54 protein-coding genes and 3 pseudogenes (2 of these 57 only partly in view) are annotated in these 54,937 nt (G+C 74.1%); 28 read left to right on the plus strand and 29 right to left on the minus strand.

Annotation, left to right across the window (positions count from 1 at the left end):
* The 4 genes from ACGFQC_RS27440 to ACGFQC_RS27455 form a co-directional block, all read right to left on the minus strand.
* Positions 1-796, minus strand: the start of a protein-coding gene (locus ACGFQC_RS27440; protein WP_393288855.1) for a S9 family peptidase. It extends 1,658 nt beyond the left edge of the window; the window shows 796 of its 2,454 coding nt (coding positions 1-796); the start codon lies at positions 794-796; its stop codon lies beyond the left edge, outside the window.
* Between the two features lie 107 nt (positions 797-903).
* Positions 904-2,688 (minus strand): N-acetylglutaminylglutamine amidotransferase, encoded by a 1,785-nt coding sequence (locus tag ACGFQC_RS27445; RefSeq protein WP_363089546.1) that lies wholly within the window; start codon positions 2,686-2,688, stop codon positions 904-906.
* Between the two features lie 208 nt (positions 2,689-2,896).
* On the minus strand, positions 2,897-4,090 hold the full coding sequence (locus ACGFQC_RS27450) for a glutamate--cysteine ligase (RefSeq protein ID WP_363089547.1): 1,194 nt from the start codon (positions 4,088-4,090) through the stop codon (positions 2,897-2,899).
* A gap of 322 nt (positions 4,091-4,412) precedes the next feature.
* Positions 4,413-4,958 (minus strand): DUF1360 domain-containing protein, encoded by a 546-nt coding sequence (locus ACGFQC_RS27455; protein WP_363089548.1) that lies wholly within the window; start codon positions 4,956-4,958, stop codon positions 4,413-4,415.
* Positions 4,959-5,495: 537 nt separating this feature from the next.
* Here ACGFQC_RS27455 and ACGFQC_RS27460 point away from each other — a divergent pair.
* Together ACGFQC_RS27460 and ACGFQC_RS27465 are read left to right on the plus strand one after the other, a co-directional pair.
* Positions 5,496-5,756, plus strand: a complete 261-nt coding sequence (locus ACGFQC_RS27460) for a hypothetical protein (protein WP_363089549.1) — start codon at positions 5,496-5,498, stop codon at positions 5,754-5,756.
* 2 nt (positions 5,757-5,758) lie between these two features.
* The gene (locus ACGFQC_RS27465; protein ID WP_363089550.1) at positions 5,759-5,938 is read left to right on the plus strand and encodes a DUF6480 family protein; all 180 of its coding nucleotides are present in this window, start codon (positions 5,759-5,761) and stop codon (positions 5,936-5,938) included.
* Positions 5,939-6,110: 172 nt separating this feature from the next.
* On the opposite strand, the gene ACGFQC_RS27470 is transcribed toward ACGFQC_RS27465, so the two are convergent.
* Positions 6,111-6,638, minus strand: coding sequence for a glycosyltransferase (locus tag ACGFQC_RS27470; RefSeq protein ID WP_363089551.1), 528 nt, complete (start codon positions 6,636-6,638; stop codon positions 6,111-6,113).
* Between ACGFQC_RS27470 and ACGFQC_RS27475 the strand changes: the two genes are divergently transcribed.
* Together ACGFQC_RS27475 and ACGFQC_RS27480 are read left to right on the plus strand one after the other, a co-directional pair.
* Complete coding sequence (locus ACGFQC_RS27475) at positions 6,566-6,799, plus strand: hypothetical protein (protein WP_363089718.1); 234 nt, start codon at positions 6,566-6,568, stop codon at positions 6,797-6,799. The genes ACGFQC_RS27470 and ACGFQC_RS27475 overlap by 73 nt on opposite strands.
* A gap of 127 nt (positions 6,800-6,926) precedes the next feature.
* On the plus strand, positions 6,927-8,108 hold the full coding sequence (locus ACGFQC_RS27480) for a glycosyltransferase (protein ID WP_363089552.1): 1,182 nt from the start codon (positions 6,927-6,929) through the stop codon (positions 8,106-8,108).
* Positions 8,109-8,123: 15 nt separating this feature from the next.
* Here the strand turns inward: ACGFQC_RS27480 and ACGFQC_RS27485 are convergent, their stop codons facing one another.
* On the minus strand, positions 8,124-8,897 hold the full coding sequence (locus ACGFQC_RS27485; RefSeq protein ID WP_363089553.1) for a DUF2071 domain-containing protein: 774 nt from the start codon (positions 8,895-8,897) through the stop codon (positions 8,124-8,126).
* Positions 8,898-9,161: 264 nt separating this feature from the next.
* Positions 9,162-9,833: an SDR family oxidoreductase gene (locus ACGFQC_RS27490; protein ID WP_363089554.1), complete on the minus strand. Its 672-nt coding sequence runs from the start codon at positions 9,831-9,833 to the stop codon at positions 9,162-9,164.
* Between the two features lie 448 nt (positions 9,834-10,281).
* Between ACGFQC_RS27490 and ACGFQC_RS27495 the strand changes: the two are divergent.
* Positions 10,282-10,602: pseudogene (locus ACGFQC_RS27495) on the plus strand (cryptochrome/photolyase family protein); the annotation flags it as partial.
* Between the two features lie 140 nt (positions 10,603-10,742).
* Here the strand turns inward: ACGFQC_RS27495 and ACGFQC_RS27500 are convergent.
* Both ACGFQC_RS27500 and ACGFQC_RS27505 read right to left on the minus strand, forming a co-directional pair.
* On the minus strand, positions 10,743-11,984 hold the full coding sequence (locus ACGFQC_RS27500; RefSeq protein WP_363089555.1) for an NAD(P)/FAD-dependent oxidoreductase: 1,242 nt from the start codon (positions 11,982-11,984) through the stop codon (positions 10,743-10,745).
* A 181-nt stretch (positions 11,985-12,165) separates the two neighbouring features.
* A complete protein-coding gene (locus ACGFQC_RS27505; RefSeq protein ID WP_363089556.1) occupies positions 12,166-12,663 on the minus strand; it encodes a PaaI family thioesterase in 498 nt (165 codons plus the stop codon).
* Between the two features lie 93 nt (positions 12,664-12,756).
* Between ACGFQC_RS27505 and ACGFQC_RS27510 the strand changes: the two genes are divergently transcribed.
* Complete coding sequence (locus ACGFQC_RS27510) at positions 12,757-13,224, plus strand: helix-turn-helix domain-containing protein (protein WP_363089557.1); 468 nt, start codon at positions 12,757-12,759, stop codon at positions 13,222-13,224.
* A 175-nt stretch (positions 13,225-13,399) separates the two neighbouring features.
* Here the strand turns inward: ACGFQC_RS27510 and ACGFQC_RS27515 are convergent, their stop codons facing one another.
* Both ACGFQC_RS27515 and ACGFQC_RS27520 read right to left on the minus strand, forming a co-directional pair.
* Positions 13,400-13,663 carry a hypothetical protein gene (locus ACGFQC_RS27515; protein WP_363089558.1) on the minus strand — a complete coding sequence of 88 codons (264 nt, stop codon included), beginning with the start codon at positions 13,661-13,663 and terminating at the stop codon, positions 13,400-13,402.
* Positions 13,664-13,794: 131 nt separating this feature from the next.
* On the minus strand, positions 13,795-14,382 hold the full coding sequence (locus tag ACGFQC_RS27520) for a rhomboid family intramembrane serine protease (protein ID WP_363089559.1): 588 nt from the start codon (positions 14,380-14,382) through the stop codon (positions 13,795-13,797).
* 348 nt (positions 14,383-14,730) lie between these two features.
* On the opposite strand from ACGFQC_RS27520, the gene ACGFQC_RS27525 reads away from it, so the two are divergent.
* A complete protein-coding gene (locus ACGFQC_RS27525; RefSeq protein ID WP_363089560.1) occupies positions 14,731-16,149 on the plus strand; it encodes a DEAD/DEAH box helicase in 1,419 nt (472 codons plus the stop codon).
* Positions 16,150-16,204: 55 nt separating this feature from the next.
* Here ACGFQC_RS27525 and ACGFQC_RS27530 read toward each other — a convergent pair whose 3' ends face one another.
* Positions 16,205-16,543 (minus strand): MerR family transcriptional regulator, encoded by a 339-nt coding sequence (locus ACGFQC_RS27530; protein ID WP_363089561.1) that lies wholly within the window; start codon positions 16,541-16,543, stop codon positions 16,205-16,207.
* A gap of 628 nt (positions 16,544-17,171) precedes the next feature.
* Between ACGFQC_RS27530 and ACGFQC_RS27535 the strand changes: the two genes are divergently transcribed.
* The gene (locus tag ACGFQC_RS27535; protein WP_363089562.1) at positions 17,172-18,146 is read left to right on the plus strand and encodes a Rieske (2Fe-2S) protein; all 975 of its coding nucleotides are present in this window, start codon (positions 17,172-17,174) and stop codon (positions 18,144-18,146) included.
* Between the two features lie 105 nt (positions 18,147-18,251).
* Here ACGFQC_RS27535 and ACGFQC_RS27540 read toward each other — a convergent pair whose 3' ends face one another.
* Positions 18,252-18,623 (minus strand): hypothetical protein, encoded by a 372-nt coding sequence (locus tag ACGFQC_RS27540; RefSeq protein WP_363089563.1) that lies wholly within the window; start codon positions 18,621-18,623, stop codon positions 18,252-18,254.
* Positions 18,620-20,332, minus strand: a complete 1,713-nt coding sequence (gene ctaD / locus ACGFQC_RS27545; protein WP_363089564.1) for a cytochrome c oxidase subunit I — start codon at positions 20,330-20,332, stop codon at positions 18,620-18,622. Before ctaD ends, ACGFQC_RS27540 begins: the two co-directional genes overlap by 4 nt.
* A 395-nt stretch (positions 20,333-20,727) precedes the next feature.
* Here ctaD and ACGFQC_RS27550 point away from each other — a divergent pair, with 395 nt between their 5' ends.
* Entirely contained in the window at positions 20,728-21,804 is a 1,077-nt protein-coding gene (locus ACGFQC_RS27550) for an ABC transporter permease (protein WP_363089707.1), read from the plus strand.
* A 57-nt stretch (positions 21,805-21,861) separates the two neighbouring features.
* Here ACGFQC_RS27550 and ACGFQC_RS27555 read toward each other — a convergent pair whose 3' ends face one another.
* Complete coding sequence (locus ACGFQC_RS27555; protein WP_363089565.1) at positions 21,862-22,302, minus strand: OsmC family protein; 441 nt, start codon at positions 22,300-22,302, stop codon at positions 21,862-21,864.
* A gap of 86 nt (positions 22,303-22,388) precedes the next feature.
* Between ACGFQC_RS27555 and ACGFQC_RS27560 the strand changes: the two genes are divergently transcribed.
* Positions 22,389-22,571: a hypothetical protein gene (locus tag ACGFQC_RS27560; RefSeq protein WP_363089566.1), complete on the plus strand. Its 183-nt coding sequence runs from the start codon at positions 22,389-22,391 to the stop codon at positions 22,569-22,571.
* Positions 22,572-22,611: 40 nt separating this feature from the next.
* On the opposite strand, the gene ACGFQC_RS27565 is transcribed toward ACGFQC_RS27560, so the two are convergent.
* The 3 genes from ACGFQC_RS27565 to ACGFQC_RS27575 all read right to left on the minus strand — a co-directional run bounded on the left by ACGFQC_RS27565 (position 22,612) and on the right by ACGFQC_RS27575 (position 26,257).
* Entirely contained in the window at positions 22,612-23,235 is a 624-nt protein-coding gene (locus ACGFQC_RS27565) for a hypothetical protein (protein ID WP_393288814.1), read from the minus strand.
* A 441-nt stretch (positions 23,236-23,676) separates the two neighbouring features.
* A complete protein-coding gene (locus ACGFQC_RS27570; RefSeq protein WP_363089567.1) occupies positions 23,677-24,558 on the minus strand; it encodes a YegS/Rv2252/BmrU family lipid kinase in 882 nt (293 codons plus the stop codon).
* A gap of 100 nt (positions 24,559-24,658) precedes the next feature.
* Complete coding sequence (locus ACGFQC_RS27575) at positions 24,659-26,257, minus strand: FAD-binding oxidoreductase (protein ID WP_363089568.1); 1,599 nt, start codon at positions 26,255-26,257, stop codon at positions 24,659-24,661.
* Positions 26,258-26,329: 72 nt separating this feature from the next.
* On the opposite strand from ACGFQC_RS27575, the gene ACGFQC_RS27580 reads away from it, so the two are divergent.
* The 4 genes from ACGFQC_RS27580 (at position 26,330) to ACGFQC_RS27595 (ending at position 29,574) form a co-directional block, all read left to right on the plus strand.
* A complete protein-coding gene (locus ACGFQC_RS27580) occupies positions 26,330-26,929 on the plus strand; it encodes a TetR/AcrR family transcriptional regulator (RefSeq protein ID WP_363089569.1) in 600 nt (199 codons plus the stop codon).
* Positions 26,926-28,512 carry a glycerol-3-phosphate dehydrogenase/oxidase gene (locus ACGFQC_RS27585; protein ID WP_363089570.1) on the plus strand — a complete coding sequence of 529 codons (1,587 nt, stop codon included), beginning with the start codon at positions 26,926-26,928 and terminating at the stop codon, positions 28,510-28,512. Before ACGFQC_RS27580 ends, ACGFQC_RS27585 begins: the two co-directional genes overlap by 4 nt.
* Positions 28,513-28,770: 258 nt before the next feature.
* Positions 28,771-28,983, plus strand: coding sequence for a hypothetical protein (locus ACGFQC_RS27590; RefSeq protein ID WP_363089571.1), 213 nt, complete (start codon positions 28,771-28,773; stop codon positions 28,981-28,983).
* 57 nt (positions 28,984-29,040) lie between these two features.
* Complete coding sequence (locus ACGFQC_RS27595; RefSeq protein WP_363089572.1) at positions 29,041-29,574, plus strand: GNAT family N-acetyltransferase; 534 nt, start codon at positions 29,041-29,043, stop codon at positions 29,572-29,574.
* A gap of 33 nt (positions 29,575-29,607) precedes the next feature.
* On the opposite strand, the gene ACGFQC_RS27600 is transcribed toward ACGFQC_RS27595, so the two are convergent.
* Positions 29,608-31,593, minus strand: a complete 1,986-nt coding sequence (locus tag ACGFQC_RS27600) for a SpoIIE family protein phosphatase (RefSeq protein ID WP_393288857.1) — start codon at positions 31,591-31,593, stop codon at positions 29,608-29,610.
* Between the two features lie 319 nt (positions 31,594-31,912).
* Here ACGFQC_RS27600 and ACGFQC_RS27605 point away from each other — a divergent pair, with 319 nt between their 5' ends.
* From ACGFQC_RS27605 to ACGFQC_RS27630, 6 genes and pseudogenes are all read left to right on the plus strand, one after another.
* The gene (locus ACGFQC_RS27605) at positions 31,913-32,767 is read left to right on the plus strand and encodes an MIP/aquaporin family protein (RefSeq protein ID WP_363089574.1); all 855 of its coding nucleotides are present in this window, start codon (positions 31,913-31,915) and stop codon (positions 32,765-32,767) included.
* Positions 32,768-32,791: 24 nt separating this feature from the next.
* Positions 32,792-34,309 (plus strand): glycerol kinase GlpK, encoded by a 1,518-nt coding sequence (gene glpK, locus ACGFQC_RS27610; protein WP_363089575.1) that lies wholly within the window; start codon positions 32,792-32,794, stop codon positions 34,307-34,309.
* 342 nt (positions 34,310-34,651) lie between these two features.
* Positions 34,652-37,927, plus strand: coding sequence for a LamG-like jellyroll fold domain-containing protein (locus tag ACGFQC_RS27615; RefSeq protein WP_363089576.1), 3,276 nt, complete (start codon positions 34,652-34,654; stop codon positions 37,925-37,927).
* A 107-nt stretch (positions 37,928-38,034) separates the two neighbouring features.
* Positions 38,035-39,000 carry a YihY/virulence factor BrkB family protein gene (locus ACGFQC_RS27620; protein WP_363089577.1) on the plus strand — a complete coding sequence of 322 codons (966 nt, stop codon included), beginning with the start codon at positions 38,035-38,037 and terminating at the stop codon, positions 38,998-39,000.
* 82 nt (positions 39,001-39,082) lie between these two features.
* A pseudogene (locus tag ACGFQC_RS27625) lies at positions 39,083-39,187 on the plus strand (NUDIX hydrolase); the annotation flags it as partial.
* 158 nt (positions 39,188-39,345) lie between these two features.
* The gene (locus ACGFQC_RS27630) at positions 39,346-39,510 is read left to right on the plus strand and encodes a hypothetical protein (RefSeq protein WP_393288818.1); all 165 of its coding nucleotides are present in this window, start codon (positions 39,346-39,348) and stop codon (positions 39,508-39,510) included.
* Positions 39,511-39,592: 82 nt separating this feature from the next.
* Here the strand turns inward: ACGFQC_RS27630 and ACGFQC_RS27635 are convergent, their stop codons facing one another.
* Complete coding sequence (locus ACGFQC_RS27635) at positions 39,593-40,327, minus strand: D-Ala-D-Ala carboxypeptidase family metallohydrolase (RefSeq protein ID WP_363089578.1); 735 nt, start codon at positions 40,325-40,327, stop codon at positions 39,593-39,595.
* Between the two features lie 189 nt (positions 40,328-40,516).
* Between ACGFQC_RS27635 and ACGFQC_RS27640 the strand changes: the two are divergent.
* A pseudogene (locus ACGFQC_RS27640) lies at positions 40,517-40,735 on the plus strand (transcriptional regulator); the annotation flags it as partial.
* 44 nt (positions 40,736-40,779) lie between these two features.
* On the opposite strand, the gene ACGFQC_RS27645 reads toward ACGFQC_RS27640, so the two are convergent.
* Entirely contained in the window at positions 40,780-41,745 is a 966-nt protein-coding gene (locus ACGFQC_RS27645; RefSeq protein ID WP_363089579.1) for an expansin EXLX1 family cellulose-binding protein, read from the minus strand.
* A 256-nt stretch (positions 41,746-42,001) separates the two neighbouring features.
* Here ACGFQC_RS27645 and ACGFQC_RS27650 point away from each other — a divergent pair, with 256 nt between their 5' ends.
* Positions 42,002-42,424, plus strand: coding sequence for an ATP-binding protein (locus ACGFQC_RS27650; protein WP_363089580.1), 423 nt, complete (start codon positions 42,002-42,004; stop codon positions 42,422-42,424).
* A gap of 38 nt (positions 42,425-42,462) precedes the next feature.
* On the opposite strand, the gene ACGFQC_RS27655 is transcribed toward ACGFQC_RS27650, so the two are convergent.
* The gene (locus tag ACGFQC_RS27655; RefSeq protein ID WP_363089581.1) at positions 42,463-42,810 is read right to left on the minus strand and encodes a DUF1330 domain-containing protein; all 348 of its coding nucleotides are present in this window, start codon (positions 42,808-42,810) and stop codon (positions 42,463-42,465) included.
* Here ACGFQC_RS27655 and ACGFQC_RS27660 point away from each other — a divergent pair.
* Entirely contained in the window at positions 42,809-43,030 is a 222-nt protein-coding gene (locus ACGFQC_RS27660) for a hypothetical protein (RefSeq protein WP_363089582.1), read from the plus strand. The genes ACGFQC_RS27655 and ACGFQC_RS27660 overlap by 2 nt on opposite strands.
* Before the next feature lie 77 nt (positions 43,031-43,107).
* On the opposite strand, the gene ACGFQC_RS27665 is transcribed toward ACGFQC_RS27660, so the two are convergent.
* Positions 43,108-44,385 carry a ricin-type beta-trefoil lectin domain protein gene (locus ACGFQC_RS27665; protein WP_363089583.1) on the minus strand — a complete coding sequence of 426 codons (1,278 nt, stop codon included), beginning with the start codon at positions 44,383-44,385 and terminating at the stop codon, positions 43,108-43,110.
* 268 nt (positions 44,386-44,653) lie between these two features.
* On the opposite strand from ACGFQC_RS27665, the gene ACGFQC_RS27670 reads away from it, so the two are divergent.
* The gene (locus ACGFQC_RS27670) at positions 44,654-45,592 is read left to right on the plus strand and encodes an endonuclease/exonuclease/phosphatase family protein (protein WP_363089584.1); all 939 of its coding nucleotides are present in this window, start codon (positions 44,654-44,656) and stop codon (positions 45,590-45,592) included.
* Positions 45,593-45,610: 18 nt separating this feature from the next.
* Here ACGFQC_RS27670 and ACGFQC_RS27675 read toward each other — a convergent pair whose 3' ends face one another.
* From ACGFQC_RS27675 to ACGFQC_RS27685, 3 genes are all read right to left on the minus strand, one after another.
* Complete coding sequence (locus ACGFQC_RS27675; RefSeq protein WP_363089585.1) at positions 45,611-46,540, minus strand: ADP-ribosylglycohydrolase family protein; 930 nt, start codon at positions 46,538-46,540, stop codon at positions 45,611-45,613.
* Between the two features lie 127 nt (positions 46,541-46,667).
* Complete coding sequence (locus ACGFQC_RS27680; protein WP_363089586.1) at positions 46,668-47,540, minus strand: SGNH/GDSL hydrolase family protein; 873 nt, start codon at positions 47,538-47,540, stop codon at positions 46,668-46,670.
* A 376-nt stretch (positions 47,541-47,916) separates the two neighbouring features.
* Positions 47,917-48,285, minus strand: a complete 369-nt coding sequence (locus ACGFQC_RS27685; protein WP_363089587.1) for a VOC family protein — start codon at positions 48,283-48,285, stop codon at positions 47,917-47,919.
* A gap of 198 nt (positions 48,286-48,483) precedes the next feature.
* On the opposite strand from ACGFQC_RS27685, the gene ACGFQC_RS27690 reads away from it, so the two are divergent.
* Complete coding sequence (locus ACGFQC_RS27690) at positions 48,484-49,485, plus strand: NAD-dependent epimerase/dehydratase family protein (RefSeq protein ID WP_363089588.1); 1,002 nt, start codon at positions 48,484-48,486, stop codon at positions 49,483-49,485.
* Positions 49,486-49,603: 118 nt separating this feature from the next.
* On the opposite strand, the gene ACGFQC_RS27695 is transcribed toward ACGFQC_RS27690, so the two are convergent.
* Together ACGFQC_RS27695 and ACGFQC_RS27700 are read right to left on the minus strand one after the other, a co-directional pair.
* Positions 49,604-50,713, minus strand: a complete 1,110-nt coding sequence (locus tag ACGFQC_RS27695) for a HAMP domain-containing sensor histidine kinase (protein ID WP_363089589.1) — start codon at positions 50,711-50,713, stop codon at positions 49,604-49,606.
* 2 nt (positions 50,714-50,715) lie between these two features.
* Positions 50,716-51,465, minus strand: a complete 750-nt coding sequence (locus ACGFQC_RS27700; protein ID WP_363089590.1) for a response regulator transcription factor — start codon at positions 51,463-51,465, stop codon at positions 50,716-50,718.
* A 115-nt stretch (positions 51,466-51,580) separates the two neighbouring features.
* Between ACGFQC_RS27700 and ACGFQC_RS27705 the strand changes: the two genes are divergently transcribed.
* From ACGFQC_RS27705 to ACGFQC_RS27715, 3 genes are read left to right on the plus strand one after another with little or no spacing between them, the layout of a single operon-like run.
* Positions 51,581-52,291, plus strand: coding sequence for a glycosyltransferase family 2 protein (locus ACGFQC_RS27705; protein WP_363089591.1), 711 nt, complete (start codon positions 51,581-51,583; stop codon positions 52,289-52,291).
* A 32-nt stretch (positions 52,292-52,323) separates the two neighbouring features.
* Positions 52,324-52,938: a DUF2064 domain-containing protein gene (locus tag ACGFQC_RS27710; RefSeq protein WP_363089709.1), complete on the plus strand. Its 615-nt coding sequence runs from the start codon at positions 52,324-52,326 to the stop codon at positions 52,936-52,938.
* On the plus strand, positions 52,935-53,699 hold the full coding sequence (locus ACGFQC_RS27715) for a class I SAM-dependent methyltransferase (RefSeq protein WP_363089592.1): 765 nt from the start codon (positions 52,935-52,937) through the stop codon (positions 53,697-53,699). The genes ACGFQC_RS27710 and ACGFQC_RS27715 overlap by 4 nt, the downstream gene beginning before the upstream one ends.
* Positions 53,700-54,039: 340 nt before the next feature.
* Here the strand turns inward: ACGFQC_RS27715 and ACGFQC_RS27720 are convergent, their stop codons facing one another.
* A protein-coding gene (locus tag ACGFQC_RS27720; RefSeq protein WP_363089593.1) for a molybdopterin-dependent oxidoreductase crosses the window boundary here: on the minus strand, positions 54,040-54,937 show its 3' portion. The gene runs 407 nt beyond the window's last position; 898 of the gene's 1,305 nt are visible here — the last part of the coding sequence; its start codon lies beyond the right edge, outside the window; it ends in the stop codon at positions 54,040-54,042.

A 54,937-nucleotide genomic window follows, 5' to 3' on the forward strand; every position in this document is an offset into this window, starting at 1 on the left:
AGGAGCCGGCCGGGGGAATCTCGTGGCGCGGCGGCCCGGAGGGCACGTCCTGCCGCAGCGGCCCCCGGGCGCCGTCGCCCTCGTCCCTTTCCCCTGGGTGGGCGGCTGGTCCGGCCTCCGCGTGGTGCGGGCTGCCCAGCAGGACGGCCCGGCCGTCCCGGGAGGCCCAGCCGGCGGCCCGCGGGGCGGTGTACGTGCCGGGATCGGCGAGGCCCTCGCGGGCGGGCCCCTCCTCCGGGTCGCCCGCGCCGCGCGCGGCGACCGGCTCGGCGACGGTGACGGCCAGCGCCGAGCCGTCGTGCTGCCAGCAGCCGAGGTGCGCCGAGCTGCCCGGTTCGGCACCGGCGAGGACGCGCCGCCCGGTCCCGTCGGGGCGTACGCACAGCACGCGGGTGTGTTCGCCGCCTCCGGGGGCCGTGGTGTAGGCGATCCAACGGCCGTCCGGCGACCAGGCCACCTCCTTGACCGGGTGGGGGTCGGAGTCGAGCAGGTGCACCTCGTGTCCGTCGACCGGTCCCGTCCACAGTTGCGGCACGCCGCCCCGGTCGCAGATGAACGCGACGGACCTGCCGCTCGGGTCGACCGAGGGGTACCAGCAGCCGTGGGACGTCAGCCGTTGCGGGGTGTCCCGCGCCCCGGCGGTGTCGGGCAGGGGCACGGGCACCGGACTCGTGGAGGCCTGTACCGGACCGGTGGAGGCGGGTACCGGGCCGGCCCCGGCCGGGTCGGGGTGACCACCGGCCTTCGCGGTGCCCGCCCGGGGCGCCGGGCCACCGTTGCGGGACCGCCGCGGCATCCCCCCGGCGGGAGCCGTGCCGGCGGAGGTGCCCAGGGGCGGGCTGCCGTGCGGGTGCGGCCGGGCTCCCGTCGTCGGGGGCGGGGGATGCGGCCCCGGCGCCCCGGTCATGCGATTCCGTGCGTCTGCAGCCATGTCTCCAGCAGAGCCACCTGCCACAGGGCGTTCGCCCCACGCCTGGTCCGGTGATCGTCGGGAGCCGACAGAAGCCTGTTCAGGTACGCGTCCTGGAAGACGCCCCGCGACCTGGCCGCGGGGGCGGCCAGCGCCTCGCGGACCCGCTCCAGGACGGGGCCCGCCATGTGCTTGACGGCCGGGACCGGGAAGTAGCCCTTGGGCCGGTCGACGACCTTCGGGGGCAGGACCTCGCGGCCGGCGGCCTTGAGGACCCCCTTGCCGCCGTCGGCGAGTTTCAGCTCCGGCGGGCAGGCGGCGGCGAGTTCCACCAGTTCGTGGTCGAGGAAGGGGACCCTGGCCTCCAGCCCCCAGTCCATGGTCATGTTGTCGACCCGCTTGACCGGGTCGTCGACCAGCATCACGTGGGTGTCGAGCCGCAGCGCCGCGTCGAGGGCGGTCTCGGCGCCCGGCTCCGCCATGTGCTCGGTCACGAAGCGGTGGGACACGTCGTGATCGGGCAGCAGATGCGGCTGGAGGACGTCGGCGAGGTCGGCGTGCGACCGGTCGAAGTACGTGTCGGCGTACCTCTCGGGTTCACGCTGCCTCGGGACCGCGGCGAGGTCCGGGTACCAGTGGTAGCCGGCGAAGACCTCGTCCGCGCCCTGACCGCTCTGGACGACCTTCACCTCCTTCGCCACCTGCTCCGACAGCAGGTGGAAGGCGACCACGTCGTGGCTGGTCATCGGCTCGCTCATCGCCTCGATCGCCGCGTCCAGGGCGGTCGACACGCGGTCCGAGGGCACCATCAGCTGGTGGTGGTCCGTCCCGAAGTGCCGGGCGACCAGGTCCGAGTACGGGAACTCGTCGCCCTCCTCGCCGCCCTCCGACTCGAAGCCCACGCTGAACGTCGCGAGGTCGCGCTGTCCTTCGTCGGCCAGCAGCGCCACGATCAGGCTGGAGTCGAGGCCGCCCGACAGGAGGACGCCCACGGGCACGTCGGCGACCATCCGGCGCCGCACCGCGGTGCGCAGCGCGTCGAGCACCGCGTCCCGCCAGTCGTCCGGACCCAGGTGCGCGTACTCCTCCCGGCGGGTGTACGACGGCTGCCAGTAGCGGATGTCGCGGTGGCGGCCGTCGGGCTCCACGACGCGCACGGTGGCCGGGGGCAGCTTGCGCACGCCCGCGAGGACGGTGCGGGGCGCGGCCACCGTGGCGTGCCAGCTCATGTACTGGTGCAGCGCGACGGGGTCGAGCGAGGTGTCGACGCCGCCCCCGGCGAGGAGCGCCGGCAGCGAGGACGCGAAGCGCAGCCGCCCCGGGGTCTCGGTGAGGTAGAGCGGCTTGATGCCCAGCCGGTCCCGTACGAGGACGACCCGGCCGGTGGCCTGTTCGACGATGGCGAAGGCGAACATGCCGTACAGGCGGTCGACGCAGGCGGTTCCCCACTGCTGGTACGCCTTGAGCACCACCTCGGTGTCGGAGCCGGAGAAGAAGCGGTGGCCGAGCCCGCGCAGTTCGTCACGCAGTTCCCGGTAGTTGTAGATGCAACCGTTGAAGACACCGGCGATCCGCGCCGCGGGGTCGGTCATCGGCTGGGCCCCGCACTCCGACAGATCGATGATCTTCAACCGGCGGTGGCCCAGCGCGACGGCGCCCTGCGACCACAGCCCCCTGCCGTCCGGTCCCCTGGCGGCGAGCCGGTCGGTCATGCGCTCGACCGCCGCCAGGTCGGGTCGTCCGCCGTCGAAGCGGACCTCTCCGCTGAGGCCGCACATCAGATCCCACCCCCTCGCGAGGCGCCGTCGGCCCGGCACGGCGTGGTCGCCGGCGGATCCCCGGGCGAGCACGAGCACGTGGACGAGCCGGTTCGGTGCGGGGTGGTACTGCTGCTGGGCATGGTGAGCTGCTCTCCTCTGCTTGTTCCGTCGGCGCTGCCTGTTCCGGCGGCAGGCACTGCTTGTCCCGTCGGCGCGGCCGTGGGTGTCAGCCGCTCAGCGGCGCCTGCCGGCCCGGCGCCGAGCCCGCCGCCCGAGCGGCACCGGTCGTCGCGACGGGCCGGCGCGCGGCCGCCGGTGCGGGCCGCTGCCTGCGCCCGCCGCGGGTCTCCTCGACCAGGGTCTCGACGCCGGCGGGGAGGCCTTCCTCCTCGACGATCCCGCGCAGCCGGTGCGCGGCGCTTCCGCGGGCCAGGGCTTCCTCCATGAGGACGCGCACGGTGTCCCAGTCGCCGGCGGCCTCCAGGGCCGGGCGCAGTCGCCGGAGCATGTCGCGCAGGACGGCGGGCGCGGGCGCGGCGAGGCCGGTGGCGGGGTCGACCAGGGGACCCTCCAGAGCGGTCCGGGCCGCCCGCCAGTTCGCGGCCCGCAGCCCTTCGTGCCGTCCGTCGCAGTCCTGGGCGCCGGGCCGCTCCAGCCGGGCGCGCGCGTCCTCGACCAGGGCGCGGAACAGCCCGGCCACGAGGACGACCGTCTCGGCACGCGGGCAGGCGTCGCAGATGCGCAGCTCCAGCGTCCGCTGGTGGTCGGACGGCCGTACGTCGTAGTACACCATCCCCGGATCGCTGATCACCCCGGAGCGGACGAGGTCCGAGACGGCGGCGTCGTAGTCCTCGGCCCGGGTGAAGCAGCCGGCCGGTCCTGCGGTGGGCCACCGCTGCCACAGCATCGTGCGCCAGCTGGCGTATCCGGTGTCCGCCCCCAGCCAGAAGGGCGAGCTGGCGGACAGGGCGAGCAGCGGGGCCAGCCAGGGCGAGACCGCGCACATGATCCGTACGGCCGTGTCGCGGTCGGGCACGTCGACGTGGACCTGTGCGCTGCAGACCAGGTGCTCGTCGGCGACCTGCCGGTACTCGTCGGCCATGTGCCGGTAGCGGGGGTCGGCGGTCGTGTCGCCGGACGTCACCCGCGCGAGCGGCACGGTCCCGGCCGCCGCGACGGCCAGTCCGAGGGGGGAGGCTGCCGCGTCGAGCCGCAGCCGCGCCTTGACGATGTCGGCGTGCAGGGAGTCCAGGGAGGAGTGCACCCCGCTGTTCCATTCGACGGCCGACTGCTGCAGCTCCGCGGTGAAATCGGGTCTGCGGCGCAGTCGGCCGAGGACCTCACCGGCGCGCGGCACGAGCAGCCCGCTCTCGATGTCCAGGACATGGAATTCTTCCTCTACCCCTATGCGAACGGCCACGGTTCTCCCTTTTCCCGCCGGACGATCGCCCGCCCGGTCGGAGAGCCGCGGCGATCACTGCCCCCGCCGAGTTCCCAGCACGTGGGCCGCTTAGTCCTCACCGGTGCGCTCGTGCCGCGATCCGCGAGGCGGAGGACGTGCCGCCGTGACTCCCCGTGGTGCCCGGGCCGGTCCTGGCCGGCTCGCCGGGCCGCGCGGTGCCGCACGCGGACGGTCCTTCGCGCCTGAGCACGCGCACCTGGTCGATCATGTCGTTCCGCTCAGTCGCGGCCGGTCCGCCGGTGCGGCCGGAAGCGGAGGTGCCGAAAGGCGCGGCGGCGGGCTACTCGCCGCCGGTGGCCTTGTCCGTCAAGGCGCCGTAGGCCAGTTGCAGCGCGTCCGCCCCGGCCAGCGCGGTGAGCGCGCCCATGGCCGTCCGCGTGCCACGCGGCCAGAGCAGCCGGCCCGCGGTCAGGGTCGAGACCACCCAGACACTCGTGCAGAACGGGCAGGTCACCAGCTCGCCGACGGCGCCCTTGCCGTCGTCGGCGCGCGCTTCCTCGTGCAGTTCGGCCGGGCCCTGCGGACCGACGTACCGCGTGAAGGGAGCCCTGAGCGGACTGGTCACCGACGCTTTGCTCAGCAGCCGGCTGAGCCGGAAGGTGGCCACCGCGGTCAGGATCACGTCCCAGGGCTCCGGCCGGTCGGGCAGGGGGCGCCGCCGCAGCCGTACCGCCGTCGTCCAGGCCGCCGTGTACGCCCCGAATCCCGTCATGGCCGCGAGATAACCGCCCAGCGGCCGCTCGTGGCCGGCCGAGTAGTCGCGCTGCGCGCCCCGGAGAAGTCCCTCCAGGCGTCCGGTGAAGCGGCTGCCGGCTGCTGTGCCCATGGTTCGCGTCCGTTCCTGGCCTGCTGCGTCCGCAGGTCGGTTCCGTCACCCGTGTCGTCCGTGCGCGCTCGCCGTTCCGGTCGCGGACCGCCCGGGAGGCCGGGCCCGAGAACCCGGACGGCGGGCGGTCGCCGTACGGCTGCCGGCGTCCGGGTCCCCGCCAGGGCATCCGGCAAACGCGGGCGGGGAGGGGCTTCAGGGGTGAGGACGCCCGGGACAGGGGTGGGACGGAGGCGGGCTCTCGTTCCGGCTCGGGGTGCGGCACGAGAGCCCTTGTCCCCTGCACGGACCACTTCGCCAGGAGTTCCGGGGACGGATGCACCCCGGCCGGATTCACCCGTTCGGCGGTATGGCGGCGACGGACGGGCCGCGCCCGGCCCTCTTGCCGTCCGGGGGTTCCGCACGCCCCGAAGGCTCGGTGGGCGGACGCATCCGAGTGCCGTCCTCGGATAGAACTGATCGTGAACTACATCCCGTTATGCGGCTTTTGTTACAGCCGGACGAGACGCGACCCTTCCCACCGCCCGAGGAGAACTCATGATCGTCAAGAAGCTGCACGAGGCCGGCGTCACGAGCGAGCACGCCTACCTGGCGGCCACCGCCTCGATCGGCCTGTCCCTCGTGTCCTGGCTCACCTCCAGCAGGAACGAGAGCCTGGAGCGTGCCGACCGCTGGGGCATCTTCGTCGGCGAGTGGGCTCCCACGTTCTTCGGTCTGGGTCTCGCCCTGGCGAACTACGAGGACCGGGAGGCGGCCCGCGCCGGTGGGGCCCCCTCCGGTTCGCTCCACGAGGTGTGACCATGAGCGAGTCACTGCCTCCTCCCGGCGAGACCCCTCCCGTGGAGGGATCGACCGCCGAGGCGCACTGCGAACGACCGGACGGCGGCATCTGGGAGCACCCGCGCATCTGGCTGTTCCTGATCACGGCCGGCTGCCTGCTCGTCGCCGCGTTCTTCCTGGTGCGCGTCATCACTTTGTGAGCCGGCCCCGCCGCCCCGACGGCCCGCCCCGTACCACCGGGCGGGCCGTCTCGTCCGCACCCCTCGGCATCCGAGCCCAGCGCACTCCCCCACCGCCCCAAGTCCCCCGACGCGGGGCCCTCGTCGGGCGCGGCGCACTCGCCCCGTGGCCGCCGTCACGCGGCGACGACCGTCACTCGTCGGCGGAGCCGCGCGGCGCCGCCCGGTACTCGGCGGCCAGGGCCTGCGCCATGTCCGCCACCGAGTAGCGGGTCGTCACCGTCTCCCGGGCGGCGCGCGCCAGGTGGGTGCGCCGGTCCTCGGGCAGGGACGCCAGCCGGTGCAGGCCGCGTGCCAGGCCGGAGGCGGACGAGGTGTCGAGCAGGATGCCGTTGACGCCGTCGCGCAGATAGTGGGCCACTCCCCCGCGGAGCGGGCCCGCGGCCGGCAGCCCCGCCTCCATCGCCTCCAGTACGGCGATCCCGAACTCCTCCTTGGCGCTCGGCACACGTACCAGGTCGGCACGCCGTTGCGGCTGTCGGCCAGGGCCCGCTCCAGGCGTCTCACCTCGTTGTTCGGCATCGCGGGGAGCATCGCGAGGCGCCGTGTCGCCGCCGCCTGCCCGGCCGGCAGGGCGCCTAGCGTGTCGTGCATCCGCTGTTCGGCCGGGGTGGGGCGGTCCGTGCCTCCTCCGACGAGGACCAGCGCGGTCGTGCGCCACAACTCCGTCGTGAGCCAGGTGCGCACGAGCAGGTCCTGCTGTTTGACGGGGTGGAGCCGTCCCACGCACAGCAGCAGCGGGAGGCCCCGGTCGGCCGGCGCGAGCGCGTCGGGCCGGCCGCCGTCGGCGAACAGGTCGTCCAGCATCCGCCGCCGCAGTGACGCCTCGTCGGCCGCCGGCACGTACGGGGCGATCCCCTCGGGCGGTGCGGGCGGTCCCGCGGGGCCGTACCGGTCGCCGAGGACGGGGAAGTGCCGGAGCAGGTCACCGGTGCCGGGGCGGCCGGGGATGCCGATCACGGTGTCGGCCCGGTCCACCAGGCGGTCGCGGTGCACGGAGCAGGAGGCCGCGGAGGCGGCCCGGCTGGACGAGTTCCTCGAGGCCACCCGGCACGGCGCGGTTCCCGCCCTGATGACGCAGGCCCGCCACCGCCGGGCCGACATGCTGGCCGACCCGGAGAACGTGCTCGCGCAGCTGCGTGTCCTCGACGAGCGGTCGCGCCCCGACTGGTACGTGGTGGACCAGCTCGGTTACGCGGTGACACTCGGCCTGCACTGTCTGGGGGTGCGGTACGCGACGTTCTGCCCGGGGCACCCGACCTACGTCCTCGGGGGTCCCGACAGCTACTTCGGCGTGCCCTACGACTGGCCCGCCGCCCTGCGGCCCGACCCGCGGCGACTGGCCGGCCTGACGGCCGCGGCCCGCGAGAACGACAACGCGTTCACGGCGCTGTTCGAGACGTTCGCCCGGACCGAGGCGCCCGACGTCCCCGCCCCGGGCCGCGCCTTCGCGCTGACGTCGCCCGACGCGGTCCTGTACTCCTATCCGGAACTGCCCTGGCTGCCCGTGCCGCCGGCGGGCCCGGACCACGTGTACGCGGGACACATGGTCGGCGCCACCGAGCCGTTGGACGACGACTGGTCCCGGCGGCTGCGGCGGCTGCGCGAACGGGCCGACCAGGTCGTCCTCGTCGCGCTCGGCACCTTCCTGAGCGCCCGCGACGACGTTCTGCGGGCCGTCGTGTCCGGGGTGGTGGACGGCACCGACAGCACAGCGGTCGTCGTGGCGGCGGGCCGGCGGACGGCCGCCCTCGCGGACCTGGCCGGCGACCGCGTCGTCGTGGCGCCGTCCGTCCCGCAGCAGTCCCTGCTCGCCCACGTGGACGCGATGGTCCACCACGGGGGCAACAACTCGTTCACCGAATGCCTGCGGTTCGGGGTCCCCGCGCTGGTCCTTCCGTTCTCCAGCGATCAGTTCGCCGTCGCGCGCGACGCGGAACGCGCCGGCGTCGGGGTCGTACGGGACCCGAACGCCCTGTCGCCCCGCGACGTTCCGGCGGTGCTGCACCTCCTGACCACGACCGTCCGCGACCGCATGGGGCGGTGGACACGGCAGGCCGGTGAGGGCGGCCCGGACCACGCGGCCGCCCGGCTCCTGGCCGTCATGGGCGAGCCGGTTCCCGCGCGCTGAGGCGGCCGGGCCCCCTCACCTCGCGCGGCCCGGCGTCGGCAGCGGCACGGGCGTGCCGAACCGCACCGGAACACCGGGCGCGTACAGGACGCTGTCGGGTTCCGCGCGCAACGGAGCGACCCCCGCCGCGGCGAGGAGGGACGCGTCCCGGTCGAGGAGGTCGCAGCGCCGGAAGGTCCACGCCGGATGGACGTTGGGCAGGTAGTACGTCCTTGTCGGCCCGCGTTCGTGCAGCCCCCAGCGGTGGGTCAGGAACTCGTCCAGCGGCCGGGGCCTCACCGCGTCGTCCGACACCCGGACCCGGACCAGGCCGCCCGGGCGCTCGTGCACCCGGCCCCTGGTGCGGTACACCAGACGCCGCCCGTGCCACTGCCGGGACACGCGTGCCCACCGGTAGGGCAGTCCGAAGGCCGCCCGCGCGGCGAGGACCGGCAGCAACCGGTCGCAGTCGAGCGAGCGGAAGACGACACCGCGCCGGCCGAGCGCGTCACGGCTGTACAGGCGCACGTTGACCTCGTTGAACGTGCCCAGGTACGGCAACGGCGGGCCGTTGCCGAAAGCGAGGTCCTCCATGCGGAAGAACACCAGGCCCGCGTAGGCGCGGCCGCGGTACAGGTCCGGGACCGTCCCGGACGGCAGGAGGCGGGCGACGTCGAAGGGGGCGACCTCCCAGTGCAGGAACACCAGGTCGCGCCAGAACTGTCGGAACAGCACACGGCGCAGGCGGCGAGGGGCGAGTGGGGTCAGCGACTCGACGCCGCCGGTGTACCGTTCGCCGCGATCGCTCATCACGCGTTCCTTCCGGCAGGAGACGGTCCCGTGGGCGCGGCGACGCCGCCCGGCGTCCGGCCCGACCTGTGGATCATTCGGCCGAAGACCCCGGGACGGTTGCACCGGCGAGGCGGACAGCCGTTCCCGGCGCGGACTGCGCAGAGCACGGGATGCGGGTTGCGGATTGCGGGCCGACGCGGCCGAGCCTCACCGGCCGCAGGCCCACGTGGCCCGGGGCGGTTGGAGGAGGAATGTCCCGGGCCGCGTCCCGGTACGCCGCCGTCACCGGGTGGACGGCGCGCGGGACGCCGTCAGGGCGTCGACGATCATGTCCACCGCCTCGTCGACCGTACGCCCCGGGGGCAGGGCCGGCGGGCGGCCGACCACGGCGCGTTCCGCGAATCCGGACTCCACGTGCGGCAACCGGATGTCCAGGACCGCCGTACCGGTGCGCCGGCGCTCACGGCGGACCGACGTCAGCCAGGCCGCCAGCGCCGCCTTGGAGGCGGTGTAGTCGGCCATGCCGGCCGGTGCGGCGTCCACGACGACACCGGTCACCGCGGCGAGGGTGCCGTCCGGCGGTACGACGGTGAGCGCCGCGCGGAGGAAGGCGACGGGAGCGAGGGCGTTGACCGTCAGCAGGTGCTCGGCGACCGCGTCGCCGACCGTCTCGGCCGGACCGAACCCGGCGGCCCCGACGCACACCACCACCGTGTCCAGACCGCCGAGCACGTCGACCGCCCAGGGGATCGTGCGGGCGCAGCCGTCCAGGTCGTAGGCGTCGAAGCGACGGGCCGGCGCACCGCCGCAGGCGGCGGAGACCCGTGCCAGGGAGGCCGGGTCACGGCCCGCCACGGCGACCCGTGCGCCGAGTCCGTGCAACCGCTCGGCGAGGGCGGCACCGATGGCGCCGGTGGCGCCGGGCACGAGGACACGAGCACCGTTCGCCTCCACCGGCCACCTCCTTGTCCCAGCACGCGTGGACGGACGACGGGCGCCGGCTCCGGCGGGTCGCTGCCCCGTCCGGCAGCGCCGCCGCTCACGACGGAGCCGATGCTCCGTCCCGTCCGCTTTCGCCACCACTTCCGAGGACGGGGGGCGAGCGGTTGCAGCGTCTTCGTGGTTGCCTCCGCGAGGTGGCCGCGCGGCGGAAAGCGGGCGGCGTGCCCGGGCGGGCGGCCCCGCCGGGGGACGGACGCGGAGGCGAGGAGGAGCTGTCATGACGGTCCCCCACCGGCTGTTCGGTGACCAGCTCGGGCCGCATTTCCTGACCGGCGCTCCCGACGCGCCGGTGGTGATGATCGAGGCCCGCTCGGTGTTCCGCCGCCGGCGCTTCCACCGGGCCGAGGCGCACCCGGTGCTGTCCGCGATGCGCCACCGTGCGGCGGGACTCGGCGACCGGGTCCCCAACGTCGTCGGCGTGCCGCAGTACGCCGACGGCGGGCGCATGACCGGGCGCATGACGACGGATCCGTACACGTCGGGCGGCTCCTACGTGCACCGGATGAGCGATCTGTGCGGCACGTGCGCCTACCGGCCGGGCGATCGCGTGGGCGACCGGTCCTGTCCGTACACCGCCGGGCACTGGGCGTTCCCGCACCGGCGCCGGGCCCGCCCGGAGCGCAATCCGCGGATGGCGCAGCCCGTGCGGGTCCTGGACCGGCCGGCGGACCCGGAAGAGGTGCTGCGCCGGGAACGGGAGCGCGGCGACGGCCCGCCCTGACGGGTGCCGCCCCGCCACCGCGGATCCTGCGGCGGGGCGGGCCGGCTCCGTGGACCCGACAGCCGGACATCCGGCCGACGCCACGGACCCGGCAGCCGGGCGTCCGGCGACCGCCGCAGAACCGCGGCAGGGGTGTGCGGCTACCGCCGCAGATCCCGCAGCACCTCGCGGGCGGCCCGCGCCCCGGACGCCAGGGCCCCCTGCACGGACCCGGTGGCGCGGTGGTCGCCGCACACGTAACGGCCCGGCGTCACACGCGTGGTGCGGGTCAGCGGCCGGGGCGGGGGCATCGCGGGCAGCGCGTCCTCGATCGTCCGGACGGTCAGCAGGTCCCAGCCGTCCGTGCCGGTGCCGTACGCCTCGCCGAGCGCCGCCCGTACGGCACGCTCCCCGCCCTCCCGGTCCCGGCCCAGGACCGAGGTGGCGACGAGCGCGTGGCCGGGCGGGGCGTAGGCGGGCACGACCTCGCTGAGGACACAGGTGTCGAGGAAGCGGCGCCGGGTGTCCACGAGGAGCGTCGGCTCGCCGAGCGGGGACCGCGGGGCGACGTGGTAGTACGTCGTCACCACCCGGTAGTCGGGGAGGCCGACCTCGGGGAGCAGGTCGTTGACGGGTCCGGGGCCGGTGGCGACCACGACGGCCCGTGCGGCGACCTCGCGACCGTCCGCCGTCAGCGCGCCGTCGTCCGTGAGCCGTTCCACGGGGGTCTCCAGGTGGACCGTGCCGCGCGGCAGGGCGGCCGCCAGGGCTCGCGGCACGGCTCCGATGCCCTCGGTGGGCAGACACAGGGTGCCGCGCAGCATGCTCCGCCACACGAGGTGGAACACCCGGGCCGAGGTTTCCAGGTCGTCCTCCAGGAAGACCCCCGACAGGAACGGGCGGAAGAACCTCTCGACGAACGCGTCGGAGATCCCCGCGTCCGCGAGCGCCGTGCGGGTGGTGGTGTCCGCGAGCCGTTTGAGCCGGCGGGGCGGAGCCAGCATGTCGCGGGCGGACAACAGGCCGAGGGCGGCCAGGTCGCGCGGTCCGGCGAGGCGGCCCGGCAGCAGGTCGGGCAGCGTGCGCGGGCGGCGGGTGGGGTCGCTGAAGCGGAGCCGGCCGGAGGGGCTGTGGATCAGGACGCCGGGGGTGAAGGGCCGCAGCCTCAGGTCCTTCAGAACCAGCCTGCGCCGGACCTGGGGGTAGGAGGTGTTGAAGACCTGGAACCCGCGGTCGACGACGAAGTCCTCCACCCGGTCGGAGCGCATCCTCCCGCCGACCTCGTCGCCGGCCTCCACGACCCGTACGGCGACGCCGGCCGCCAGCAGGTCCGCGGCGCAGGCGAGCCCGGCGAGTCCGGCTCCGACCACCAGCACGTCCGTCGCGTCCCGGGCTGCGGACACAAGACCACCTCTCCCACGTCTCGGCGCGGCCGGTGCCGCATCCGTCTGTGTTCCAGGGGTTCCCCGTTCGCGGATGCGACACCGCACCGTCCACTCCAACGCCGCCCGTCCGGGCTCGTGGCCGACGAGGGCGGCCGGCGACCGCCCGGAGTCCCGTGGGGAATCCGGGCACCGCCAACGCCTACGACGCCGCAGGTACCGGGAAGAGCATGCAGCTGCTGGTGGCGTGGGCGAGCAGACGATCTGCTCCGTCGACCAACTGCGCTTGCGCCAGGGCGGTTTGGCGGCCCTGACTGACAACCGTGCCGATGGCACGGACCGTTCCGGTGTCCACGGTGATCCGCCTCAGGAACTTCACGGTGAGGTCGAGCGAGGTGTAGGCCATGCCCTGCGGAAGGGTGGACTGCACGGCGCAGCCGGCCGCCGAGTCGAGCAGGGTGGCGAAGACGCCGCCGTGCACGCTGCCGATCGGGTTGTAGTGCTCCTCCCCCGGGGTCAGGGAGAACACCGCCCTGCCGGGCTCCACCTCGTCCAGGGTGAAGTCCACGGTGCGGCTGACGGGCGGACCCGGGAGCCGCCCCGCCAGCAGTTCGCGCAGGAAGTCGATGCCGGCCATGCGTCCGGCCGCTTCCGCCAGGATCGCGGGGTCGTCCCACTGATACGTACGCGTTCGTCCCACGAGCCGAGGCCTTCCCGTCTGACTTTTGCAAATGAAGCTAGCCCTCGGCCCACCTGACTGTCAATGAAGAAGTCAGCCCTCTACCATGACGGAATGGAGTGGCTTGAGGCGAGCACGGAGAACTGCCCCGTCCAGCGCACGCTCGACGTGGTGGGAGAGAAATGGACGTTGCTGATCCTGCGTGACGCCGTCAACGGGGTCCGCCGCTTCGACGACTTCCACCGTCACATCGGCCTGTCGGAGGCCGTTCTCAGCGACCGCCTCCGGAAACTGATCTCGGCCGGCGTCCTGAGGACCGTGCCCTACCGGGAGCCGGGCAACCGCTCCCGCAACGAGTACCGCCTGACCCGCAAGGGCTGGGACCTGTGGCCCGTCCTCATGGCGCTCGGCCAGTGGGGCGAGACCTACGCCCTGGGTGCCGAGGGCCCCGTGCTGGACGTCCGCCACACCGGCTGCGACGCTCCGGTCCGCGTCGTCGTCGAGTGCTCCGCCGACCACTCGGCCCTCACCCCCGGTGAGGTCACCGCCCGACCGGGGCCGGGGGCCCGTCCCCGCTCCTGACAAGGGGGCCCCGCCGGGGTCCGGAAGGCGGACGACCCCGCCGACCCCCCTCGCGGCGGGAGTCGGCGGGGCCGGCAGTCGCGGCGGCGGCGCGGCTCGCCGACGCGGCGGAGCGACCTGCCGCCCGGAGCAGCAGGACGGGACGGCCCGCCGCGCGAAACTCGAACCGCCCTGTTCAGGCGCTCGCCTGCCGGCGTGCGGCCATCCTCCGCGGTGCGGCGTGGTGCACCACCCCGCCGGCATCGGCCGGCCGCCGGCGTCCCAGCCACAGGGACGTCATGGACAACAGGCCGGTGAAGACCACCAGGAAGAACACCGACACCCACATCTGCCGGCTCCCCGGGTCCTCCCATCCCGCCCAGGCGGCCGAGGCGGCCCACAGGGCGGCTCCACCGGCGTAGACGGGGCGGACGCGCCGCAACTGCCGAGCGGCACGCACGGATTCAGCGTGATCGTTCTCCGGTGTCATGGCGGCCCAGTACCCCGAAACGCCGCTCCTACCGTCCCGGCACCGCCCAAAATCCCGGCGGGCGACCCGTGCCCGGTCTCAGGGCGAGGCCGGGTGACGGCTCATCCCCGGCGGCCGGGAGTCCGCCGCAACGCCACCGCCGCGACGACGCCGCCGATCAGGCCGAAGAGGTGTCCCTGCCAGCTGACCCCGGTCGCCGTCGGCAGCACGCCCCAGAGGATCGAACCGTAGACGGCACCGACGAGGAGGCCCACCAGCACGTCCCCGACGCGGCGGTCGACGAAGCCGCGGACGACCAGGTAGCCGAAGAGGCCGAAGACCACGCCGGAGGCGCCCGCGGTGGTGGAGTACGCCGGTGCCGTGAGCCAGACGCCCAGGCCGCTCACCAGGGTGATCAGCGCGGTGACGGCGAGGAGGCGGCGGATGCCGGACAGGGCGGCGAGGAAGCCCATCACCAGCAACGGCAGGCTGTTGGCGGCGAGATGGTCGAAGCCGAAGTGCAGGAAGGCGGCGGGCACGACGTCGCGCAACTCGCCGAACTCCCGTGGCGAGATGCCGTAGGAGTCGAGGGCGTGGCCGCTGACGGCGTCGACGACCTCCAGCACCCACAGCAGGGCGACCCACCCCGCGACCAGCACCGCCGCGTCCCGGGTGCGCGCCCGGCGCGACGGCGGTGCGGGCCGCGTCACGCCGTACGCTCCGGCCGGTCCGTTGCGCGATCCGGCGCCGAAGTCCGATCCGTACACCACAGCAGCCCCCTCCGATGCCCTCTCGTCCGTCAATTGTGCCTGACCCGATCGCCTCCTGATCAGCGATCACCACAGGGAGGGGACCGGTCTCGTGCGCGGTGCGGGGCCCGTCGGTGCCCGCGGAGTTCAGGTGCCCGCGGAGTTCAGGTGTCCGGTACCGGCCGACCGGTCCGTGGGCGTGCGGGCGGGCGCTGGTAAAATGGGCGAACGCTTTCGATGTCGCCGGGGTCCGTACCAACGGGTACGGACCCCGGCGCGTTGCGGGCGTCACACCGAGGAAGGTTCCCCATGAACGCGAAGCCGCCGGCCCCTGGACTCCCGCACACCGGCAAGCACCGGCCGGCGACAGCGCCGCAGGGTGAACTCCCGACGTCCCCGACCATCTCCCCCGGCCTGCCGCCGGCCGCGTCCTTCGACGCGCTCGGCCTCCCGCCGGAGCTGCTGACGACGATGACCGGCCTCGGGGTGACGGAGCCCTTCCCGATCCAGGCGGCGACCCTGCCCGACGCGCTGGCCGGCCGCGACGTCCTCGGCCGGGCACGGACCGGCTCCGGCAAGACGCTGGCCTTCGGCCTCGCCCTCCTCGTCCGTACGGCAGGCCGACGGGCGGAGCCGAAGCGGCCCCGGGGGCTGGTCCTGGTGCCGACCCGAGAGCTCGCCCAGCAGGTGGGCGAGGCGCTGGAGCCGTACGCGCGGGTGCTGGACGTGCGGCTGGCGACGGTGGTCGGAGGCCTGTCGATCAACCGGCAGACGGCACTGCTGCGGGCCGGCGCCGACGTCGTCGTCGCCACGCCGGGGCGGCTGACCGATCTGCTGTCGCGCCGGGACTGTTTCCTGAACCACGTGCGGGTCACGGTGCTGGACGAGGCGGACCAGATGTGCGACCTGGGTTTCCTGCCCCAGGTCTCGGACATCCTGGAGCAGATTCCCGCCGACGGGCAGCGGCTGCTGTTCTCGGCCACGCTCGACCGGGGCGTCGACCAGCTGGTACGGGACCATCTGCACGAGCCGGTCCTCGCGTCGGTCGACCGTTCGGCCGGCTCCGTCGCCACGATGGAGCACCATGTCCTGAACATCCACGCCGCCGACAAGTACGCGACCGCGACCGAGATCGCCGCGCGGGACGGCCGGGTGCTGATGTTCCTGGACACCAAGGCAGCCGTGGACCAGTTCACCCGGCACCTGCGGGCCGGCGGGGTGCGGGCGTCCGCCCTGCACAGCGGGAAGTCGCAGCCCCAACGCAGCCACACGCTGGCCCAGTTCAAAAAGGGTGAGGTCACCGTGCTGGTCGCCACCAACGTCGCCGCGCGCGGCATCCACATCGACGCGCTCGACCTCGTCGTCAACGTGGACCCGCCGGCCGACGCCAAGGACTATCTGCACCGGGGCGGGCGTACGGCGCGGGCCGGGGAGTCCGGCAGGGTGGTCACGCTGGTCACGCCCAACGAGCGGCGTGAGGTGAACCGGATGATGTCCGAGGCCGGGATCAGGCCGACGGTCACGCAGGTCCGCTCCGGTGAGGCCGCGCTGACCGCGATCACCGGGGCGAAGCGTCCACCCGCCGGGACGAAGGGCAGCGGCGGCAACGCCCCCTTCCGCGGGCTGGGCACCCGTCCGGCCGGCGCAGCCAAGGAGTCCCGCAGGACTGCCGAGGCCCGCAGGACGGCGGAGGCCCGTGCGGCGGCCCGGGTGCGCAGGGGCCGCTGACGAGAGGCGGTCCGGCCCCTCGTCCGCACCGCGGGCCGGGGGCCGTTGTCGCAGGTCAGGCCGATGCCCTGCGCCGGTCGGCCTGTTCGCGAAGCTCCTCGTTGATGCGCCTGGCCTCTTCGAGCTGGTCCTCGAGGATGATGATCCGGCAGGCGGCCTCGATGGGGGTGCCGGCGTCGACGAGTTCCCGCGCGCGGGCCGCGATGCGCAGCTGGTACCGGGAGTAGCGACGGTGCCCGCCGCTGGAGCGCAGGGGCGCGATCAGGCGGTTGTCGCCCAGGGCGCGGAGGAAGGCGGGAGTGGTGCCGAGCATGTCGGCGGCCCGGCCGATGGTGTAGGCGGGGTAGTCGTCGTCGTCGAGCGGGTCGAGGGTACGGGGATCAGCAGGGGGCATAGACCTCTTCTTTCCAAGGACGCGTCGGGGGGCCCTGGACGCTTGTCTGCGTCCAGGGCCCCGAGGTTTCAACACCATCGACCGGCTGACCTGCACCGGTTTCTCTGTTCCGCCTGCCCGCCGCGTGGGCGGGACTGCGGGGATCGCGAATGCGTGACCGTGGACCACCTTCCGATCTGGGGCCTGCGGTACCCGGGCGGTACTCCGTCCTCACCCGGGCGATCCTGATGGCGTCTGCTCCTCACCTCATTCGGTTGCGCGGTGTCGACATGTGCGGTTACTGCACGGCAGCTCGTCCTGCCGCTTGCTTCGACTTCCTGAGTACGAGCCCAACGTTAGTCCCCGCATCGGGCAATGTCTACCGCCGTCATGACAGATTTCCTTGCCCTCGAAGGGATCTTCTTCTGTCGCGGCAGCGGCCCTTTCGGCTGCTGTCGAACCAGGTGTCCCAGCTGGTCAAGGCCGCGCGCAGCAGGGTGCCCGAGGGCGTCGAGGCCCCGGCCTTCCTCACCGGTGTGCACCTGTCGGCGGCCCCGTGGGTCGTGGGTGCCGGCGGCCCGTCCGGGAGCGCGGCCGCCGCCTTCCGTCCGCCGTTTGCGACGCCCGCGCTTCGGGGACCCGGCTGCGCATGAACACAACGCCACGACGCCGCCGTCCCAAGCAGAGCAGACCGCAGCAGAGCAGGCTGCTGAGGCTCCTGGACCGTCTGGAGCGCAGTCCGCGAGCCGATCCCCTGATCGACGCCCTCGGCAACGGAGTACGCGCCCTGCCGCTCGGACGGGGACGGGATGTGCTGCACGGCCGTTGGCTGGGGCACCCGGTCCATCCGGTGATGGTGCAGGTGCCGGTCGGGAGCTGGCTGTCGGCGGCCGTCCTCGACACCCTTCCCGGCCGCTCCCGCGAGGCGGGCCTGCTCGTGGGCGTCGGCCTGGCCGCCGCCGCGCCCGCGGCGCTGGCGGGTGCGGTGGACTGGGCGGAGCTGCACCGGGAGCAGACCCGCGTGGGACTCGTGCACGCGGTGGCGAATCTCGCCGCCGTCGGTCTCTACGCGACCTCCCTGACCTGTCGCCTCCGGGGCCGCCCGGCCGCCGGCCGGGCCTACGGCTTCCTCGGCCTGACGGCGGTCGGGCTCGGAGGCGTGCTGGGCGGGCACATGGCCTACCGGCAGGCGTCCGGCGCCAACCACGCGGAAGAGGTCCCGCACGTCGTGCGCGAGGGCTGGCACCGGATCGGCGCCGTGGACGAGTTCCCGGTCGAGCAGCCCGTACGTCGTGTGGTGGACGACGTGCCGGTCCTGGTGGTGCGCCAGTCCGGCGGGGCCGTCCACGCGCTGGCAGAACGGTGCAGCCATCTGGCGGGTCCGCTGTCCGAGGGCACCGTGTCCGACGGGTGCGTGCGGTGCCCGTGGCACGGCAGCGTCTTCCGGCTCTCCGACGGGTGGAACGTACGCGGCCCGGCCACCGCGCCCCAGCCCGCCTTCGACACCCGGATCCTCGACGGCCACGTCGAGATCCGCCTGCCCCGGCACGACCGGCCGAGGCGCCGGCACGCGAGCGGCGCCGGTGCGGGCGTGGCCGCCGTTCTCCGCCGGCACCACGACTGACGTCCGCCTGCGCGCGGCGCCCCGCCCGCCCGGTTCCGTCCCCGCGAACAGCACGCCCGCGGCCTCCCGTCGGGACCGGGCCGGGGCGCGCTCCACGCGAGAGACCTAGCGGGCGAGCAGGACCACCGCCGTACTCACCGCGGCGGCGCAGCCGAGGACCGCCGACGCGAACGCGGCGTGGCGCTTGAGCAGGTCGCGGCGCAGGACGGCGTAGCGGGCCTCGTACTCCTGCCGCAGCTCGGCGGCCCGGCGGACCGTGTCCTGGAGCATCCGGCGGGTGAGGTCGGTGCGCTGGCGGACGTAGTGGCGGGTCAGGTCGTCGGCCTGGCCCGTGGTCAGCCAGGGCAGCCGGGCGCAGAGGTCTTCGGCGTCGCGGTGCGCCTGGTCGTGGTGGGCGCGGGCGAGGAGGTAACCCTCGGCTTCGGCGGCCAGGGCGCTGTCCCGCCCGTCGGGTGCGGGGTGCCGCCCGCGTGTCACCGCGGTTCGCCCTTGTGGCCCTCGGCGTCGACGGCGTCCCGCTGACCGGCGTTGACCTCTTGCTCCATGTGCGCGAGTTCGGGGTGGTGCAGGTCGAAGGCGGGGGATTCGGAGCGGATGCGCGGCAGGGTGACGAAGTTGTGGCGCGGCGGCGGGCAGGAGGTGGCCCACTCCAGCGAGCGGCCGTAGCCCCAGGGATCGTCGACCTCGACCTTCTGCCCCTTCTGGGTGGTCCACCAGACGTTGTAGAGGAACGGGAGCGTGGACAGGCCGAGCAGGAAGGCGCCGACGGAGGAGAGGGTGTTGAGGGCGGTGAAACCGTCCGCGGCGAGGTAGTCGGCGTACCGCCGGGGCATGCCCTCGGCGCCGAGCCAGTGCTGGACCAGGAACGTCAGGTGGAAGCCGATGAACAGGGTCCAGAAATGGACCTTCTCCAGTCGGGGGTCCAGCATCTTGCCGGTCATCTTCGGCCACCAGAAGCTGAAGCCGGCGAACATCGCGAAGACGATCGTGCCGAACAGGACGTAGTGGAAGTGGGCGACCACGAAGTAGCTGTCGGTGACGTGGAAGTCCATCGGCGGGGAGGCGAGCAGGACGCCGGTCAGCCCGCCGAAGAGGAAGGTGACCAGGAAGCCGGCCGCCCACAGCATCGGTGGTTCGAAGGAGATCGAGCCCTTCCACATGGTGCCGATCCAGTTGAAGAACTTCACCCCGGTCGGCACGGCGATCAGGAAGCTCATGAAGGAGAAGAACGGCAGCAGGACGGCCTGCGTGGCGAACATGTGGTGCGCCCAGACGGCCACGGACAGGCCGGTGATGGCGATGGTGGCGCCGACCAGACCCATGTAGCCGAAGATCGGCTTGCGGGAGAACACCGGGAGGATCTCGGTGACCACCCCGAAGAACGGCAGGGCCAGGATGTACACCTCGGGGTGGCCGAAGAACCAGAACAGGTGCTGCCACAGCAGCGCGCCGCCGTTGGCCGCGTCGAAGATGTGGCTGCCGAACTTGCGGTCCGCCTCCAGGGCGAGCAGGGCCGCGGCCAGGACGGGGAAGGCGAGCAGGACCAGTACGGAGGTGAGCAGCACGTTCCAGGTGAAGATCGGCATGCGGAACATGGTCATGCCCGGTGCGCGCATGCAGAGGATCGTGGTGATGAAGTTGACCGCGCCGAGGATCGTGCCGAACCCGCCCAGGGTGAGCCCCATGATCCACAGGTCACCGCCCACCTGGGGGGTGCGCTCACCACCGCTGAGGGGCGTGTAGGCGGTCCAGCCGAAGTCGGCGGCGCCCTCGGGAACCATCAGGCTGCTCATCGCGATCAGGCCGCCGAAGAGGAACAGCCAGTACGCGAACATGTTGAGCCGCGGGAAGGCGACGTCCGGGGCACCGATCTGCAACGGCATGATGGCGTTCGCGAACCCGGCGAACGTCGGTGTGGCGAACAGCAGCAGCATCACCGTGCCGTGCATGGTGAACGCCTGGTTGTACTGCTCGTTCGACAGCAGCTGCAGCCCCGGCCTGGCCAGTTCCGCCCTGATCGCCAGGGCCAGCGCTCCGCCGACCAGGAAGAACGCGAACGACGTGATCAGGTAGAGGTGGCCGATCTTCTTGTGATCGGTCGTGGTCAGCCAGCTGACGATCACTCGGCCCCGGCCGCGGCGCGCCACCGCGGGCACGGGAGCAACAGGTTCGGTCTGGGTCGCCATCAGTTCCCTCGGTCGGCAGTGGGGGTCCCGGTGGACGAAGGGGCACCGGGAGTCCTGCCCGCTCACCGAGCCGGGCGCTCGGGTGCGGCAGTGTGCGACCAGCCCAGCGGTGACCGCGCCCACAGTGGAGGCGCCACGCCCGGTGGCGTCCTCCTGTCAGCCGAACGGCGGACGAAACACCCGCCCCGTGCCGGTGGACGACGCGGCCCGCGCCCGATGCCGGCGTGGGCAGCGGACCGCGCCCGACCCCGGCAGGGACAGCGGACCGCGCCCGGTCCCGGCGGAGGCAGCGGACCGCGCCGCCGGCGGACGGGGCCGGCGCCGGGACCGTCCGGGGTTCCGCGCATCGGCCGGTTCCCGGGACAGGGGCGGCTAACGTGGCCCGCATGCCCGAAATGTCACAAGACGCCCGCGGTGAGCCGTCTCCGCCGCCGCGGGGGTGGGCCAGGTTCAAGGAGTCCCCGCTCCTGCCCGCGACCGTGCTCGTGCTGATCCTGACGGCGGCCGCGGCCCTGTTCGCCGGTTCCTACACCTACTCCATGGCCGACCCGACCCCGCGCTCGATCCCCACCGCGCTGGTCGGCTCCCCCGAGCAGCCCGAGGGCCGGCGCTTCCTCGACGGCATGGAGAAGGCCCTCAACACGGCGGTGAAGATCCGCCTCTACGACACGGCGGCCGAAGCCCGGACGGCGGTCGATGAGCAGCGGGTCTTCGCGATCGTCGACGTGCGCAGGGGAGAGCGGGCCGTCGTGCTGGATCTCTCCGCGGCGTCCGGTGCGTCGGTCGCGGAGGTGCTGGCCGAGGCGGCGCCCGCGGTGGGCCGGCAAACGGGTGTCGCCGTCATCGTCCGGGACGTCAACCCCCTCCAGGAGGGAGACCCGCGGGGGCTGGCGATCTTCTACGTCTCCCTCGCAGCGGTGATCATCGGGTTCGTCGGCGCGATCCAGCTCAGCGTGCACGCACGGGCCCTCACGCCGATCGAGCGCATCGCCTGCACCGCTGCGTACGCGCTGCTGGGCGGGTTCGCCATCGCCGCGACGGTTGACTGGCTGCTGGGCGCGCTCGATCTGCCGTTCGTCGAGTCGTGGCTGATCCTGGCGCTCACGATGTTCACGAGCGGCATGGTCTTCACGATGTTCAACACGCTCGTGGGCCGCTGGGCGATGCTGCCGACCTGGGGGCTGATGGTCCTGCTGGGCAATCCGTCGTCGGGCGGCGCGGTGTCGTGGCCGCTGCTGCCCTCCCCGCTGGGCGTGATCGGCCGGTGGCTCCCGCCCGGTGCGTCCGTCAACGCCCAGCACACGGCGGTGTACTTCGCGGGGCACCAGCACGCCTTCCCCTTCCTGGTGTTGACAGGATGGGCCGCGGTGTCCTGCGGGGTCTTCTGGACCTGGCGCCACCGGCATCCGGGAGGCCGTGAGACCCGGCCGCAGGGCGGTGGCGACACCGGGGCCGGCGCCGGGGCCGCGTGACCTCCGCGACGGCCCCGGCGGGCCGACGGCGTCCGCCGCACCCGGGAACCCGCCCCGTCAGGCGTCCTCGACCGTGACCGTGACGGGCGTTCCGGCCTCCACGGTCCGGCTGACCGTGCAGAGCTTGTCGTGGGAGACCTTGACCGCCCGGGGGAGGATCGCGCGGGCACGGCCGCCGGCCTCGTCGTCCGGGAAGGCGACGGAGAAGCCGACCGAGAGGTCGGTCAGCCGGTTGCCGAGTTCGTCGCCGACCTTGTCGCCGGTCACGGTGACCGTGAACCGGGTCGGCTCGCTGTGGCGGGCGGTGGCCACGTCGACGTCGACGGCCGTGCAGCCCCCGAGCGCGGCGAGCAGCAACTCGACCGGTGTGAAGTCGGTTTCGCCGTCGTCCGCGGAACCGGTGCCGAAACTGATCGTGCCGCCACGCGGGTTGGTGGCGGTGAAGTGTCCGGTGCCGGTCCGTTCGACGGTGACGGAACGCAGGGTGCTCTCGGTCATGCGACGCACAGTAGCGGGCGCGCACGCCGTGGGCGATCGCTGGGAAGCGCGGCCCAGGTGCCCGGGCCCGTTCCTTGGTGCCCTTCGTGCTCACCGGACTCCCGGCGGGCGTCGAGGTGCTGATCCGCTGCCGGAAGCAGGACCGGCGGGGCGAGGTGCCGCCGTACGTCAACGGCTGGTGGGCCTGTCCGCCGCTGTACGGCGGCTGCATCACCGACATCCACGTCCGCTCCCCAGGCGACCGGCTGCCGGACGTTCCCCTCCGCTGACGGGGGAGCCGCTCCTCTCGCGTGGGGGTGTCCCGGGCGCTCAGTACCGCTGGGCCTTGGCGATCTCCGCCGTCAGTTGCGGCTCGGAGGGCCTGCGGCTGACGGCGAGGGGCTGTGCCCGCTCGCCCGGAGCGAGGTCCTCGGCGCCGACGTAACGGGTTTCGACGACCTTCCCGTCGGGGTCGCGGAAGTCGACCCGGACGGCGTACGAGGCGGTGTCGCCGGATCGGTTGGTGATGTTCACGACGACGGCGAGCAGCCCGCCGGTCTGCGCCCGCGGCTTGCCGGTGAGGGAGACGTCGGCGGTGGCGTTGCCCCGGCCGTCGACGTCCTTCAGTTCCTTCTCGGCGGCGGCGCCGGCGCGGGCCGCCTCGGCGGAGACCGACGCCTCGAAGGCCGAGGCACGGGCCGAGGCGGAGGACGCGGCGGCGGAGACCGCGGCCTTCGCCGACTCCGCGAGCGACCGCAGGGCGGACGGCGCCGAGCCGGTGAAGGAGGCGGTGGCGGGTGCCGAGGGCCGTACGCTCGCGGACGAGGTCGTGCCACCGCCGTCGTCCGAACCGCACGCGGCGAGCGCCGTCATGCCGAGGACGGGGGCGAGCGCCGTCGCCAAGACCGCCAGGGACCCTCGTCGTGACGCCGTCCGGGGCCGGTGCGTGTCCATCCGTGCGGTCCTCCCGCGTCTCGCCTGGCATGGCCTCACGACGGGGCGGTCGAACCGGGTGCGGCCGACCGGGCCTGGTGCGCCGTGCCGGCCGTCGGCGGCGCCCGCGGTGCTCTCGGTGCCTTCCGCGCCCGTCCCGTGAGGTGGGGCCCGTGGCCCCCTACCGATGATCTGGGCGATGCGGCGGCCCAGCCACTCGGGACGGCCAGGCGGGCGGACGGACGGACAGGCGGACAAGGCGGACGGGCAGGCGGACAGGCGGACGGGCAGGCGGCCGGACGAGGCAGACAGGCAGACGGGCAGACGGGCAGACGGGCGGGTCCGCCGTCGTCCTGCCCGGCGTTCCGGCGGCCCCGGGTGCTCGACGCGGAGGCCCATCGCGCCCCGGCGCTCTGCCACGGGCTCTCGGCTTCAGCCGGCGCGCCCTCCGGGGGGCAGGGCTCAGTGCAGTGCCCGCAGCGCGCCGGGGAGCACCGTGGCGGTGACCGGGAGTTCGGCTTCGACCTCGCCGTCGGCGCCGTAGGGTACGGCGCGGTCCGCTTCGACGCGGACCCGGGTGCCGCGCAGGACGCGCACCTCGGGGCGGCGGACGTGGGTGCCGGTCTTCAGTTCGTTCATCAGGGCGAAGAACAGGTGCCGGGGAGCGTGCCGGATCAGCACGACGTCCAGCAGGCCGTCGTCGATCCTGGCGTCGGGGGCGATGACGCGGCCCGAGCCGTAGAAGCCGGAGTTGGCCGCGACGACGGTGTAGCCGTGGTGTGCGTGCTCGACGCCGTCGACGGTGACGCGGTACCGGGCGGGGCGCCAGCCGGCCACCGCGCGCAGGCCTCCGGCGTAGTAGGCGGCGGCGCCCCTGAGCAGTCCGGCGTGGTTGGCGTGGCGGTTGGCCAGCGCGTCGACCCCGGCGTAGACGCTGCCGAGGACGACGGTGCGGTCGTGGACCGCGGAGCGCACCTCGATGGTGTCGACGGGGCGCGGTTCAGCCTCCAACAGGACGCGGGCCAGGGCGTCCGCCCCGGTGGGCAGCTCCAGGGCCCGGGCGAAGTCGTTGCCGCGCCCTGCCGGTATCAGGCCCAGGACCGCGTCGGTGCCGCTGAGGGCTCCGCCGATGGCGCCGGTGATGCCGTCGCCGCCGACCGCCAGCACGATCCGTCCGCGTTCTCCGGCGGTCCGGGCGAGTTCCCGGGCGTGTCGCAGGCTCCGGCTGTGGGCGGTCTCCAGGTCGGCGCCCGCCTCCCGCAGCAGCCGGGCCACCCCGAGGAGGGCGGCCGCGCCCGTGGCAGCGCCTGCGGTGGGGTTGACGACGGCCGTGAACTGTCGCATCGGGTGGGCCTCCGGGCGGTCGACGGATGGACGCGTGGGCGGGTGGGACGGACGGACGGACGAGCGGACCGGCCGGCGGTGGAGCGGGGGCCGGGTCGGTTCAGTCTGCGGGAAGCAGGACGCCCGGGTTGAGGACTCCGGCCGGGTCGAGGCGTCGCTTGACGGCTCGCAGGGCGTCGACGGCGAGGCCGCCGGCCTCGCGTACGTACCAGTCGCGGTGGTCGGTGCCCACCCCGTGGTGGTGGGTGATGGTGCCGCCGGCGGCGAGGATCGCGTCGTTGGCCGCGTGCTTGGCGCGGGTCCAGTGGGCGAGGGGGTCGTCGCCCTGGGCGCTGACGACGGTGAAGTAGAGGGAGGCACCGTTCTCGTAGACGTGCGAGACGTGGCACATGACCATGGGCGGGGTGCCCGCTGCGGTGAGTGTCGTGGTCAGGGCGTCGCGGACGCCGGCGTACAGCTCCGGCAGGCGGGACCAGAACGCGGCGGTCTCCAGCGTCTCGGCGAAGGCGCCCGCGTCGAGCAGCGCGTCCCTGAGGTAGGGGGCGGAGTAGCGGCCCTGCGCCCAGCGGTGGCCGGGCTCCTCCCCCAGCGGCTGTCCGCCGGCCTCGCGCAGCACCGCGGTCGCCGCGGCGCGGCGGTGGGCGGTGTCCTCGTCGGTGCCCTCGAAGCCCACGACGGCCAGGCAGCCGGCGTTCTCGTCCGGGGCGCCGGAGCCGATGGCGTCGGGCTGCGCCAGGCCGACGAGGGTCTCCGTCTCGTCGGACAGGCGCAGCACCGTCGGCCGGGGCCCGTCCTGGGCGAGCCGGCGCAGGGCGTCGGTGCCCTGCCGGAAGTCCGGGAAGCGCCAGCCGTCGTAGACGCGGGCGCTGGGGACGGGGCGGACGCGGACGGTGACCGAGGTGATCACGCCGAACGCGCCCTCCGAGCCCAGCAGGAGCTGGCGCAGGTCGGGGCCGGCCGCCGAGCGGGGGGCGCGGCCGGTCTCGACGGTGCCCTCGGGGGTGGCGAGGGTGAGGCCGAGGACCATGTCGTCGAAGCGGCCGTGGCCGGCGGAGGCCTGTCCGCTGGAGCGGGTGGCGGCGAATCCGCCGATGGTGGCCCACTCGTAGGACTGGGGGAAGTGGCCGAGGGTGAAGCCGTGTCCGGCGAGCAGCGCCTCGGCGTGCGGGGCGCGCAGTCCGGCCTGGAGGGTGGCGGTGCGTGAGACGGGGTCGACGGCCAGCAGGCCGTTCATGCGGCGCAGGTCGAGGGAGACGAAGGCGCCGCGCCGGACGGGGGCGAGTCCGCCGACGACCGAGGTGCCGCCGCCGAAGGGCACGGCCGCCAGCCCGTGGGCGGCGCAGGCCCGCAGGACGGCGAGGACCTCGTCGTGTCCGGCGGGGAGCACCACGGCCGCCGGGAGGTCGTCGACCTCGCCGGCGCGGATGCGCAGCAGGTCGGGGGTGGACTTGCCGCGAGTGTGCCGGACGCGGGGCTCGGCGTCGGTGCGGACGTGCTCGGGGTGTCCCCCGACGGCGGCCAGCAGGGCGTCGTACGCCCCGGCGTCGAGGGGTGCGGCGGGGACGGCGATCCGGTCGAGCGGCACCGGGGCGGCGACGCGCGGCTCGACGCCGAGCAGGTCCTGCAGCAGCCCGACCACCGTGTCGGGCAGCACCGTCGCCGCGGCGGGATCGCCCCAGCCGCTCCACAGCATGTCCATCGGTGTCGTCCTCCAGGTCGGCGGTACGGGGCCGTCTCGTCGCGGCCCCCACGAGGCGTTACACTGTGACACATGACGCCTATTCGTCACAACCAGTCGGACGGGGACGCGGTGCTCGACGCGGTGCGCGACTGCGTCCTGGCCGTCGGAGTCCGCCGTACGACGCTCACCGACGTGGCCCGCCGGGCGGGGGTCTCCCGCATGACCCTCTACCGGCGCTGGCCCGACGTCCGCTCGCTGGTCGGCGACCTCATGACCCGGGAATGGGTCGGGGTCGCCACCGGCGCCATGCCCGAGCGGCGCCCGGACACCGACGCGCGCACCCTCCTCGTCGACGGCCTGGTGGCGGGGGTGACCGCCTTCCGCGCCCATCCGCTGTTCCGCAAGATCGTCGACGTGGACCCCGAGCTCCTCCTCCCCTACGTCCTCGACCGGCGCGGGGCGAGTCAGGAGGCCCTGCTGGAACTGCTCGCCGCCGGAGTGCGCGAGGGCCACGCGGACGGCTCGGTGCGGCCCGGCCACGCGCAACGGCAGGCACGCTCGCTGCTGCTCGTCGTCCAGTCGTTCACGCTGTCCCTGCGGACCATGACCGACGAGGACGACCCGGACCTCGACTCCGCCGCCTTCCTCGGGGAGTTGCGGACCCTTCTGGAGAGGACCCTCGCGCCATGAGCCGCACCAGCAGCACCGCCCCGCCCCGCGGCGCCTCCTCGCTGTCGGCCGCCCGCCGCGCGCGCGAACTCGCCGAGGCCGTGGGCGGACCGACGGTGGACGTCCTGGTCGTCGGCCTGGGCGCGACCGGTGCCGGAGTCGCCCTCGACGCGGCCGCCCGGGGACTGACGGTCGCCGCCGTCGACGCCCACGACCTCGCCTTCGGCACCTCCCGCTGGAGCTCGAAGCTCATCCACGGCGGTCTGCGCTACCTCGCCTCCGCACAGTTCGGCGTCGCCCACGAGAGCGCGGTGGAGCGCGGGCTGCTCATGGAACGCACCGCGCCGCACCTGGTGCACGCCGAACCCTTCGTCCTGCCGCTCACCCCGCTGGTCCCGCGCGGCCGGGCGACCCTGGCCTGGGCGGGCTTCTGCGCCGGGGACGCCCTGCGGCTCGCCGCCCGCACCGCACGGGCCACACTGCCGGCGCCCCGCCGCCTCTCGGCGACGGAGGCCCGCCACCTCGCCCCGGCCGTACGTCCCGAAGGGCTCCGCGGCGGTCTGCTGTCCTGGGACGGCAAGGTCACCGACGACGCCCGCCTGGTCACCGCCCTCGCCCGGACGGCCGCCGCCCACGGCGCCCGCGTCCTCACCCGGGTCCGGGCGCTGCGGCTCACCGGCCGCGGAGCCGTGGTCCGCGACGAACTGACCGGCGAGGAGGGCGAGATCCGGGCCCGCACGGTCGTCAACGCCTCCGGCGTCTGGGCCGGCCACCTGGTCGAGGGCATCCGGATCCGGCCGTCCCGGGGCACCCACCTCGTCCTGCGCTCCGAGCGCCTCGGCACCCTCCCGGCGGGACTGCACGTCCCGGTCCCGGGCGAGACGAACCGCTTCGTCCTGGTCCTCCCCCAGGGCGACGGCCGCGTCTACGTCGGCCTCACGGACGAACCCGTCGACGGCGACCCGCCCGACGTCCCGGCCGCCCCCGAGTCGGACATCGGCTTCCTCCTCGACGTCCTCGGCTGCGTGCTCGACACGCCCGTGGACCGCGGCGACGTGGTGGGCGCCTTCGCCGGGCTGCGCCCGCTGCTGGACTCGGCGGACACCGGCCGCACCTCGGACCTCTCCCGGCGGCACGCGGTCGTCAGCCGGGACGACGGCGTCGTCACGGTGGTCGGCGGCAAGCTCACCACCTACCGGAGGATGGCCCAGGACGCCGTCGACGCCGCGGTCGCCTCGGGCCGCCTCACCGCCGCCCCCTGCCGCACGGCCCGCCTCCCCCTCGTCGGCGCGGCGCCCCCGCACACGCTGCGCGCCCTCGCCGCGCCCCGGCGCCTCGTCCGGCGCTACGGCACGGAAGCCCCGGCCGTCCAGGCCCTCGCCGCCGCCCACCCGCACCTCGCCGAGCCCGTCCTCGCGGGCCATCCCGTCACCGGCGCGGAACTGGTGTGGGCACTGCGCCACGAAGGCGCCCTCGACGAGGCCGACCTCCTCGACCGCCGCACCCGAGTCGGTCTGGTACCGGAAGACCGCGACCGGGCCCTGCCCGCCGTACGCCGCCTGCTGGACGAGACCCGGGACCGGCCGCGCCCGGGTCCGTCGTGACCCTCGCCGACGAGGACGGCGGGGCCTGGCACAAGGACGGCGGGGCCTGACGTGCGGGGGTCTCAGCCGTCCGTGGGGCCGGGGCCGGCGAGGGCGCGCCGGCCGTCCTCCCGGTGGCCGGGGCCGGCCGGCCGCGGCGTCGGTGCCGACCGGTAGGGGCAGCCCGCCGCCTCGAAGGCCGCCCCGGCGGCGAGCGGAGGTGCCGGGGCGCCGTCCAGCAGCGCCCGGGCCCGTTCCAGCCGGGCGGTGGCGGACCGGATGGCCGACGACCGTGCCGCGGGCGGCGACGACCCGGTCACGGACGTCCGGGTGGCCGGCGAACACCGAGGCCTCCGCCCGCAGGGCGACGTACCGGCGCAGCCGGATCCAGGAGACCCGCTTCCCCACCTGGTCCGGCTCCGGTGCGACACGGCACTGACCGCCGGCACGGAGGCGCGGATCGTCCAGCTCGTCGGGAAGGCGGCCGGCTGAGACCGCCCGCACCCCGCTGATTACCGGTACGGGCCATGGCTTCGGCAGGATGGCCCCATGACCGAGATCCTCACCCCCCGCCTCCTCCTCCGCCGCTGGCACGACGACGACCTGGTCCCCATGGCCGAGATCAACGCGGACCCACAGGTGATGCGGTGGGTCGGCGACGGCTCGGTGCTCGACCTGGACGGCACGGCGGAGGCCATCGAGCGGTGGGAGGAGGAGTGGGACGAGGAGGGCTTCGGCCTCTTCGCGGTCGAGTTGCTGGCCTCGGGCGAGCTGGCCGGCTTCACGGGGCTGTACGTGCCCGGGTCCCTGCCGGAGGTGGCCTCCGAGGTGGCGATCGGGTGGCGGCTCGGCACACCGTTCTGGGGCCAGGGGTACGCGTCCGAGGCCGCTCAGGCCACGCTGGAGTTCGCGCTCCAGGACCGGGGCCTCGACCGGGTCGTCGGCATCTGCCGGGTGGGGGACGAGGCCTCGGAGAACGTCATCCGCAAGCTCGGGATGGTGCCGGAGCGGGTGACGGTCCACCCGGTCCACGACGTCCCGCTGGCCGTGCACGCCATCGACCTCACCGAGTACCAGGGCTGAACGCGCGGGCGGCGGACCGCGGGGGCCGGCCGGTCACTGCGGGCGGGCCATGAGGACGGCGACGTCGTCCTGCGCGGGGTGCGGCAGCATCCGTGCGAGGACGTCGTCGCAGAGTTCCGCCAGTGAGCGCGCGGGTGCCCGCAGGGCGCGGGCGAGCCGGTCCAGGCCCTGGTCGAAGTCCCGGCCGCGGGCCTCGACGAGACCGTCGGTGTACAGGACCAGCAGGCCGCCCGGCGGCAGCGGGACCTCCTCGGTGCGGAACTCGTGCCCGCCGGTCCCCAGCGGGGTGCCCGGCGGGCCGTCGAGGAAGGTGACCGAACCGTCGGGTGCCGTGACGGCCGGCGGCGGGTGGCCGGCCCGGGCGACCAGGCATCCGCCGGACGCGGGATCGTGGACGGCGTAGACGCAGGTCGCCATCTCGTCCTCCCCCATGTCGGCCACGACGGCGTCCAGTGAGCGGAGCATGCGGGCCGGAGGGATGTCGTGCCGGGCGAGGGTGCGCACCGCCGTGCGGAGCTGGCCCATGACGGCCGCCGCGTGGATGCCGTGGCCCATGACGTCCCCGATGACCAGTCCGGTCCTGCCGTCGGGGAGCGCGATGACGTCGAACCAGTCGCCGCCGACGTCGTGTTCGCTGGCCGGCAGGTACCGGCCGGTGAGTTCGAGGCCGGGGACGAGGGGCAGCGCGCTGTTGGTCAGGCTGCGCCGCAGGGTGAGGGCCGCCGCGCGCTGCCGGGTGTACATCAGGGCGTTGTCGATGTTCAGGGCGGCGCGCGCGGCCAGTTCGTCGATCAGCACGCAGTCCTGCTCGTCGAAGGGTTCGCGGGTGCGGAGCCGGGTCACGACGACCGCGCCGAGCACCTTGCCGCGGGCGACCAGCGGGATCAGCCTCGCGGAGCCGAGGCTCATCAGGTACGCGCGCAGGCGGTCGGAGCGGGGGTCGGTGACGAGGGCCGGGACGTCGGAGCGGTAGAGGTTCGTGGGACGTCCCTCGGTGATGACCCTCTCGTACAGCGAGCCGTGCGGGATCTGGGACGTCATGCCCGGCAGGAGCTTCGCCGTGGGGGCGGCGGGGTCGGGGAAGTGGGCGGCCATGCGCCGCACCACGCCGTGGGTGGAGGCGGCGGACTCGTCGGGCTGCAGGACCTCCTCGAGGAGCTGCACGTCGGCGGAGTCGGCGAGCTGGGGCACCAGCATCTGCACGATCTCCTCGGCGGTCTGCCGCAGGTCCAGGGTGGTGCCGATACGGGTGCCCGCCTCCGCCAGCAGGGCGAAACGGCGTCTGGCCCGCTCGGCGTCGGCCTCGGCGCGCTGGCTCTCCGTGATGTCGATGAGGGAGGCGATCAGGCCGAGGGTCCGGCCGGCGCCGTCGACGAGGGGGGCGTAGGAGCAGGACCAGGTCCGGTCGTGGTGGGGGTCGGAGGCGGTGCGTCCGGTGCGGCGGACGTCGACGACGGCGGTGCCCCGGTCCAGGACCTGCCGCATCGTCGATTCCAGGGCGGCGGCGTTGACGTCGGGCACCACCTCGGACAGGCGTTTGCCCAGGTGCTCGGCGGCGGAGAGGCCGTTCATCCGGGCGAGCGCGTCGTTGACCCGCAGGAAGCGCAGGTCGGTGCCGAGGGTGGCCAGGCCGATGGGCGACTGGCGGAAGAGGCTCTCCAGGGCGGCCAGTGAGTCCCGCATGCGCAGGACCTGGGAGGTCTCCACGGCGATGAGGAGGGCGCCGGCCCGTCCGAGCGCGTCGGCGGCCGGGACGATCCACATCTCCATCGTCACCTGGTGGCCCTCGCGGTGGCGCACCGACAGGGTCCCGACGACGGTCTCCCCGGCGTGCACCCGGCGGGTCAGCTGGTCGGCGAGTTCGCTGTTGCCCTCGGGGACGAGCAGGGCCGAGGCGGGCCGGCCGAGTACGTCCTCGGGCCGGTGGCCGAGCAGGTCCTGGGCGGCCAGCGACCACTCCACGACGCGTCCGTCGGCGTCCTCCCGCCAGAGCGCGATCGGCAGCAGTTCGCGCAGCACACCCGCGTACCCGACAGCCGTGGAGGGCTGTTCGGGCACCGGTCCCGCCGTCTGGTGAGCGTCCACCGCACGTCCTGACCCCCAGGCAACATTTCCTATGAAAACACCCTATCTGGAAGAGGGGAGTCCACCAGGCGGCAGAGCCGTGACGCCCGGACCGCCGGGAACCGCACGGCAGCCACGGCAGCCACGGCCACACACTGCCCGATTTGCGGCCATATGATCCGTTCGAGCGATTTCATTCCCGTCGACTTATCCTGACGTCGGAAGGGCTCGGTAATCGAGAGCCGGTCCTTCGACCGGCGGGAAGCGAGCTTCCATGGCTGAGCGATTCAAAAGGTCGGGACTGATCGGCGAGTTGTCGGCCGAGTTCGCCGGCACGATGGTTCTCATCCTCTTCGGATGCGGAGTCGTGGCCCAGGTGGTCGCCGGCGGGGCCCTGACGACGCCGCCGGGCGGCCTCGGCAACCACGACAGCATCGCCTGGGCGTGGGGTCTCGGCGTCACCCTCGGCGTGTACGTCGCGGGGCGGCTGAGCGGCGCCCACCTCAATCCCGCGGTGACCGTCGCCCTGGCGGCCTTCAAGGGGTTCCCGTGGCGCAAGGTCGCGCCCTACGCGCTGGCGCAGACCGCGGGCGCCTTCGTGGCAGCCCTGATCGTCCGGTGGAACTACACCGAGGCACTGGCGAAGGCCGACCCCGGTCACACCATCAAGACGCAGGGCGTCTTCTCCACGCTCCCCGCCAACGGCAACCCGAACCTGCCGGTCCACGAATGGGGCGCCTTCCGCGACCAGGTCATCGGCACCGCCATCCTGCTGCTGCTGATCCTGGCCGTCACGGACCTGCTCAACAACCCGCCCGGCGCGAACCTGGCCCCGTTCATCGTGGGCCTGATCGTCGTGGCGATCGGCATGGCATGGGGAACCAACGCGGGATACGCGATCAATCCGGCACGTGACTTCGGCCCCCGGCTGGCCAGCTTCTTCACCGGCTACGGCGGAGCGTGGCGGGATCAGTACGGGAACCTCTACTTCTGGGTGCCGATCCTCGGTCCCCTGATCGGCGGCCTGCTCGGCGCCGGCCTGTACAAGGCGCTCGTCGGCCGGTTCCTGCCGACGGCGGCACCGGAGCCTCCCGGCCGCGTCCCCGCCCCCGACGACTCCGAGCGCTGACCCCCGCAGCAAAGGCGGCATCCCATGGCTGACTTCGTGGGCGCGGTGGACCAAGGCACCACCAGCACCCGATTCATGATCTTCGACCACTCCGGGAACGAGGTGGCGAAGCACCAGCTGGAGCACGCCCAGATCCTCCCGCGGTCGGGATGGGTCGAGCACGACCCCGTCGAGATCTGGGAACGCACCAACTCGGTGATACAGAACGCCCTGCGGCACGGGAACCTGTCCCCGGAGGACCTGGCCGCCATCGGCATCACCAACCAGCGGGAGACCACGGTGGTGTGGGATCCGCGCAGCGGACGCCCCTACTACAACGCCATCGTCTGGCAGGACACCCGCACCGACTCCATCGCCGCGGCCCTGGAACGCTCGGGCAAGGGCGACGTCATCCGCCGCAAGGCGGGCCTGCCCCCTGCGACGTACTTCTCCGGCGGCAAGATCCAGTGGATCCTGGAGAACGTCGACGGGGTCCGCGAGGCGGCGGAACAGGGCCACGCCGTCTTCGGCAACACCGACAGCTGGGTCCTGTGGAACCTGACGGGCGGCCCGGACGGCGGAATCCACGCCACCGACGTGACCAACGCCAGCCGGACCATGCTGATGGACCTGGAGACGCTGGACTGGGACGACGAACTGCTGGGCTTCTTCGGGATCCCCCGGTCCATGCTGCCCGTCATCAACCCCTCCTCCCACCGCGAGGCGTACGGCGTCACGCGCACCTCCCGGCCGCTGCGCGCCGCCATCCCCATCACCGGGGTGCTCGGCGACCAGCAGGCGGCCACGGTGGGACAGGTCTGCTACGCCCCCGGCGAAGCCAAGAACACCTACGGCACCGGCAACTTCCTGGTCCTCAACACCGGTACCGAGCTGGTGCGTTCGCAGCACGGGCTGCTCACCACGGTGGCGTACCGGTTCGGCGACGAGCCGGCGGTCTACGCCCTGGAGGGCTCCATCGCGGTCACGGGGTCCGCGGTGCAGTGGCTGCGCGACCAGATGAAGATCATCAGCAGTGCCGACGAGAGCGAGACGCTGGCCCGTACCGTCGAGGACAACGGCGGCATGTACTTCGTCCCGGCGTTCTCCGGTCTGTTCGCACCGTACTGGCGTTCCGACGCCCGCGGCGCGATCGTGGGCCTGGCCCGCTACAACGACAACGGCCATCTGGCCCGGGCGACCCTGGAGTCGATCTGCTACCAGAGCCGTGACGTCGTCGAGGCCATGGAGCAGGACTCCGGGGTCCACCTCGACGTCCTCAAGGTCGACGGCGGCGTGACGGCCAACGACCTGTGCATGCAGATCCAGGCCGACGTTCTCGGCGTGCCGGTCAGCCGCCCGGTCGTCGCCGAGACCACCGCGCTCGGTGCCGCCTACGCGGCAGGCCTTGCGACCGGCTTCTGGCGCGACACCGACGAACTGCGCACCCACTGGCAGGAGTCCAAGCGCTGGCAGCCCCAGTGGTCCGACGAGCGACGGGCCGAGGGCTACGCCGGCTGGAAGAAGGCGGTGGAACGCACCCTCGACTGGGCCGAGGTCGAGTAGGCGACGTCCTGACAGCTCTCCCGAGCCGGGGCCGACCGCACGTGTCGGCCCCGGCTCCGCCGTGTCGCCGGCCGGGCGCGCCCGCGGTCGCACCGTGCGAAAGGTCTGGACAACCCTCGAACACGCATGTTGTCATTCCGCTTGCGCGCACGGTCCGCCACGTCCGAAGAGCCGCTGGTTCCCTCCACTGCCCGCGAGCAAGTCCCCTGCTGTGCAAGGCCGTTCGCGGGTGGACCGGCCGTGGGGAAACCGTTCGCAAGCCGTTCGCGAGCCGTTCCCGAGTCGTCCCCGCTCGGTGCCCGCTCGATACCCGCTCGATGCCCCCGCGCGAGAAAGGTTTCGATGACCACACGGACCGCACGTCACCGCCGGCCGGCCACAAGACTGTGGACGCTGCTGATCGCGGCAGTCCTGGTGCTGCCCGCCGGCGGCCTGTTACCCACCGCCTCGGCCGCGGAACCGGCCGCCGGCACACCGGCGGCCTCCCCCGGCCGGGCCGCCGTCGAGGTGCACGGGCTGAAGGGCGAGTACTTCAGCATGTCGGCACCAGGAGCCCGCGACTTCGCCACGCTCGGTGGCACCCTGCTCGAACCGCAGATCAACTTCTCCGGACTGACCGGCACCTTCGAGGAGCTGACCGGGAGGACCGAGCACACCACGGCCCGCTGGACCGGCCGCATCCAGGCGCCGACGACCGGCGACTACACCTTCCACGCCATCGGTGACAACGGCTTCCGGCTGTTCGTCGACGGCCGGCCGGTCATCGACCACTGGGAACCCGACTGGGACCGGGAGCAGACGAGCGCGCCGGTCCGCCTGACCGCCGGTGAACCGCACGACTTCCGCCTGGAGATGTTCCAGGACCTCGGCGGGTCCAACATGTTCCTGCGCTGGTCGACCCCGGCGATGCCCAAGCAGCTCGTCCCCGAGTCGGCGTTCACCCCTCCGGCGGGGTTCGAGGTCTACCCGGTCGACCTCTCGGTCACCGAGGACGGGCGGCACCTGCGGGCCCGCTTCGAGAACGAGGTCGGCGGCCTCCAGGACGCCGGGGACCACCTGAAGGTCGAGGCCGACACCACCGCGATGCCCGTCGCCTCGCTCGCCGTCTCCCCCGGTGACCGCGACACCCTGGACGTCACGCTCGCGGAGCCGGTCCAGAAGGGCCAGCAGGTCCGCGTGACCTACGACGGCCTCGGCGGCCTGACGTCCGGCACCGAGACCGTCCCCCGCGTCGTCCGCTCGGCGCGGAACGCCTCCACGCACCGGCTCACCACCACCTGGGGCGACGCCCTCGACGAGAAGAACCCGCTGCCGGAGTATCCCCGCCCGCAGCAGGTGCGCGCCAAGTGGAAGAACCTCAACGGCCCCTGGCAGTTCAGCGGCGCCGAGGCGGGCGAGCAGCCGGTGTTCGGCAAGGCCCTCGACGAACGGATCGTCGTGCCGTTCCCGGTCGAGTCGCAGCTCTCCGGTCTTGAGCGGCACGAGGACCACATGTTCTACCGCAGGCTGGTCGACGTGCCGAAGAACTGGAAGGTCGGCAAGGGCAACCGGCTGAAGCTCAACTTCGGTGCCGTCGACTACCGGGCACGCGTCTGGGTCAACGGCAGGAAGGTCGCCGAACACACCGGCGGCTACACCGCGTTCGGCGCCGACATCACCGACGCCCTCACGGGCACCGGGCCGCAGGAGATCGTGGTCGCGGTCACCGACACCGGTGGCGCCGACCAGCCGACGGGCAAGCAGTCCACCGACCCGGGCGGCATCTTCTACACCCAGTCGTCGGGCATCTGGCAGACGGTGTGGATGGAGCCGGTCGCCGACACCTTTGTTGACAACGTAGTCACGACCCCCGACATCGACACCGGCAGCCTCGCGGTGACCGTCGAGTCCGAGGGCGCCTCCACGAAGGCGCGCGTGGAGGCCGTCGCCCGCGACGGGCTCGGCAGGGTCGTCGGCCGGGTCAGCGGGCCGGCCAACGAGGAACTGCGGCTGCCCGTGGCGGAGCAGCACCTGTGGAGCCCGGACGACCCCTACCTCTACGACCTCGACGTCAAGCTCACCGACGGCAGGTCCGTCGACCGGGTGAGCAGTTACTTCGGCATGCGCGAGGTCGGCATCGCGGACGTCGGCGGCTACCGCAAGCTCGTGCTCAACGGCAAGCCCGTCTTCTCCCTCGCCACGCTCGACCAGGGCTTCTGGCCCGACGGCCTGTACACGGCACCCAGCGACGAGGCCCTCGCCTTCGACCTGAAGGCGCACAAGGAGCTCGGCTTCAACGCGGTGCGCAAACACATCAAGGTGGAGCCGGCGCGCTGGTTCCACCACGCGGACCGGCTGGGCCTGCTGGTCTGGCAGGACTTCGTCTCCGGGAACATCACCGGCCAGGCGGGGCAGAAGGCGTTCGTCGACCAGGGCCGGGAGATGATGCGCCAGCACCACAACGCGCCCTCCGTGACCGGCTGGACCGTCTTCAACGAGGGCTGGGGCGAGTGGGACCGCGAGGAGAGCGGCCGTATCGCCGAGGCCGTGAAGGCCGCCGACCCGTCCCGGGTCGTCAACGCCCACAGCGGGGTCAACTGCTGCAATTCCAAGGGGGATTCCGGCAAGGGCGACATCATCGACCACCACGACTACAACAACACCGACCCGGCCTTCCCCGACCGGACGCGGGCCGCGATGGACGGCGAGCACGGCGGCTTCACCCTGCGCGTCCCGGGCCACATGTGGCCGGGCACCCCGACCGTGATCTACAGCGGTGTCGCCGACAAGGAGGCGCTGACCCGCACGTACGTCGAGAACACCGAGCGGTACTACCTCGACCAGGCCGGGGCCGAACTGTCCGGCTCGGTGTACACGCAGATCACCGACCTCGAGAACGAGCTCAACGGCCTGTACACCTACGACCGCCGGGAGATCAAGGTCGACCCGGTCCGGGTCCGGGAGATCAACCGCGCGGTGATCGCGGCCGGTGCCGCCGCGGGCGACCGGAAGGAGCTGAAGGGCGGCGGGCACTGGTCCCTCGACGAGGGCGCGGGTACCACCGCGAAGGACGACGGCCCCAACGACGAGGGCCTGAAGCTCTCCGAGGGCACCACCTGGACACCCGGTGTCAGCGGCAGCGCACTGAAGTTCGACGGGGAGGGACAGCACGCCGAGACCGACGGCCCGGTGCTCGACACCACCGGCAGCTACTCGGTGTCGGCCTGGGTCACCCTCGACGCGCTGCCGGGCAACTACGCCACCGCGGTCAGCCAGGACGGCCGACGTCAGGCGAGTCCGTTCTACCTCCAGTACGGCCGGGGCGCCTTCGCCTTCAGCACCCCCGGTGAGAAGCGCGCCCGCCTGGCGGTCACTCCCGAGCTCGGCCGCTGGTACCACCTCGTCGGGGTGCGGGACGGCGCGCGCGGCACGATCACGCTGTACGTCGACGGCGCGGCAGCGGCGACGGCCGACGCCGGTCCCGCCTACGTCGGCTCGGGCCCCCTCGCCGTGGGCCGCGCCCAGTGGAACGGCGCCGACACCGACTTCTGGAACGGAGCGGTCGACGAGGTCCACGCCTTCGACAGGGCCCTCACCGCGGAGGAGGTGAGCGCCCTGCACGGCCGGGAGAAACCGTGAGCGGCGGGTCCTGAGGGGCCGTCCCGGGATACGGTCTGCCGGTCGGGGCAGTCGGACCGGCAGACACCCGGAGGCAGCTCCGGCCGAGCACAGGGAGCCTGTCCACGATGGGAACCGCCGTCCACGTGCCGCAGACCAGGGACATGATCGGGGAGGAGCTGTCCGGCGACGAGGCGCTGACCGCGCTGCGGCGCTACGGCGGCTTCTCCCTGCTCGTCGACTCGTTCGCCCGGTTCCGGTACGCCGACGGCTTCACCAACGCGCGGGCGCTCGCCTTCCAGGTCGTGCTGGGTCTGGTCCCCTTCACCCTGGCCCTGGTGGGCCTGGCTACGTCCGTGCACACCGACTCCGTGGGCCGGATCATCGAGCTGACGCTCGGGGACATCGTGCCCGGTGCCGGAGCCGGCGTGGTCGACGACGCGTTCGCCGGGACGCGGCGCAGCGCTCACGGCGACGTGTGGAGCACCCTCGCCCTGTGGCTGGGGCTGGGGTTCGCCGTGCTGAACCTCGCCTCGGCGATGGCCCAGATAGAGCGGGGCGCCAACCGCATCTACGGCATCGAGCGGGACCGCCCCTTCGCCCGCAAGTACGGACGTGCCCTGCTGCTGTCGTTCGGGGCCGGGATGCCTCTGGTCCTCGGGTTCGTGGCGCTCGTGGCCGGCGGGCCGCTCGGTGACGCCGTCGCCGAGACGCTGGGGTCCGGCGCCGGCGGGACCCGCTGGTGGAACGCGGTGCGGATCCCGGTGGGCCTGGCGCTCGCGTGGATCGCCTCCGCCGTCGTCTTCCGCTGGTCCCCGCGCCGCCGGCAGCCCGGCTACACCTGGCTCGCCTTCGGCAGCGCGGTGCACCTGGTGCTGTGGGTCGGGGCCACCTGGCTGCTGTCGCTGTACGTCGGCACGAGCTCGTCGTTCGGCGCGGTGTACGGACCGCTGACCGCCTTCGTCGCGCTGCTCCTGTGGGCCAACGTCACGGCCGTCGCCCTGTTCCTGGGCATCGCGTTCGCCGCCCAGTTGGAGGCGGCACGGGCCGGGCTCGGGGACCCCGTCCGGCCAGACCCGGGGCCCGGTTCCTGAGCCCTCGCCGTATGACGTCGGGGCCGTGGACACGACACACCGGCCCGCCGCCCGCGTCATCCGCCCGGACGCCGCCTGTCGGGTGCTTCTCCCGCGCCGGCGTGATCCGTCCGACGGGAGCCTGCTGTGGGAGACGCCCGGCGGCGGGATCGAGCCGGGCGAGACACCGCCGGCGGCGGCGCGACGCGAACCGGCCGAGGAGACCGGGCTCGACCCGGCCGCGGTGGTCGACCGCTCGGCGCCCGTGGACCGGGACGTGTGGTGGAACGGCCGGCGGTACGTCGGGACGGAGCGCTTCTTCCTCGCGCGGGCCTGCCGACGGCGGACCGGGCGCGGCCGGCCGTCGTGGGGAGCGGTCTCCTTCCCGGCGAGCGGGCGGCCCTGGACACGCACCGCTGGGTCGCGTGGCCGGAGCTGCGCTCGCTGCCGGACCGGGTCGAGCCGCCACGACTGCCGGCCGTGCTCGGCGCCCTGGTGCCGGACGGCCCGCGGGGACGGCCGGGAGGCTGAGCGTGCGGCGGGCCCGGGGCCGCCGACCGGGCCCGCCGACCGCGGACCGGGCGCGGCCGGCGTGCCGTGGGGATGCGTGGGCTCAGATGCCGCAGGTGGGTGCGGACCAGTACGGGGACGGGTCGAGGGCGACGTGGGTGTGGTCGTTGTGGCCCGGGTAGCCCGGGCCGAGGATCTCCGAGAAGCCGTGGGTCCTGGCCTGCTGGGCGAGCCGGCACAGGGTCGGCGATCCGGTGAGGTCGACGGCGTCGCCGTAGAGGTGGCGGCTGGTGGAGGATCCGCCGACCGCGTTGTTGCAGGCGTAGGAGCGGAAGCCGCTGGAGACGGTGAGCGGTACGTCGCCGAGGGCGTGCCGCATGGCCTCGAGCCTCCACATCGTCTTGAGGGCGTTCGCCTTCGCGGTGGCCGCGGAGACGGCGCCGCCGGACCAGTCGGAGTTGCACCTGTTGAGTTCGGCGTAGGTGAAGTGGACGGGGGTGCAGTCCGCGTCCTGGAGGGCGTAGAGCTTGCTGAAGGTCCGCGATCCCGCGACACCGTCCGCGGTCAGGCCGTACGCGGCCTGGAACTTCTTGACGGCGGCGGTGGTCCGCGCGCCGAACTGGCCGTCGTAGGAGAGCCGTTCGCCGGAGGTCACCCATCCCGCGACGCGGATCTGGAGCTGGGTGACGTCGCTTCCGGAGGACCCCTCGGACAGGGTGCGGCTCCAGGTGTAGCACTCGTCGGCGTGCGCGGTGCCCGAGGTGGCGCCCACCCCGATCACCGCACCAGCCATGATCATGACAAATGAGACAAGCAGACGTGACACGCGTCTGAACATCCGGCCTCCCGACCGTCGACTCCGGCACCGACCGGCCGCCCCCGTCTCGACGGCGGCCCGTGCACAGAGTGGAGCACCGCGCTACGCGCGTCAACGGCGCCTGGGCACGGCGGCTCCGGGAGCGTCGCCCCCGCCCCGCCGTGCCGGGCGCGGCCTGCCAGGGCAGCGGACCCGCCGCGTTCCCGGCGGGCGATGGAGACGGCGGTGGTCGCGGACCTGCGGGTGGCGGCGAGCCGCTACCCGGCGGGCGGACGGCTGCGGCAGCCGATCGCCGACCTGCGCGCGCACAGCCACCGGTTCGCCGCGCTGTGGGAGTCCGGCGCCCCGGGCCGGCACGAGGCGTCGCGCAAGACCGTCGGCCACCCCCGGGTCGCCACCCTCACGCTGGACTGCGACGTGCTCGGCGTCGCGAGCGGCGACCGGGTGGGCCGACGGCGGCCGCGGGCCGGAACTCAGTGCCGCCGGAACTGGAGCCCGGTCGGCTGCAGGACGTCGGCGCGCACCGCGATGCCGTCGAGCCGGAGCTGTTCGCCGTGGATGTCGGTGATCCGCAGAGGGCCTCCGCAGCCGGTGCCCCGTTCGGAGAGGAAGTAGTTGAACTCGGCGCGGGGCAGCGGGTGCCAGGTGCCGCCGTCCCGGACCTCCAGTCGTGCCACCGGGTTGCGGTGGCCCACGACCTGGACGCCGCACCAGTACCGGGTGGAACCGGTCTTGTACCGGACCGCGACGGTGTCGGAGGTGCTCGGGCTCAACAGGGTCCACGTGATCGGGATCTCCCCCGCGGAGAGAGCGCCGAGCTTCGCGAACGCCTGCTTGCTGAGGTCGAGTTGACCGGGCGCGCAGGGCAACGGGCATTCGTTGGTGACCTTGACCGTGACGGAGGCGCCGTTCGCCGCCCGGACGAGGAGGTGGGCCCCGCACGCCCTGGACGTCTCGTAGTCGGTGTGGTTCATCGCCGCGATCATGAGGTCGTCGCTCGGGCCGAAGAGGCAGGCGCCGTCGCCGTCCGCGGCGTCGTAGTGGGTGGCGAGCCCGCGGTAGGTGACGCCGGGGCGGATCCGGCCCGCCGGCGGCGGCTCGGCGGCGACCGCCCGCGTGGGACTCGACGCCGACGCGCGTGCCCCCGGCGTCACCGCCGGGGTCTTCGACGGGCTCGCACCCGGGCTCACCGTGGGCGACGCGGAGGACGGGCGGGACGGGGAGGGGGACGGCGAGGCGGAGGGCGGGCGCGTCACGGTGCTCGACGGGGCGTCGGCGGCGGGTACCGCGACGGCGCGTCCGGGACCGGCGTCGCCGTCGGGGCGCAGTACCGCCACCAGGCAGACGAGTACGCCCGTGGCGACCAGCGCCGCGGCCGTCGTCGTCCACCGTGCGCGCGTGCTCGGGCGGCGCCGCGCGGCGTGCCTCTTGGTCTTCATGTCCGTCCGTTCACGAGAGCGGGTCGACTTCACGTCACCCGGTCGCCGCCCGCCGCGAAAAGGTTGCCGCCCCTTCTCGTTCCGCGTCCGGACCCGGCCCACGACGCCTCGCGCCCGGACCCGGCGTCGCGGTCCGGCCCGCCGGACGGACCGCGGCGGGGGAGGACGGACAGCGGGGAAGCGAGCGCGCCACGCCTCACCTCGGCGTCCCGGGGTACCCGCCCTCCCGTCAGACGTACTCGGGGAAGGGGTCACGATGGACAGGTCGGCGCTGCGGGCGGTCGGGTGGGCGCGCACCCTGCCGATGGACAGTTCGGTGAAGGCCGCCCGCGACTGGGCGAGGGGTCACCTAGACTCGCTGGGCTGGAACACCGAGGCCCCGGAGACCGCGGACGCCGTTCTGCTGACGGTCTCCGAGCTGGTCACGAACGCCCACCGGCACGCCCACAGCAGCGCCCAGCTCGTCATGGCGTGGGACAGCCGCTGTCTGCACATCGCGGTCCACGACCACTCGGACGAGCTGCCCGCTCCCAGGGAGCCCAGCACCGAACGGGTCGGGGGGCGGGGCATGTTCCTGGTCGACGCCCTGGCCGACAGCTGGGAGGCGCACCCCTGCCCGCACGGGAAGACGATCACGGCCTGTTTCAGTCCGCCCGAGGCGAAGGACCGGCCCAGCTGAACGGACGGCTGCCCGAAGTCCGTCCGGAGGCGGCTCCGCTAGCGGGCGGGCAGCGCCTCGCGCATCATCTTCGCCGTGCTGCTCGCGTCGTAGTCCGCGGGGACGCCCGGGACGAGGATGACGTCGCCCTCGATGTGCCGGGCGCGCAGGGGCGCGATCTCCCGGTATGCGGCGGAGGCCCACCAGGCCCGCGCCTCGGTGATCGAGGGGAAACCGATCACCACGACGTGACCGGGCCAGGCGCCCTCCATCACCTCGTGCTGCGTGCCGTGCACGAGGAAGCGGCCGCCGTACGGCTCGAAGGTCGCGGTGATGCGCTCGACGTACTCGGCGATCTCCTGGTGCGGTGCCGCCTCCCGCAGGTGGGCGATCGCGTAGGCGGTCATGGTGGTGTCCTTCCGTCCGGTGACGCTCTCGACGGCCACGATCCTGCGCCACGGGAGGGTCGTGGTCGATTACCCGGGAGGTAAGCACCGCGGCGGGCAGCAGGTCGGCGCCGCCGTCCTGGCCCGCGCGGTCGAGGACTCCCGGGTAGAGGACTCCCGGGTAATCGACGGGATCCCCGCCGCCGCACGGGCGGCGCTGTCGCCGGCCCGTGCGCGGTGACGCGAGGGGGCCGGGTCAGCCACCGGCCGTGGGAAGGCCCGGCCCGGTCGCCGCGGGAGGGTGCGACAGGCGCGTGCTCAACGGGTCACCGTCCACTTCTGGTTGACCGCTCCGGTGCAGGTCCAGATCTGCAGCCGGGTCCCGTTGGCCGAGCTGCCGCCGGTCGCGTCCAGGCACTTGTCGGCCCGCGGGTTGACGATGTCCCGCGCGGCGGGGACGGCCCACTGCTGGGCGGCGGTGCCGTTGCAGTCCCAGAGCTGGACGAGGGTCCCGTCGGCCGTGCCGCCGGAGGCCACGTCCAGGCACTTGCCGAGCGCGCGGATCGTGCCGTCGCCGCCCACCGTCCACCGCTGCGCGGCGGTGCCGTTGCAGTCGTGGAGCTGTACGGCCGTGCCGTTCGCGGTGTCGGCCCCGGCCACGTCGACGCACTTGCCGCCGACGCCGGTGACGGGTCCGCTGCCGCCCGGCTGGGCGGTGTCGGTGCTGACGCGGACGTAGTCGACCAGGAGCTGCTGCGGGAAGGCCGTGCTGCCGTCGGGGTCCCCGGGCCAGTAACCGCCGACCGCGAGGTTGAGGATGAGGAAGAAGGGCTTGTCGAAGACCCACTGCCGGCCGCCGAGGTCGGCGGGGGTGCGCCGCTGGTAGACCGTGCCGTCGACGGACCAGGTGATCGCGTTCGGGCTCCAGTCGACGGCGAAGGTGTGGAAGGCGTCGGCGAAGACCTGCCCGCCGGGCAGGGTGTACCCGGCGCCGATGCCCCCGGACCCCGAGTAGCCGGGCCCGTGCAGGGTGCCGTGCACGGCGGACGGCTCGAAGCCCACGTTCTCCATGACGTCGATCTCGCCCGAGTTCGGCCAGCCGACCTGGCCGATGTCGTTGCCCAGCATCCAGAACGCGGGCCACATGCCCTGGCCGCGCGGGATCTTCATCCGGGCCTCGACGTGACCGTACGTGGTGGTGAACCGGCCTGCCGTGTTCAGCCGGGCGGAGGTGTACTCGCACCGTCCGTACCAGCACTGGTGGTCGCCGGGGTTCTCACGGCGGGCGGTGATCACCAGATGGCCCTGGCCGTCCAGGGCGGCGTTGCGGTTGCCGGCCGTGTAGTACTGCCGCTCGTGGTTGTTGACGTTGTCGCCGGTCTCGATCTGCCACTTGGTGCCGTCCACGGCGGCGCCCGCCGGTCCGTCGAACTCGTCGGAGAAGGCGACGGCGGCCGCCCGGGCCTCGGTGACGGCGGGTGCGGCGGTCTTTGGCGCGGGCGACGCGCCCTGCGCGAGCCCGGTGGACAGCGACGCGAAGGCGAGGAGCGGGGCGAGGGACCACAGGAGGCGACGGGGAAAACGCGGGGAGTCCATGACTCTCCCTTCGTCGGGCATGACGCGGAGACCAGCAACCGCATGCGCATGACAGACATGCGCGCGAACGGGACCGGCCGGTCGGCGCAGCATGGGGCGGTGGGGGGACACGCTTAGTTCACTGTGTGATTTAAGGAGTGAGCAATACGCCTGTCAAGGGTTTGGTATGGACCACCACGACGGGGCTCACCTCGGCCGTGCCGACGACCGCCGTGTACGGTGACCGGCGGTCCGGGTCCGCACCGGTCACCGGCGCAAGGGGGTTGCCATGCACCACGGGCGGGTGCTCGCCGCGTCGGCGGTGACGACGGCCGCACTGCTGGCGTTCCACCGGCTGGTCCCCAACTCCCCCGGGCGGCTGGGCAGTCTGCTGGAGTCGTTCCTGCCCTGGCTCGGCCTGCCGGTCGTGGCGCTGCTCGGCATGGCACTGCTGCGCCGCTCCGCCCTCGCGCTGCTGGCCCTGCTCCTGCCCGCGGCCGTGTGGACGCATCACTACGGCGGCCTGCTGGTGCCCGCGGCACAACCCGGCGCGCGGGACCTGGTCGTGGTGCAGCACAACGTCAGTGACGAGAACGACGACCCCGCGGGCACGGCCCGCGCCCTGGCCGACGCCGAGCCCGACCTCATCGCGCTCCAGGAACTCCTGCCCCCGGCACTGCCGGTCTACGAGCGGTCACTCGCCGCGCGCTACCCCTACCGGACCGTTCAGGGCACCGTCGGACTCTGGTCGAAGCATCCGCTGTCCGGAGCCGGGCCGCTGGACATCAGACCCCGCGGCCTCGCACAGCCCTGGAACCGTGCACTGCGGGCGGTGGCCCGCACACCGTACGGCGACATCGCGGTGTACGTCGCCCACCTGCCCTCGGTCCGCGTCCGGGCGAGCGGCCTCGCCTCCACGTGGCGGGACGAGAGCGCCGGCCTGCTGGGGCGGGCCGTGGCGGCGGAGGAGCTGACCAGGGTGATCCTGCTGGGGGATCTCAACAGCACGGTGGACGACCGGGGGTTGACGCCGCTGACCTCCCGGATGAGCACGGCCGAGAGCGGTTTCGCCTTCAGCTTCCCCGCTTCCTTCCCGCTCGCGCGGATCGACCAGGTGATGGCCCGCTCGGCGCGCGTGCGCCAGGTCCGCACCCTGCCCGCCACCGGCAGCGACCACCTCCCCGTCGCCGCCCTGGTCGGACCGGACGGCGGACCGGCGGACCGGTAGACCGGCGGACCACTGGGGTCACTCGACGAGGCGGTGTGCGAGGTCGGTCAGCTCCGGCAGGCGCAGCACCCGTCCGTCGAAGCCGGGCAGCGGGACGTGGAGCGGCTCGGTCCAGCGCGCCGGGATCGCGTCCGGCCCGTAGCAGGCGCCCGCGAGGCCCCCGGTGACGGCGGCGACGGTGTCCGTGTCACCGCCGAGGTCGATCGCCGCGCGCACCGCGTCCTCGAAGCCGGTCGTGCTGCGCAGGGCCCACACCGCCGACCCGAGACAGGGCCAGACCGCGCCGTTGAACTCGGTGGCCCGGTCGGGATGCCAGTCGGGGGCGAGGACCGCGGCGTAGCGTGCGCGGTGGTCCGGGGCGACGAGGGTCAGCACGTCGGGCAGCGCACCGACGGGGTCGGCGCCGGTGAGCGCGACGCGGACCAGTTCGTGGAAGATCGCCGTGCCCTCCCAGGCGGCGCGGTCGCCGTGGGTGAGCGCGGCGATGCGCCGGGCGGCGTCCATGGTGGCGGCACGGCCGGCCCTCGCGAAACGGACGGCGGACGTCGACGCCCTCATCAGTGAACCGTTGCCGGCCGCCCGGAGGTTGACCTGGAAGTGGACCGCGGCGGCCTGGTCCCAGGGCATGCCGTTGGTCAGCACGTCCTCGGTCTGGAGGCCGATGTCCTTGGGGTCGGCGGCCGCCCAGCGCCGGAAGCGGCCGAACATGTCCGGGAGGTCCAGTTCGCCGCGCTCCAGCAGGGACTCGCCGACCAGGACGGCCATCTGCGTGTCGTCCGTGGCCTCACCCGGCTCCCAGCCGCCCCCACCGCACATCTCGCCGCCGCGTCCGGCGGTGGGGAAGCGGGCGGAGAACGCCCCCGGCGGACCGAACTCGAAGGGGGCTCCCAGCGCGTCCCCCACCGCCGACCCCACGACTGCGCCGACGGCACGCTCTCCCGGTTTCACCCGCGCAGGCTACCCCCGGTCGCGAAGTGCCGTACGTACCCGGGTCGGTGCCCGGCTCGGGCGCAGCGGGGTGCGCACGGTGGTGACGGTCCGGCGGCGGACCTCGCGGCCGTCGCCGGACGCTCCGTCAGCCGATTCCCAGGACGCTCATGGCCCGTTCGGCCATGCGCCGCTCGCCCAGGGCGTTGGGGTGGACGGGAATGACACTGTTGCCGAAGAGGAGGGGTTCGATCCACCGCGTGCCCACGGGCTTGCACGCGTCGTGGCCGTCGGACACCTGGGCGAAGTCGACGTAGGTGGCGCCGTTCTCCTCGGCTGCGCGCCGGACGACGGCGTTGAGGTGGGCCTGGATGCCGCGCAGGTAGGGCACGTCGCCGGCGGCGACCGGCAGTTTCGCGAAGCAGGACGGGTCCGCGGTGGCGGGCGTGATCCAGGGGTAGCCCAGCACCGCCACCCGGGCGCCGGGGGCCTCGGCGCGGACGCTGCCGAGGGCGGCCTTGAGGGCGGGATAGGTGCTCGCGTCGATCTGGTCGTCGAAGCGCGTGCCGTTGGCGTCCTTGCAGGGACTGCCCTGGCCGCCGCTGAGGACGCCCGCGGCGGCGCACGCCGTCACGGCGTTGATGAAGGTTCCGTTGTCGTTGCCGCCGATGGTCAGTGTGACCAGGTCGGTCCCCGCGTCGAGGGCGTTCACCTGGGGGCCGACGCCCGGGTACTGGGATTGGGTGAAGTCCTTGGTCTGGGCGGCGCCGCAGGTCACGTCCGTGAGGCGGGCACCCGTCCGGGAGGCGATGACGTGAGGGTAGTTGGCCGTGGACCGCAGGCACAGCGGGCTCGAGAGGTCCACCGGGAGGACCCCCGAGCCGGCGCTGTAACTGTCGCCGAGGGCGGCGTAGTCGAGGGGGGTGGCGGCCTGTGCGGGGGCCCCGGTGAGACTGAGGGCCAGCGCACCGACCGCCGCGAGTGACGCGGTCATGACATTGCGGAGGGCGGACTTCGGCATGTGCTCTCGATTCTCGGGAGTGCGGACACGACGAAAGCGGGCACGGTGATGCCCACGGACGTACGGAACGCGAGGAATGCGGCGGCTCGAGCAGGGGGAAGAGTGCCGACGGCGCCCCATGCGCGAAGGCGTACACCGACGACCGTGCGGCGCGGGTCGCATGGTTACCCGGTGGTTCTACCCACAGGTAATGTGCAGGCGCCCGGCAGCCGAGTCAACACGGTCGACCGAACTTCTTGAATCCCTTACAACTCTCCTGCCGGAGCCTTGCCGGGACGTCTTCGGCCCCACTCGGCCGGCCGTCGGCGACGGCCGCGTCCCTGTCCGGCGGGCACGCCTGCGGCCGTGAGCCCCGGCCGGGGGCGTGCCCTCGCGGTCACCCCCGCACCAGGCAGAAGGGGTGGCCGGCCGGGTCCGTGAGGACCCGCCACCTCTCCCCGCCCGGCTGGTGGTCCGGCCTTCCCGCCCCCAGTTCCAGCAGCCGGGCCTCGGCCTCGTCCAGGTCGTCGACCGCGAAATCGAGGTGGATCTGCTGCGGGACCGCCTGGGCCGGCCAGTCCGGGGGCCGGTGGGCGTCGACCCGTTGGAAGCCGATGACCAGCCCGTCCTCACCGGTGAGACCGGCGAACTCGGCGTCGGACCCCGGGTGCGGATCGAGGCCGGTCGCCTCCTGGTAGAAGGCCGCCAGGGCGAGGGGGTCGGAGCAGTCGAGCGTGATCGCTCTCAGTGTCATCCGCGGGGACATGCCATCTCCGGGCCGTTGAGCGGATCTTCCAGGTCCTGGCCGAGATACCCGGCCGGACCTGGCCGGCCTCACCGCGGACACCGTGCCCCACGGCACCGACAACGGAGTCCGGGTGTCCGGTCCGGCCCCGTCTTACGGAGTGGTGACGTGCCGGGCGGGTCACGGTGCGCGGCGGGACGGCGGTCCTAGCGTGGGCGCATGCGTGTACTGGTCACCGGCGGTGCCGGGTTCATCGGGTCCCGTGTCGTCGACGCCCTGCGGGCGCGCGGGCACGAGCCCCTCGTGTTCGACGTGCGGGAGGACCCGGCCGCCGACGTCCGCGATCCGGCGGCCGTGGCCGCCGCGCTCGCCGGTGCCGACGCCGTCTGCCACCAGGCGGCGATGGTCGGGCTCGGCGACGGGGTCGCCGACGCGGCGGAGTACGTCTCCCGCAACGACCTGGGGACGGCGGTGCTGCTCGCCGCCATGGCCGCGGCGGGCGTACGGCGTCTCGTGCTGGCCGGGTCGATGGTCGTGTACGGCGAGGGGCGTTACGCGTGCGCGCGGCACGGTGTCGTACGGCCGGGGCCGCGGGCCGTCGCCGACCTGGACGCGGGCCGGTTCGAGCCGCCGTGTCCGGCGTGCGGGGAGAGCCTGTCCCCCGGACTGGTCGGCGAGGACGCGCCTCTCGACCCGCGCAACGTGTACGCGACGACCAAGCTCGCGCAGGAGCACCTGGCTGCCGCGTGGGCGCGCGCCACCGGCGGTTCGGCACTCTCGCTGCGCTACCACAACGTGTACGGACCGCGGATGCCCCGCGACACTCCGTACGCCGGTGTGGCCTCCTTCTTCCGTTCCGCGCTCGCCCGGGGCGAGGCCCCGCGCGTCTTCGAGGACGGCCGGCAGCGGCGGGACTTCGTGCACGTGCGGGACGTGGCCGCGGCCAACGTGGCCGCCCTGGAGGCGCGGGGTCCGGCCGGCCTGCTCACGGCGTACAACACCGGCAGCGGCGAGCCGCACACGGTGGGCGAGGCGGCCCGTGCGCTGGCCGCCGCGTACGGCGGCCCCGAGCCCGTGGTCACCGGCGAGTACCGGCTGGGCGACGTACGGCACATCACCGCGGACTCCGCCCGGCTGCGGGCCGACCTCGGCTGGCGGCCCGAGGTCGGATTCGCGGAGGGGATGCGGGAGTTCGCGCGGGCCGGGCTGCGCGAGGCCTGATCCCGGCCGGGCGGGCGGGCCGGGACAGGACGGCCGAGACGGGTGGGCCGGGGGCGGGACGGCCCAGACGGGACGGCCGGGACAGGACGGCCCAGACGGGACGGCCCAGACGGGACGGCTACGGCGCCGGGGGCAGGGTCACCTCGAAGCGGCAGCCGCCCGGGATGTTGCGGACGGTGGCGCGCCCCCGGTGGGCCTCCACGATGCCCCGCACGATGGCGAGGCCGAGGCCCGCTCCGGCCGGCGGGGTGCGCGCGTGGGTGCCGCGCCAGCCGGTGTCGAAGACGCGCGGCAGGTCCTGCTCGGGGATGCCGCCGCAGCCGTCGGTCACGGACACCACGACCCCGTCCGGGCAGCTCTCGGCGCTCACCGCGACCGTGCCGTCCGCGGGGGTCCGCCGGATCGCGTTGACCAGGAGGTTTCCCAGGACGCGGCTCATCTCCTTGCCGTCGACCTCCACCGGCACCGCCTCGACGGGGTGGCCGACGAGGCGGACGCCGTGCTCGCGGGCGAGGGGGTCGGCGCCGGCGAGGGCGTCGCCGACGAGGTCGTACAGGGACATGCGTGCGGGGGTGAGCGGGAGGGTTCCGGCGTGGATGCGGGAGAGCTCGAAGAGGTCGCCGACCATGTCGTTGAGGCGTTCGACCTCGGTGCGGATCTGCCGCAGGTAGCGGCCGGGGTCGGCGGCCACCCCGTCCTCCAGCGCCTCCGACATGGCGCGCAGGCCGGCGAGCGGGGTGCGCAGGTCGTGGGAGATCCAGGCGACCAGTTCGCGCCGGGAGGTCTCCAGGGCGCGCTCGCGGTCGCGGGACTCGGCGAGCCGGGCACTGGTCGACGCCAACTCGCGGCTCAGCGAGTCCAGTTCGGCGGTCGTCGGGCCCGCGGGGACGGCGAAGGCGCCGCCGTCCCCGAAGGAGCGGGCGGCGGCGGTGAGGGCGCGGCTGCGGGCGACGACCCAGCGGCCCAGGAGCAGCGCGGTCGCGAGGGAGACCACGGCGGCCATCGCCACGACGGTGGTCACCACGGTGAGGTCGTGCGGGGACAGGAACATCGCCCGGGCGACGGCGAGGGTGCCCGCGAGCATCGCGACCACCCCGACGGCGGCGACCACGGCGAGCGAGGCGGTGAGCGAGCGACGCCGGATCAGGCGCAGCGCGGCCGCTCCGGCGATGCCGGTGGCGGCGGCGCCGGCGAAGGCGTACAGGGCGATGAGGAGGGTGTCGCGCACGGTCAGCCGGCCTCCTGGCCGCGGGGGTCGAAGCGGTAGCCCACGCCCCACACGGTCTGGATCAGGCGCGGGCGGGCCGGGTCGTCCTCGACCTTGCCGCGCAGCCTGCGGACGTGGACGGTGACGGTGGACAGGTCGCCGAAGTCCCAGCCCCACACCTCACGCATCAGGTCCTCGCGGCCGAACGCCCGTCCCGGGTGCCGCAGGAGAAAGGCGAGGAGGTCGAACTCGCGCAGGGTGAGGGCGAGTTCGACGCCGTTCTTGGTGGCACGGCGGGCGGTGGGGTCGACCGTCAGGCCGGCCGCGCCCAGCGGGGGCGTCATGGTGGCGGGCCGGGCGCGGCGCAGCACGGACTCCACCCGCAGGACGAGCTCGCGCGGGCTGAAGGGTTTGGTGACGTAGTCGTCGGCGCCCACCTCCAGGCCGAGGATGCGGTCGTCCTCGTCGCCCCGGGCGGTGAGCATGATGACGGGGACGGGCCCGTGGCCGCGCAGCCTGCGGCAGACCTCCAGGCCGTCCATGCCGGGCAGCATCAGGTCCAGCACCACCAGGTCGGGCCGGTGGGCGGCGGCGCGGGCCAGGGCGGCGGGGCCGTCGTCGGCCCGGTCGACGGTGTGGCCGGCGCGGTCGAGGTAGCCGGTGACGACCTCCGCGACCGTGGGGTCGTCGTCGACGACCAGGATGCGGGCGGTGGCGCCCGGCGCGTGCCCGGCGGTGGTTCCTGCCTGCGGGGACTCGAACGGCGGCTGCATGCCCCCAGCCTCGCACCACCGCGTCGCCGGCGGGGGCCGCGGGGCGTGCGCACGGCGTCGACGTCCGCGTTTCGTAAGGAGCCGAAGTCCGGTTCGTCCTGTTCGCGTTCGTAGGGTGAACGGCGTGACCCTTCCTCCCTCTCCCCCGGACGGCGTCGACGTCGTCCTGCCCTGTCTCGACGAGGCCGGGGCCCTGCCCTGGGTGCTGGCCAGGATCCCGGTCGGCTGGCGCGCGCTCGTGGTGGACAACGGCTCCACCGACGGTTCGGCGGAGATCGCCCGCGGGCTCGGCGCGACCGTCGTCCACGAGCCGCGCCGGGGCTTCGGCGCCGCCTGCCACGCCGGGCTGACCGCCGCCACCGCGGAGGTGGTGTGCTTCTGCGACTGCGACGCCTCGCTCGACCCGTCCCTGCTGGAGCCGTTCGTGCGGGAGGTCCGCGCGGGCGGGGCCGACCTGGTGCTCGGCCGGAGGCGGCCGCACGGCCGGGGCAGCTGGCCCGCGCACGCCCGGGCCGGCAATCTCGCCCTGGCCCGGCTGCTGCGGCGCCGCACCGGTCTGCCACTGCACGACCTGGGCCCGCTGCGGGCCGGCCGCCGCGAGGCGCTGCTCGGCCTCGGCCTCACCGACCGGCGCAGCGGCTACCCGCTGGAGATGGTGGTGCGGGCGGCCGACGCGGGCTGGCGGATCACCGAGCACGACGTCCCCTACCTGCCCCGCGCCGGCGCCTCGAAGGTCACCGGCACCTGGCGCGGCACCTGGCAGGCGGTACGGGACATGAGCCGCGTCCTGAACGACGTCCCCGTCCGCGAAGGGACCCCGCGGTGATCCGGCCGGACCCGGTGACCGCACCGGCCCCGGTGACCACGCTCCTCGTCATCGCGAAGGAGCCGGTGCCCGGTCGGGTGAAGACCCGGCTCACCCCTCCGTTCGCGCCGTGGGAGGCGGCGGCCCTCGCCGAGGCCGCCCTCGCGGACACCCTGGCGGCCGTCGCCGCCGCTCCGGCCGTCCGGCGGCTCCTCGTGCTGGACGGCGCGCCCGGGCCGTGGCTGCCGCCCGGCTTCGACGTCGTGCCGCAGTGCGCGGGAGGTCTGGACGAACGGCTGGCCGAGGCCTTCGCCGGTTGCGAGGGGCCCGCGCTGCTGATCGGCATGGACACCCCGCAGGTGACGCCGGAGCTGCTGACGGTGGACTTCGCGGGCTGCGACGCGTACTTCGGGCCCGCCGAGGACGGCGGCTTCTGGGCGCTGGGACTCTCCGTGCCGGACGCCGCGCTGCTGCGGGGCGTGCCCATGTCGACGCCGTTCACCGGGGCCGTGCAGCGCGAGCGGCTCGTCGCCGCCGGGCTGCGGGTGCGCGACCTGCCGCGCCTGCGGGACGTGGACGACGCCCGGGACGCCCGTGCCGTCGCCGCGCTGGCCCCGCACGGCTGGTTCGCCGCCCGGCTGGCCCGCTGCGCGGCGGCGCACCGATGAGGACCCGGCAGGCCGGCGCCGTCCCCTGGGCCGCGGCCGACCCGTACTCCACCGCGCTGCGGGCGGGTCGCGGTCCGCTGTTCCTGCGCCGCGCCGACGGCCGGCTGCTGCCGCTGGAGGTGGAGCGCTGGTGCGCGCGGGCCGACCGGGTCGATCTTGAGGTGCTGGACCGGTGCGAGGGCGCCGTGCTCGACGTCGGCTGCGGGCCGGGGCGGCTGGTGGCGGAACTCGCCGCCCGCGGCCGCAGGGCCCTCGGTGTCGACGTGAGCGAGGCGGCCGTCGAGCACACCGTCCGGCTCGGCGGACAGGCGCTGCGCCGCTCGGTCTTCGAGCCGCTGCCCGGCGAGGGCCGCTGGGGCACCGTCCTGCTCATGGACGGCAACGTCGGCATCGGCGGTGATCCGCGCGCCCTGCTGGACCGGGCGGCCCGGCTCCTGTCCCCCGGCGGACTGCTGATCGCCGAGACCCTGCCGGTGGACGTCGACGAACGCGCCGAGGTACAGGTCGTCGGCGTCACCGAGGCCCACGCGGGGAGCGGCGGTCCGTTCCCGTGGGCGCGGCTCGGCACCCCGGCCCTGTCCCGGTACGCGGACCGGGCGGGCTGGAGTGCCGTCGATCAGTGGGCGGCGGGCGGGCGTTGCTTCGCCGCCCTGCGCAGCCGCAGCGCCGGCAGCAGCGCCGAAGTGCCGAAGAGTACGGCGGTGATCAGCAGCCAGCGGGCCGCGAACCCGTCCGCGGGGAGCCCGGTGGCCGACCGGTAGCGTCCGGCCGCCGTCCCGCTGATCAGCGGGAACCACACCAGCAGGAGCAGTCCGGACAGGGCGGCCGGGACGCGGACGTACCCGGTCCACTCGGCGCGGCCGGCCGTGCGCAGCCCCCGGACCAGGGCCCGGTCCGCCGTCGCGTACAGGGGCAGCAGTACCAGGTCGTGCAGGACCGCGGCCCCCGCGAACCACAGGACCACGCCGAACCAGTCGCCGGCGAGCAGCCGTACGCCCGCGTAACCGGCCAGTGCGAACGAGCAGGCGAGCAGGAGGACTTGGAAGGGGCTGCCGACGGGGAACCGTCGTCGCGCCGGACTCGTCGCGGGTGTCCGGCTCATCACAGGTCTCCGAACGTCAGGCGGGCCACCCACTTGGTGTTGAGCACACCGGGCGCGGCGGGCACGATGATCCGCGCCGGGTGGCCGTGGTCGGGGGAGAGTTCCTCGCCGTTGACGTACAGGGCGAGCAGGGAGCGCGGGTCCGCCACCTGGTTGGCGCGCAGGGCGGCGCGGCGGAAGGCGCCGCGGAGCTGGAGGGACTCGACGAACACGTCCGGCGGATCGTCGTCGGGTCCGACGAGCGCGGCGAGGTCCCGCAGCCGTACGCCGCGCCACCACTGGTCGGACGTCGACCAGCCCTCGACGCAGGCGATGGGCAGGGCCGCGCTGTGCGGCGGGAGGCGCAGGAGGTCGTCGTGGGTGAGGCGGACGGTGCCCGTGCGTCCGGTGACCACGAGCCGCCAGGCGTCGGGGCTCGTCTGCGACGGGCGGATGCCCGCGTACCGGGCCGTCTTGTTGATCTGGAAGCCGTTCGGTCCGGTGCCGGGGTCCGCTCCGCCGTGCGGCGCGAGGAGGGCGGTGCGCCGCAGCGGGCCGTCGGTGGTCTGGCCGGCCGTCGTCGCGAACAGAAGCAGCGCGCCGCCGCCCACGAACCCCAGGGCGCCGCGCCGGGAGACCGTCGGGGGGTCGGGCCGCGGGGAGACCAGCGGGTCCGCCCCGGTGGTCGGGTCCGCCCCGGTGGTCGGGTCCGTACCGGTGGTCGGGTCCGTCCCGGGCCGCGGTTCCCGCTCGTCGCGCAGTCCGCGCAGGTTCCGTACGGCGGCCGGGGACTTCAGGGCGGCGTGGGCGGCGAACGCGGCGAAGAACACCCACGCGCCGTAGAAGTGCAGCGGGTAGAAGGAACCCGGGAAGGCGTAGTCCAGCTGGACGTTGAGCACGCCGGTCACGAACTCGAAG

This window comes from Streptomyces sp. NPDC048734 (genome assembly GCF_043198675.1).
In the GTDB taxonomy this organism is placed as follows: Bacteria; Actinomycetota; Actinomycetes; order Streptomycetales; family Streptomycetaceae; genus Streptomyces.

Bases quoted from the DNA above. Each gene is read 5' to 3' on its own strand.
- ACGFQC_RS27635 (WP_363089578.1), bottom strand. From the start codon at position 40,327: ATGTTCAGACGCGTGTCACGTCTGCTTGTCTCATTTGTCATGATCATG.
- ACGFQC_RS27690 (WP_363089588.1), top strand. From the start codon at position 48,484: ATGCGTGTACTGGTCACCGGCGGTGCCGGGTTCATCGGGTCCCGTGTC.
- ACGFQC_RS27670 (WP_363089584.1), top strand. From the start codon at position 44,654: ATGCACCACGGGCGGGTGCTCGCCGCGTCGGCGGTGACGACGGCCGCA.
- ACGFQC_RS27700 (WP_363089590.1), bottom strand. From the start codon at position 51,465: ATGCAGCCGCCGTTCGAGTCCCCGCAGGCAGGAACCACCGCCGGGCAC.
- ACGFQC_RS27650 (WP_363089580.1), top strand. From the start codon at position 42,002: ATGGACAGGTCGGCGCTGCGGGCGGTCGGGTGGGCGCGCACCCTGCCG.
- ACGFQC_RS27595 (WP_363089572.1), top strand. From the start codon at position 29,041: ATGACCGAGATCCTCACCCCCCGCCTCCTCCTCCGCCGCTGGCACGAC.
- ACGFQC_RS27680 (WP_363089586.1), bottom strand. From the start codon at position 47,540: ATGCCGAAGTCCGCCCTCCGCAATGTCATGACCGCGTCACTCGCGGCG.
- ACGFQC_RS27585 (WP_363089570.1), top strand. From the start codon at position 26,926: ATGAGCCGCACCAGCAGCACCGCCCCGCCCCGCGGCGCCTCCTCGCTG.
- ACGFQC_RS27535 (WP_363089562.1), top strand. From the start codon at position 17,172: ATGAACACAACGCCACGACGCCGCCGTCCCAAGCAGAGCAGACCGCAG.
- ACGFQC_RS27525 (WP_363089560.1), top strand. From the start codon at position 14,731: ATGAACGCGAAGCCGCCGGCCCCTGGACTCCCGCACACCGGCAAGCAC.
- ACGFQC_RS27605 (WP_363089574.1), top strand. From the start codon at position 31,913: ATGGCTGAGCGATTCAAAAGGTCGGGACTGATCGGCGAGTTGTCGGCC.
- ACGFQC_RS27485 (WP_363089553.1), bottom strand. From the start codon at position 8,897: ATGAGCGATCGCGGCGAACGGTACACCGGCGGCGTCGAGTCGCTGACC.
- ACGFQC_RS27660 (WP_363089582.1), top strand. From the start codon at position 42,809: ATGGTGGTGTCCTTCCGTCCGGTGACGCTCTCGACGGCCACGATCCTG.
- ACGFQC_RS27465 (WP_363089550.1), top strand. From the start codon at position 5,759: ATGAGCGAGTCACTGCCTCCTCCCGGCGAGACCCCTCCCGTGGAGGGA.
- ACGFQC_RS27570 (WP_363089567.1), bottom strand. From the start codon at position 24,558: ATGCGACAGTTCACGGCCGTCGTCAACCCCACCGCAGGCGCTGCCACG.
- ACGFQC_RS27455 (WP_363089548.1), bottom strand. From the start codon at position 4,958: ATGGGCACAGCAGCCGGCAGCCGCTTCACCGGACGCCTGGAGGGACTT.
- glpK (WP_363089575.1), top strand. From the start codon at position 32,792: ATGGCTGACTTCGTGGGCGCGGTGGACCAAGGCACCACCAGCACCCGA.
- ACGFQC_RS27575 (WP_363089568.1), bottom strand. From the start codon at position 26,257: ATGGACATGCTGTGGAGCGGCTGGGGCGATCCCGCCGCGGCGACGGTG.
- ACGFQC_RS27715 (WP_363089592.1), top strand. From the start codon at position 52,935: ATGAGGACCCGGCAGGCCGGCGCCGTCCCCTGGGCCGCGGCCGACCCG.
- ACGFQC_RS27480 (WP_363089552.1), top strand. From the start codon at position 6,927: ATGCCGATCACGGTGTCGGCCCGGTCCACCAGGCGGTCGCGGTGCACG.
- ACGFQC_RS27685 (WP_363089587.1), bottom strand. From the start codon at position 48,285: ATGTCCCCGCGGATGACACTGAGAGCGATCACGCTCGACTGCTCCGAC.
- ACGFQC_RS27565 (WP_393288814.1), bottom strand. From the start codon at position 23,235: ATGGACACGCACCGGCCCCGGACGGCGTCACGACGAGGGTCCCTGGCG.
- ACGFQC_RS27590 (WP_363089571.1), top strand. From the start codon at position 28,771: ATGGCCGACGACCGTGCCGCGGGCGGCGACGACCCGGTCACGGACGTC.
- ACGFQC_RS27550 (WP_363089707.1), top strand. From the start codon at position 20,728: ATGTCACAAGACGCCCGCGGTGAGCCGTCTCCGCCGCCGCGGGGGTGG.
- ACGFQC_RS27655 (WP_363089581.1), bottom strand. From the start codon at position 42,810: ATGACCGCCTACGCGATCGCCCACCTGCGGGAGGCGGCACCGCACCAG.
- ACGFQC_RS27615 (WP_363089576.1), top strand. From the start codon at position 34,652: ATGACCACACGGACCGCACGTCACCGCCGGCCGGCCACAAGACTGTGG.
- ACGFQC_RS27580 (WP_363089569.1), top strand. From the start codon at position 26,330: ATGACGCCTATTCGTCACAACCAGTCGGACGGGGACGCGGTGCTCGAC.
- ACGFQC_RS27460 (WP_363089549.1), top strand. From the start codon at position 5,496: ATGATCGTCAAGAAGCTGCACGAGGCCGGCGTCACGAGCGAGCACGCC.
- ACGFQC_RS27645 (WP_363089579.1), bottom strand. From the start codon at position 41,745: ATGAAGACCAAGAGGCACGCCGCGCGGCGCCGCCCGAGCACGCGCGCA.
- ACGFQC_RS27665 (WP_363089583.1), bottom strand. From the start codon at position 44,385: ATGGACTCCCCGCGTTTTCCCCGTCGCCTCCTGTGGTCCCTCGCCCCG.
- ACGFQC_RS27555 (WP_363089565.1), bottom strand. From the start codon at position 22,302: ATGACCGAGAGCACCCTGCGTTCCGTCACCGTCGAACGGACCGGCACC.
- ctaD (WP_363089564.1), bottom strand. From the start codon at position 20,332: ATGGCGACCCAGACCGAACCTGTTGCTCCCGTGCCCGCGGTGGCGCGC.
- ACGFQC_RS27445 (WP_363089546.1), bottom strand. From the start codon at position 2,688: ATGTGCGGCCTCAGCGGAGAGGTCCGCTTCGACGGCGGACGACCCGAC.
- ACGFQC_RS27510 (WP_363089557.1), top strand. From the start codon at position 12,757: ATGGAGTGGCTTGAGGCGAGCACGGAGAACTGCCCCGTCCAGCGCACG.
- ACGFQC_RS27620 (WP_363089577.1), top strand. From the start codon at position 38,035: ATGGGAACCGCCGTCCACGTGCCGCAGACCAGGGACATGATCGGGGAG.
- ACGFQC_RS27530 (WP_363089561.1), bottom strand. From the start codon at position 16,543: ATGCCCCCTGCTGATCCCCGTACCCTCGACCCGCTCGACGACGACGAC.